The organism is Microbacterium sp. NPDC076895 (genome assembly GCF_040687115.1).
Taxonomy (GTDB): domain Bacteria; phylum Actinomycetota; class Actinomycetes; order Actinomycetales; family Microbacteriaceae; genus Microbacterium.
In genome coordinates, this window is sequence record NZ_JBFBMQ010000020.1 from 1 (window position 1) to 42,297 (window position 42,297).

Genomic DNA, 42,297 nt, shown 5'->3' on the forward strand with positions numbered 1-42,297 from the left:
CACCATGACTGAGTTCCGCTATGGACCGGTCGAGCTCTACCTCGTCGGTTTCGACGGCGACCGCCCGAGCCCTGACACCATCTCCGCGCTCGCGGAGCTCCTGGAAGGCGGTCTCGTACGCCTTCTCGACTTCGTGATCGTGTCGAAGTCCGAGTCGGGCGATGTCGAGGTCATCGAGATCGAAGACCAGACCGAGGAGTATGGCTTCGGCGGTATCGAGCTCGCTGAGATCGGCATCACCGGCGAAGAGGACATCGCCGAGCTCGTCGAGCTGGTCGAGCCGGGCTCGTCCGCGGCAATCGTCGCTCTCGAGCTGCTCTACGCACGCCGACTCGCCGACCGACTCGCCGCCTCCGGTGGCGTCGTCCTCAGCGCCGAACGCATCCCCGCCCCCATTGTCAACGCCGTCATGGACCTGGCCGAACAGGCCTGAGAAAGAGGAGATCCAACATGATCAGACGAGTCGGCCGTCCCGGCCTCATCGGCCTCGCCGCACGCACCGCCGTCGTCGCGGGCACCGCCAGTGCGGTATCGGGCGCGATGTCGAACAACCAGCAGAAGAAGGCCCAGGCGCAGTACGAGCAGGAGCAGTACCAGGCAGCTCAGCAGCAGGCTGCGATGCAGCAGGCTGCCCAGCAGGCCGTCGCTGCGCAGATGGCGGCAGCTCCCGCACCGGCTCCCGCCGCGCCGGCGGCGCCCGCTGTCGATGTCGTTGCCGAGCTCCAGAAGCTCGCGGCGCTCAAGGACGCAGGCGTGCTCTCGGACGACGAGTTCGCTGCGGCAAAGGCCAAGCTCCTCTCCTGAGATCACACGGGAGGGTCGCCGGCAGCGTCTGCGGACTCGGCCGGCGACCCTTCGTCATTCTCCGTGGCGGCGTCGACGCCTGTGTCGTCGCGGGGAGCTTCTGTTGAGTCATCAACCGGCGCAGCATCCCGATCTCCACTCAGCCACCGCAAGACCCGCGCGTTCGGGTCGGCCTCCAGAATCAGCGCACGCACGAGCAGGGTCAGCGGAATCGACAGGATCGCCCCGAGCGGACCGATCACAAACGTCCAGAAGATCACCGAGAAGAAACTCAGCGTGAGGCTGAGGCTGACGGCATCCGCAACGAACTTCGGCTGGACGAGCACCTGCAGCACGACGTTCACGATGCAGTAGATCGCGATGACGGCCAGAAACAGCGGCCACCCCCCGACGACCAGCGCGAGAACAGCTGGCGGAATGAGGCCGAGGATGAACCCGATGTTGGGGATGAAGTTGGTGACGAACGCCAGGATCGCCCAGACCACCGGCGCCGGTACTCCGATTGCGGCGAGCGCGATGCCGTCGATGATGGCGACGATCGCACCGAAGATGGCGTTGACGATGTAGTAGCGCCGGGTTCCGACCGTGAAGGTGCGAACCCGGGCGAGTGTCCCGTCGACCGCGGAACCGAAGACAGCCCGGAGTCGGTTGTACCGGGCAGCGTCTGCGGCCATGAAGATGACGTAGGCGAGCACGAAGAACAACCCGATCGCGACCCCGACGACCATCCCCGACACCGATGTCGCCACGCTGAGCAGGCGCGAGGGTTCGAGGAAGGACGCGAGGGTGTCGGCAGCCTGCCGGTCCCAGCCCATATCGGCGAGCCACTGCTCGATCCCATCGACCGTGGTCTGCAGCTGCGCGACGTAGTTGACGACGAGGCGCGCGAACTGCGTTCCCGCGAACAGAAGGAGAAGCGCCATCGCGGTCAGGATCACGTACGCGAGCAGGATGACGGCGGTCGTGGCGGTCCACATCGGCCATCCGCGCCGGCGCAACAGCCCCTGCAGGGGATGGCAGATGATCACGATCACTGCCGCGAGCGCCAGCGGGCCGACGATCTCCCGGGCCCAGGAAAGCCCGACGAGGACGACCACAGCCGCCGCCAGGCCGATCAGCACCCGCAGCATCGGCGACGATGCCGAGTGCGCTTCGGGTGGCGGCGCGGAACTCACGGCGTCAGGTTACCGCGCGCACTCTCGGAACCGGCCGTCACGACGATGCCTCAGGGGGGTCGGCCTTGTGATGGTGCGGAAGCGCGTGCTCGACATCCGTGGGCAGCGCCTTGACGACGGACTCGATCTGCCGCGACAGCGCGCGCACCTGTCCGCGGGTAGCTGTCTCGCCGTCATCGTTGCCCGATACCGTGGCCGCCCGCTCGACGAACCAGGATGCCGTGGTCGCGGTGACGACACCGACAACGCCGATTCCGACCGACATCAGCACGACCGCGACGATGCGCCCCCAGGCCGTGATGGGATACAAGTCGCCATAGCCGACGGTTGTCACGGTCACAAAGGACCACCAGATCGCATCGCCGAAGTTGAGGATATTCGCGCCCGGAGCCGGGCGCTCGACATCCAAGACGGCGAGGGAACAGATCCAGATAAGGATCGCGACAGTGCCGCCCGCCAAGACGGCGGCCTGCGTACGAAGCTGGTCACCCTTTGACATCTTCTGGATCTGGGTGATCGCCCTCACCAGCCGCAGTGGCTTGAGCACGGGAAGCACGACGACGGCCAGATCGAACAGGTGCCCCCGGAACCACACGCCCTTCTTCGGTGCCAGCGCGAGGCGGACCAGGTAGTCGATCGCGAACATGACCCACGTCACCGCCATGACGATGCGCATGACGGCATAGTCGGGGCCCTGCAGGTTCCAGATCACCTGCCACGAGTACGCCACGATGAAAGCGAGGGATGCGACGACCAGCGGCCAGTAGGTCAGTCGTTGCCAGCGTTCTTCGGTCATGGTTTGAGAGTAGTGAGACTCACGGCCTCGCCCGCGGTGGACGAGGCCGTGAGTCCAGCTGGATGGGGCTCAGGCCAGTGCCTTCGCCTTGATCTTCTCGAAGTCGTCCGCCGTGATCGTGCCAGCGTCGCGCAACTGCGCGGCCTTGGCGATCTCATCGGTCGCACTCGCGCCGGCTGCTGACCGGATGTACGCGTCGGTCTCCCGGCGCGCTGCCTCAGCCTGTGCGACACTCCGCTGAGCCATTCCCTTTCCACGCGCGATGAGGTAGATCAGCGCAGTGAGGATGGGCACGAAGATCAGGAAAATGATCCAAACTGCCTTGGCGAAGCCGCCCAGGTTCTGGTCGCGCACGAGGTCGGCGAGGATTGAGAAGAGCAGGAACAGATAGGCGACGAACACGTACGCCCAGAGCATCCAGATGATGAATTCCCAAAAGTTCATCGGGTGGGGTCCTTCCATGGTCGGCGCGACGATCGCGCCTGAATAACCTTCGGGCCGCGGGGAGTGAGGCACATCACCCTTCCGGGGTGAATCGCGAACTGGCGCTCGCTCGTAGACTCTCGCGACGTGACCATCAGACCTCTCGCCGGCCTCACCGCCCGCTCCGTCGGCCGGGAACTGCTCGCGGGAGTAACCCTGCTCGCGATCGCCGTCCCCCTGAACATCGGGTACGCCCAGATCGCGGGGCTGCCGCCGACGGCCGGACTCTACGCGCTGATCGTGCCGACGATCATCTTCGTTGCAGTTACTTCTTCGCGTCACGTTGTGGCGTCCCCGGATGCCGCGGCCGCCGCTCTGGTCGCGTCATCCGTCGGGGGACTGGCGGTAGCCGGCTCGGATCAGTACCTGGTCATGGCGATGGCGCAGGCGATCATCTCCGGCATCGCGTTCGTCGTCATGGCGGTGTTCCGGCTGGGGTTCCTCGCGAACTTCCTCTCGGCGCCGATCCTCATCGGCTTCGTCGCGGGGCTTGCCCTCGACATCCTGGTCTCGCAGATCGCGAAGATGCTGGGGATTCCGATCGAATCCGGCTCCGAGTTCCTCGAGAAGCTGGTGCAGCTGGCCGAGGGGCTTCCCCATCTGAACGTGTGGGCACTGTGTATCTCGGCGGGGTCGCTCGTGATCCTGCTGCTCGGTCGCCGCTGGCTCCGGGTGGCACCGTGGGCGCTCGTGGTGATCGTGGTGTCGACGATCACCGTCTCGATCACCGACGCCGACCAGGCGGGGGTCGACGTGCTCGGCGAGGTGGCAGGGGGCCTTCCGACACTGACGTGGCCGATCCTGGATTGGGGGACGTGGATCGCCCTCATCCCCTCCGCACTCGCCCTCACCCTGGTCACCGTCGCCGAGGGGCTGCTGTTGTCGCGATCGTACGGGGAGCGGCATCGGTATCGCACCGATCCCAATCGCGACCTGCTCGCCTTCGGGCTCACCAACATCGCGGCCGGGGCCAGCGGCAGCTTCGCCATCGGATCGTCGACCTCGCGCAGCGCCGCAATGGAGCAGGCAGGCGCCCGGTCCCAATTACCCGCGCTCGTGACAGCAGCGGGGACGCTCCTGCTGTTGCTGTTCGGAACGTCGGCGCTCGCGCTCATCCCCTCGCCGGCCATCGGCGCAGTCGTGGCAGTCGCCATCCTGCCGCTCCTGGGTATTCGCGAGCTGACGCGGCTCTGGCGGGTCGAGCGCGGCGAGTTCCTGGTGGCTGCCGTCTGCTTCGCGGTGACGCTTCTGGTCGGCACCATTGCCGGAATCGCCGTCGCGTTCCTCCTTGCTCTGATCAACGTCACGCGACGCGCGGCATCCGCACCGGTCGACGTGCTCGCCGGAGCAGAGGACGGTGGCGCGATCCTCGAGACGGCGGAGGCTGGCACGACCACGGTTCCCGGCGTTCTGATCCTGCGGCTCGCCGCTCCCCTGTTCTTCGCGAACGCCGCGAGCTTCGTCGGCGCGGTCAAGACGAGCGTCGGCGCCGCAGACACGCCAGTCCACCACCTCGTGATCGATTTGGAGTCGGTCACGGATGCCGACGTGACGGCCGCCGAGGCGATGACGGGACTTCGGGACTGGTTGGCAGCGCGAGACGTCCAGCTCGCCTTCAGTCGGCCCAGAGAACACCTGCTCCCCCGTTTCCGTCGGCTCGGGGTCATCTCTCGCAGGCGAACCTTCCCCCTAGGGTGAGCGTCATGGATTCCACTCCGAACCCGTGGGCGTTTGCCGCTAGCTCGCGCACGCTCATCGCCCTGTCGATCCCCGCCGCGCTCATCGGCATCCTGTCGGGGGTCATGCTGTGGGCGCTGGACGAAGTCGCACACCTGGGCACCGTGTGGGTGTGGGAGGCGCTGCCAGAGTCACTGGGCGCGAGCGGCGACTCGCCCTGGTGGATCTTCGGCGTCCTCGCCCTCACCGGATTCCTCGTGGGACTGGTCGTGTGGAAGATGCCCGGCCACGGCGGACAGGACTCCGCAACAGTCGAGCTCATCGCACCGCCCCAGCCCGTGCGTGCGGTGCCGAGCATCATCGTCGTCATCCTGCTGACGCTGATCGGTGGCGTCAGCCTCGGCCCCGAGAGCCCGATCATCGCGATCAACACGGCGCTGGCGGTGTGGATCGTGACGCGGCTGTGGCCCGCGATCCCGGCGCAGCTGGTCGTGATCCTCACGGCCGCCGGCACGATCGGTGCGCTGTTTGGCACACCCGTGGCAGCCGCGCTCGTGTTCACCGGAGCCCTCGCGTCCGGCGCTGGCGCACTGTGGGACAAGCTGTTCCTGCCGCTCGTGGCCGCCGCGACGGGCACCGTCACCTCGATCGTCCTCGGCGGCGGGCTGGGCGCCGTCGCGAGCATCGCGCCCTACACCGATCCGCAGGCCATCGACCTCGTGTGGGCATCCGTGATCGCCGCGGTCGGCGCCGCGATTGCCCTCGTCGGAATCGTCGCGTTCAAGGCCCTGCACCCGTTCCTGCGACGGCGGATGCCGAACCCGCTGCTGCTGAGCATTGCCGGCGGACTGCTGCTCGGCGGACTCGGCGCGGTCGGCGGCCCCCTGACACTCTTCAAGGGCCTGGAGCAGAGCGCTCAACTCATCGCTCTGAACGGCACGATCGGGTGGACAGGCCTTCTCGCCGTCGTCGGCATCAAACTCGCGGCACTCGTGGTGGCGGCATCCTTCGGCTTCCGCGGTGGCCGTGTGTTCCCGGCGATCTTCCTCGGCGTCGCGTTCGGGATGCTTGCCCAGACTCTGGTGCCGTCGATCCCGTTCGGCCTGGCGATCGCCAGCGGCGTGCTCGGGTTCACGCTCGCCATCGCCCGCGACGGCTGGATCGCGTTGTTCGTCGCTGTCGCAATGGTCGGCGATATCGGCATCCTCGCGATCATGTGCGTGGCTATCCTGCCGACGTGGCTGGTCGTGGCTCGGGCACCGGAGATGATCATCGAGGATCACCCGGTAGCTGTCGTCACGTCGCGTTGATGTCGGTCTCCAAGGCCGCGGCGTTGCGGATGAAGAGGATGATCCAGGTGAAGACGAGGATGCCCGCGACCAGCTCGACGGCGGTCAGGGTGTAGTAGCCCACGACGAAGAAGACCGCGAACACGACGATGGCGGCGATGAAGAGCCAGCCGAGCGCGGCGAACGGGCGCGGGATTCCGGGGATCCAGGCGGGAAGTCGGATCACGAGCACGCCGAACACGACGGCCATCCCCGAGGCGAATCCGGTGTGAATAGCGAAGAACCGATCGACCGGAAAGACCCCGACGAAGGCGAGGAAGATCCCGACCAGGATGAGGCACAGCCGCACCCACCGGATGCCGTTCGCATGCGAGCTCGGGATGCCTCGGGTCGTGTACCTCGCAAGGGTCGTGACGATGAAGCCTGCGACGATGAGCGTGAGATTGAACGTCATCGCCGACAGGTCGTTCGTCATTCCCAGCGCGGAGAGATTGTCTTTCCACCAGTACGGGTCGCTGGCGGTCAGCATTGCCGCGAGCACCCCTTCGACCAGGAACACGGCGAGAATCAGCGCGAGCAGCGACAGGTCCATGTGCGTGGCCGAGTAGAAGACGAGGTATGCGGTCACCGACGCTGCGGCACCCGAAAGGGCGAGCAGCGGCAGCGCATAAACTTCCGCACCGATGAACGCGTCCTCAAGGATCACCGCGAGCAGCGTCCACGACAACAGAGCGATGATGCCGTGGGCGAAGGCAAGGGCAGCGGCATCCAGGTAGTCCAGCACCCCGAGGCGGCGGGCGCCGGACTGGCGCTGGTGGAGGACGTAGCGGCCCGCGATGAACGCGAGGATACCTGCGACCGCTGAGGCGATCGCGGAGAACTGGCCGACCGACCCGGGGCCGGAGATGGGTGCACTCTGGAACCGGAAGACGACCAGCGCGATCAGCGCGACAAGGACGAACGCGATGGCTCCGACGCCAAGACTGAGCGACTCCAGAGCTCGCTCCTGGTCGGGGCCGGATCCTTCGGCGGCGACGATGCGGTGCGCGCGGCGTGTCTCAACCTGCGGTGCGGGTACGTCGCTCGGTGGTGTCGCTGTCACGGCATGAGAGTAGCGCAGCGGCCGCGGCGCGAGTCAGCCCTCGCCCTCCGGGATCTCGGATGCCGGGGGCAGCGCGTGACGCGGGCGCCACAGCACGATCTCGGTGGCGCGGCGAACGCGCCGGCCATGGCGAAGGGTGATGACCGATCCGCTGGATCCTGCCGCGAACACCCGCGCGCCGGGCCTACTGGCGAGCTCCGCTTCAACGCGGGCCTCGAGGTCGCGCACGCGGGTGTGCAGCTCGCGCACCCGGTTCTCGAGCTCGAGGATTCGCGCGATCGCCGGCAGGCTCATTCCCTCACTCGACAGCCGGGCGATCTCGCGCAGCTGCTCGACGTGGCGCAGCGAATACCGCCGCGACCCACCCTGCGTGCGGCCGGGCACGACCAGACCGAGCCGGTCGTACTGCCGCAGGGTCTGCGGATGCATGCCGGCGAGCTCGGCCGCTGCCGCGATCGCCAGGATCGGGGCCTCGTCGTCGATCTCGTGTTCAGGCATCCGGGTTTCCTCGAGGGTCAGCTTGCTGCGCGGGCGAGCAGTTCGGCGCGTGGGTTCTCTTTCGGCTCGGCCTCGCGGTATTTCTCGAGCGCTTCCCGTGCGGCACCGTCGACATGGGTGGGAACGGCGATCTGGACCTCGGCGAGGAGGTCACCGGTGCCCTTCTGCGCCTGCACCCCGCGCCCCTTGACGCGCAGAACACGCCCTGAGGGTGTGCCGGGGGCTACGCGCAGCTTCACGGGCTCGCCGCCGAGGGTCGGTACCTCGATCGTCGCACCGAAGACCGCCTCGGTATAGGTCACCGGCACGACGACCCGCAGGTTCAGCCCGTCACGGGTGAACACCGGATGCGGCCGCACGGTCACCTGCACGACGATGTCGCCGCTCTCCCCGCCATCGGGCGAGGGACGACCGCGGCCGCGCAGCCGGATCTTCTGCCCGTCGGCGACACCGGCGGGGATCTTCACCTTGAACGGTTGCCCGTCCTCGGACTGCAGCGTGATCGTCTCACCCTTGGTCGCCGTGACGAAGTCGATCGTCGTGCGTGCCGTGACGTCGGCTCCGCGGGTTGGTCCACCGTAGCCGCGGTACCCACCGGATGCCTGCCCGAACCGTCCCGACCCGAACGAGCTGCCACCGCCCTGCCCGAACATCGAGAAGATGTCGTCGAAGTCGGCGCTCTGGTAGCTGTAGCCGCCGCGGCTCTGGCCGAACCGGCTGAAGACGTCCTCGAAGCCGCCGGCGCCCTGGCCGCCCGCCGTGAAGCGAGCGCCCGAGCCCATCGCGCGGATCTGGTCGTACTCCTCGCGCTGTTCGGGATCGGAGAGCACCGCGTACGCTTCACTGATTTCCTTGAAGCGAGCTTCAGCCTTCGCATCACCGGCGTTGGAGTCCGGGTGATACTGGCGTGCGAGCTTACGGTAGGTCTTCTTCAGGTCCGCAGCTGATACGTCCTTCGAGACGCCCAGGACCTTATAGAAGTCCTTGTCGAACCAGTCTTGACTGGCCATCGATTGTCCTCCGTGCTACTCAGCCGGCACGGCGACGACGACCTTCGCGGGGCGAAGCTCGATCGATCCGAGCCGATAGCCGACCTCCACGACCTCCAGAATCGTCGTCTCGGTAGCCTCGGGAGTGGGCTGCTGGAAGATCGCCTCGTGCTGTTGCGGGTCGAAGACCTCGCCGGCTTCGCCGTAGGAGGTGACACCGAGCCGTTCGGCGACCGAGCGGATCTTCTCCGCAATCGCCGCGAACGGCGTGCCCTCCTCGAGGTCGCCATGCTTCTCGGCGCGATCGAGGTCGTCCAGTACCGGAATGAAGCCCTTGGCGACAGCACCCTTGGCGCGTTCGATCTCGATCTCCCGCTGCTCCTCCGTGCGGCGGCGGTAGTTGGCGTACTCCGCCTGGAGGCGCTTGAGGTCGGTCAACAGTGCCGACTCGAGGTCGGCGAGGACGACATCCTCGGCAGCGGCGGCGTCCGCCGACTGCGCGGCCCCGAGAATGTCATCCACCGTGAGCTCATCCTGCCCGGCCCCGGCTGCGCCGGAGGAGGAATCCTCCGACGCAGCCGCGTGGCCGTCGTCAGCGCTCGCGCTGCCAGGGGCGCCGTCAGGTCCGACTCCGGAGTCCTTCTCCGAAGGGGTGGGCTCTTCGTCGTCCTTGCGTGCCATGATCTCTTCCGCTTACTTCTTGTCGTCTTCGTCCTCGACGACCTCTGCGTCGATGACGTCCTCGTCGGGGTTGGGAACCTCACCCGAACCGGGCTCGCTCGCGGCCGGGTCGGGGTTCTCACCCGCAGCCTGGCCCGCCTGGTAGATGGCTTCGCCGAGCTGCGACTGGCTCTGGTTCAGCTTGTCGAACGCAGCCTTCACCGCGTCGTCGTCATCTCCCGCGAGAGCGGTCTTGAGGGCATCGACATCGGCCTGCACCGAGGTCTTGACCTCTTCGGGCAGCTTGTCCTCGTTGTCCTTGATGAGCTTCTCGATCGAGTACGACAGGGTCTCGGCCTGGTTGCGGGTCTCGGCCGACTCACGACGCTTCTTGTCTTCGGCGGCGTGCTCCTCGGCCTCACGCACCATGCGCTCGATGTCTTCCTTGGGCAGCGACGAGCCACCGGTGATCGTCATCGACTGCTCCTTGCCCGTGCCCTTGTCCTTGGCTGACACATGCACGATGCCGTTGGCGTCGATGTCGAAGGTGACCTCCACCTGCGGGATGCCGCGCGGCGCCGGCGCGATGCCGGTGAGCTCGAAGGTGCCCAGCGGCTTGTTGTCGCGAGTGAACTCGCGCTCGCCCTGGAAGACCTGGATCGCGACCGACGGCTGGTTGTCGTCGGCGGTCGTGAAGGTCTCGCTCCGCTTGGTCGGGATGGCCGTGTTGCGCTCGATGAGCTTGGTCATGATGCCGCCCTTGGTCTCGATACCGAGGCTCAGCGGGGTGACGTCGATGAGCAGAACGTCCTTGCGCTCGCCCTTGAGGACACCGGCCTGAAGGGCAGCGCCGACGGCGACGACCTCATCCGGGTTCACACCCTTGTTGGGCTCCTTGCCACCGGTCTCTTTCTTGACGAGGTCGCTCACGGCGGGCATGCGGGTCGAACCACCCACGAGCACGACGTGGTCGATGTCGCCGACCTTGATGCCGGCTTCGCGGATGACATCCTCGAACGGCTTCTTCGTGCGGTCCAGCAGGTCCTTTGTGAGGTCCTCGAACTTGGCACGGGTGATCGTCTCAGACAGCGACACGGGGCCGTTCTCCGTCAGCGACAGGTAGGGCAGGTTCACGCTCGTGGATGCCGAGCTCGAGAGCTCCTTCTTCGCCTGCTCCGCGGCCTCCTTGAGTCGCTGCAGGGCGATCTTGTCACCCGAGACGTCGACACCGGTGGTGTCCTTGAACTGCTTGATCAGGTAGTCGACGACCCGCTGATCCCAGTCATCGCCACCGAGGCGGTTGTCGCCCGCGGTCGAACGCACCTGGATGGTCGAGAAGTCGTCATCCTTGCCCACCTCGAGGAGCGAGACGTCGAAGGTTCCACCACCGAGGTCGAACACGAGGATGAGCTCGTCTTCCTTGCCGCGGTCCAGGCCGTACGCCAGCGCGGCGGCGGTCGGCTCGTTGATGATGCGCAGGACGTTCAGACCCGCGATCTCTCCGGCCTCCTTCGTGGCCTGACGCTCGGCGTCGTTGAAGTAGGCGGGGACGGTGATGACGGCATCCGTCACCGAGTCACCGAGGTACTGCTCGGCGTCGTGCTTCAGCTTGGCGAGGATGCGCGCCGAGATCTCCTGCGGCGTGTACTTCTTGCCATCGACGTCGAAGGTCCAGGTGGTGCCCATGTGGCGCTTGACCGACGAGACGGTGCGGTCGACGTTCGTGACGGCCTGGCGCTTGGCGGTCTCACCGACGAGCACCTCGCCGTCCTTCGTGAAGGCGACCACCGACGGGGTGGTGCGGAAGCCCTCGGCGTTGGCGATGACCTTGGGCTCGCCGCCCTCGAGGACGCTGACGACGGAGTTGGTGGTTCCGAGGTCGATTCCCACTGCACGTGGCATCTGTTTCTCCTTGTTCTGCGTGGAAGCGATGTTCCGGTTGAAAGTCGGCTCGCGTCAACCAGGGGAGGTTGAGCCGCGATGACTCAAGCCTAGCGAGCAGTCGATGGCATGTCAATCGGAGTTGAGTCACCTCATATCAAGTTTGCAGCGACGATAATGTCTGGGTGAGCCTTCCCTGGCGCTTCGAGCCCCTGCGCGGCGAGCGCGTGACACTCGACCTGCTCCGCGCCGACGATATGGAGGCGCTCAGCGCCATCCAGGGCGACCCGGCGACCGTGCGGTACATGCTCTACGAGGCACGGTCGCGCGAACAGGTCATTGCCGCGATCGAGCGCGACAGCGCCCACGACTCTCTCGAGAAGGCCGGTGACTACGTGCAGCCGGCCATCCGGGATGCCGATGGGGAGCTGGTCGGGACGCTGTACTTCACCCTCGTCAGCACCGATGACCGCACCGCCGAGATCGGATGGCTCCTGTCGGCATCCGCAAGGGGCAAGGGCTACGCGACCGAGGCTGCCGAGATCTTCCTGCGCGTCGGGTTCGACGAACTCGGACTGCACCGGATCGCCGCCGAACTCGATCCGCGCAACGATGCGTCAGCTGCAGTCTGCCAGCGGCTCGGAATGCGCCACGAGGCACACTTGCGCGAGAACATGTGGCTCAAGGGCGAGTGGGTCGACACAGCGATCTACGCGATCCTCGAGCGGGACTACCGGCGAGCGCACGCCTGACCCCAGCAGCGCTTCACACGGTCTTCGCGAGGGTCTGCAGCGCGATCACCAGGAAGCCGAGCCCGACAAGGATGCCCAGAGCGATCACTCGTTCCCACCACCGCGCGTGGGAGCGACGTACGGCGAGCCATCCGATCAGGGCGAGGGTGACGATGTACACGATGGCGGCGGCACTGATCGCCGTAGAAAGGGCGATGATCTCGAGCCATCCGAGCAGCATCAGCCCCCCTGGCACGACAACCGTCGACAGGCCCCCACCGGCAACGCGCAAGAGCACAACCCAATCCGCGCCGTGAGGGAACTCGCCCTCCACCGCCAGGTGCGAGACCACGTCAGACACGAACCCCGCGATCGTGATGCCGATCACGCCGAACAGCAGAGCGAGCAGGGCGTGGTCGGCATCCGCATGATCGGAGCCGGCGACCACGAGGACGATGGCAAGCCCGGTGAAGGTGGCGTAGATCCGCTCGCGGAGATACGCGCCGACCGCCCGACTGCCGCCGGTGTTGAAGAGGCGGTCATAGCGCCGCTGCATCGTGGATCCACCCTCGGGGGCTGTCGATCGCGCGGGCGCTCCGTCTGTTCGGGCACCGTCGTGAGGTTCGTCGGCTGACGCAGGCGTCATCATGTGCAAACGGTACCGTCAGCCTTCCGCGGCCGCCGCCCGCTGTCGCATCCGTCGCGCCTTCTGCCGCGCCTTGGCCCAGGCGTCGAACCGCGCGGTATCGGGAATACGTGCCAGGAGGGGTCCGACGACGATCGTGATGAGGACGTAGGCCGTCGCGAGCGCGGCAAGCGATCGGTCTGCCCCAGCCGACACGGCAAGGCCCGCGATGACGATCGAGAACTCCCCGCGAGGCGTGAGCGCGAAACCGGCACGCCAGCGACCGGGCTCGGCGATCCCGGCCTTGCGCGCCGCGAGGTAGCCGGTCAACACCTTCGTTCCCATCGTGACGATCGCCAGGATGAGTGCGGGGACGAGCACCGGAGGAAGATCGGATGGGGTGGTGGAGAGCCCGAAGAACAGAAAGAACACCGCCGCGAACAGGTCGCGCAGCGGGGTGAGGACCTGCGTCGCATGCTCGGCCGCGGGACCGGAGATCGCGATGCCGACGAGGAAAGCTCCGACCGCTGCCGACACGTTTGCCTCTGCGGCAAGTCCCGCGACGATCAGGGTGAGCCCCAGCACCGAGAGCAGCAGCACATCCGCGCGCTTGGACCAGACGAGCTTGGAGACGAGCGGACCGTGCCGCAGCGCCACCCACAGGATGAACAGGACCGCAGCCAACGCGATCGTGACACTGATCGTCCCGGCAGCGAGATCCATACCGACCAGCACAGCTGTCAGCACCGGAAGGTAGAAGGCCATCGCCAGGTCCTCGATCACGAGGATCGAGAGGATCGTCGGCGTCTCGCGGTTGGGGAGGCGCCCGAGGTCTTGCAGGACTTTCGCGACGACACCGGATGATGAGATCCACGTGATCCCTGCGAGGACGAGCGCACCGATCGGCCCCCAGCCGAGAACGAATCCGGCGATCGCGCCGGGGATGGCGTTGAGAGCCATGTCTAGGCCGCCAGCCATGCGCGACCTGTTCAGGCTGCCCATCAGCTCTTTTGCGTTGTACTCCAGGCCCAGCATCACGAGCAGCAGGATCACGCCGATTTCAGCGCCGACTTCGATGAACTCCTCGCCCTGCGAGATCGGCAGGATGCCGCCCTCGCCGAACGCGAGCCCCCCCAGGAGGATCAGCGGAATCGGGGAGATTCCGATGCGCCCCGCGAGGCGACCCAGCAGCGCGATGCCGAACAGCAGCGCGCCGATCTCGAGAAAGAGCAGCGCGCCATCATGCATCGATCACGCGCCGTTCAGAATCCGGACCAGATGCTCCAGGCCCTCGCGGGTGCCGACGACGACCAGGGTGTCACCGGCGCGCAGCACGTCGGAGGGCTCGGGCGCAGGGATGACGCCCGACTCCCGCACAACGGCGACGATCGAGCAGCGCGTGAGGGTGCGTGCTTTGGTGTCGCCGAGCGGGCGACCGACGTACGGGGAGTCGGCCCGCACGGGAATCTTCTCCATCTGCAGACCGGCGAACGCCTCCTGCAGTCCCGCCAGCTGCGTGAGGATCACCGATCCACCCAGCACCTCCGAGAGGGCCGTGGCCTCATCATCCGTCAACGCCAGCGTGTCTCCGCAGCGGTCGGGATCATCCTCGTCCGAGATCGCGATCTCGCGGCCACCGTCGCGGAAGTTCACCACCGACAGGCGCCGACCGTCATCGGTGAGGATGTCGTGACGGATGCCGATACCGGGCAGTTCGGCGCGCTCCACATGGACGGGCATGCGCCCATCTTCGCACCAAAAGGGCTACCCAATGTTCACTCTGGACCCCTAGCGTATGGCGAGTGAGCGATAGCGAGCCCGAACTCCGCGGGGCCCCGGCCTCGGCATCCGACGCGACCCGTGTGCCAACTCCCCCGCCGACCACCGACACCGACGCTCTCGAGAGCCTCGCGGTGCTCTTCCAGGACTCCACCGAGGAGCGCGAGATCCCCCGCAAACAGGTCGTCTCGTGGGCGTTCTGGGACTGGGCGACGCAGCCGTTCAACTCCGTCATCCTCACCTTCGTCTTCGCGGCGCTATACCTCGTTTCCGACAGCTTCCTGCCCGCTGATGTCGCCTCGCTTCCGGATGATTCCCCGGTCAAAGAGGCGGCGCTTGCCGACCTCACCAGCGGGTATGGCTTGGTCACCACCATCGCGGGGCTGCTGATCCTGTTTCTCGCGCCGGTCCTCGGCCAACAGGCCGATCGCCGGGGCAGCAAGAAGCGCTGGCTCTTCGTGTTCACGATGCTTCTGGCACTCGCGCAGTTCGCGCTGTTCTTCGCCTACGCCCAGCCCGTCTTCTTCTGGTACGGCGCGGCAGTACTGGCTGTCGGCGCCGTCATCTCCGAGATCGCCGGCGTCAACTACAACGCGTTGCTCGTGCAGGTTTCGACGCCGAAGACCGTCGGCAAGGTCAGCGGCCTCGGCTGGGGCATGGGGTATATCGGCGGGATCGTCGCCCTCGTGATCGTCGTCGCGCTCACCTTCGCCGATTGGTTCGGCATGGACACCTCTGACGGACTTGCCTACCGGCTCATCGCGGTCGGATGCGGCCTGTGGACGATCCTGTTCTCCATCCCGCTGTTCCGCAACGTTCCCGAGCCCCCTCCGTCGGCACCCGGCCAGAGCGTCGGCTTCTTCCGTAGCTACGTGGTGCTCGTGAAGGACATCGCGCGGCTGTTCCGGGAGCACCGCCCCACTTTCTGGTTCCTTATCGCCAGCGCCGTGTACCGCGACGGGCTCGCCGGGGTCTTCGCCTTCGGCGGGGTGCTTGCCGCCGTCGCCTTCGGGTTCGGGCCGACTGACGTCATCCTGTTCGCGATCGCCGCAAACGTGGTGGCCGGCCTGTCGACGATCATCGCGGGTCGCTTCGACGACCGATTCGGAGCGAAGGCCGTCATCGTTTTCGCCCTGACGACACTCGTGCTCGTCGCTTTCGTCGTCTTCGCCTTCCACGACCTCGGCGCCGTCATCTTCTGGATCGGCGGGCTCATCCTCTCCGCGATGGTTGGTCCGGCCCAGGCCGCGTCGCGGTCGCTGCTCGCCCGGGTCACCCCGACGGGGATGCAGGGTGAGATCTTCGGTCTCTACGCCACCACCGGCCGCGTAGCGAGCTTCCTGTCCCCGGCGATGTGGACGGTCTTTATCGCCGCCTTCGGCTCGACCATCTTCGGTGTGCTCGGCATCGGACTGGTGCTGCTGCTCGGCCTCATCCTGCTGCTGTTCGTGCGGGTGCCGAAGCGCTCGGCAGTCTGAGAGCAGCGCCTGAGTCGCCGAGGTAGGAGTTCTTTCGGGGGCAGGAGGGTGCGGGCGACATCCGTCCTGCCTTCCGGATTTCTCCTACGTGCGGAATGCGGCGCGGCGGTATCAGCTGGGCCAGGAGTCGGCGAGCTTGGTCAGCAAGCGCGCGAGGTCGGCGCGTTCGGCATCCGTGAAGGAGGCCAGCGCCGCCGTGATCGCATCGCGGCGCTGATCGCGAAAGCCGCGAACGAAGGCCTCGCCCTTGTCGGTGAGGACGATCCGGGTTCGGCGGGCATCGTCGGGGTCGGCTTCGCGACGCACGAGTCCGAACTCGACCCCCTGCTGGACGAGGCGTGATGCGCGAGGCTGATCGACGCCGATGGCTTCGCCGAGCTCGCTCACGGTCAGCGGGTGGTCGCTGGATGCCAGCACCTCGAGCACCCGCATCCGTGCCGGGCCCGAGATGCGGGCATCTCCCCGCTGTTCCCTCGGACCCATCGGTCCCGCCCACGGACCCCAGCCGCCGCCCGGCGCGAAGCCCGGTCCTCCTCGGTGATGCCCGCGCCTGCGGTGGTCACGTTCTTCGTCGGAACCGTGGTCGTGGGACTCGGAGGGCTCGTGGGGCATCCACGGCCGGGGGCCGCGCCGACCTCGCAGGCGAACGAGTGCTGCCGCGATCTGATCGATGGGGTCGGACGGCGAGCTCGGCATCCTTCCAATTTACATGCGAGTTGACATGGACTCGGATTACATGTCACCATACAACTATATGCATCATCACATGCATTTCCGAGGAGGCTGCGACAACGCCCACCGGAACTGACGCGGGCTCCGCCCGCCAGAGAGGATTCACCATGAACACCCACGAAGAACACCACGAAGACGCTCCCGGCGGAAGCGACCGCCCACTCGGGTTCTGGCTGCGCCTGGTCGACGCCCTGATCAGCCGAGAGTTCGACATCCGCTTGGCCGAGTCCGGCGCGGACCGCCGTGACTGGATGCTGCTGAACGTCATGGACGGCACCTACGCCTGGGCCCGAGCACCGCGAGGTAAGCGGATGCGCCGGCTCGAGGAGCGCGGCTGGATCGAGCAGAACGGATCCGGCGACTGGACGCTCAGCGACGCCGGTCACGAGATGAAGGATCGGCTCGGCAAGGCCGTGTCCGGCATCCGTGAGCGCGTGTCTGGCGCCGTCTCACCCGAGGACTACGCAACGACCATCGCGTCACTTCAGGCGATGGCCAGCGAACTCGGCGGAGACCAAGAGCACGACCTCTACCCGGGCTTCGGTCGATTCGGCCGTGTGCGGCACGGTCACCGCTTCGGGCCGGGAATGCGCCCCGGATTCGGACGCGGCTTCGGCCCCGGCTTCCGCCCGGGGTTCGGTCCGGCATTCGAGGCCGGCGACGATGCACGCCACTGCGACGACGGCCGTGACCACGGCTCGCACCGGAACGGTCACCGTCACGGCAAGCACCGCCACGGCGAGCACGCTTACGAGCGGGGCTTCGACGCCGGCTTCGCCCGCGGTCGAGAGTCCGCCGCGAGCTGAGGCACGCTGGCTTCCAACACATCATTCGGTCGCGTCGTAACGCGGATTGGCTCAGCTCAAACCCGCAACACGGCGCGACCGAATCGTTGGCGCGGTTTGCTGAGCGAGAGACCGGATGCCTACGCGCCGGTCGATCCGGCCGCGCGAGTTCCGACATCCGTGCGGTGGAAGTTCTGGTGCGAGCGGGATGCCGTCGGTCCGCGCTGCCCCTGGTAGCGGTTGCCGTACGGGCCAGATCCGTAGGGGTTCTCGGCCGGCGACGACAGCCGGAAGAAGCACAGCTGCCCGATCTTCATTCCGGGCCAGAGCGTGATGGGGAGTGTCGCGACGTTCGACAGCTCGAGGGTCACGTGGCCGGAAAAGCCCGGATCAATGAACCCCGCAGTGGAGTGCGTGAGCAGTCCCAGTCGTCCGAGCGAGGACTTGCCCTCGAGCCGAGCGGCGATGTCGTCGGGGAGGGTCACTTGCTCGAACGTTGACCCGAGCGCGAACTCGCCCGGGTGCAGAATGAACGGTTCGTCCGGCGCCACTTCAATGAGCCGGGTGAGGTCAGGCTGGTCGACGGCGGGGTCGATGAACGGATACTTATGGTTGTCGAACAGCCGGAAGTAGCGATCGAGGCGAACGTCTACGCTCGAGGGCTGCACCATCTCGGCATCCCAGGGGTCGAGCGCGACCCGACCAGTCGAGACTTCGTGACGGATGTCGCGGTCGGAGAGCAGCACGAGCCCAGCCTACGACCCCTCGCACGCCGCTTGGTATGCTGGCGTGGCGCCTCGGCGCATGGGGCTGTAGTTCAATGGCAGAACTTCTGCTTCCCAAGCAGACAGCGCGGGTTCGATTCCCGTCAGCCCCTCCAATGGCCCGATGTGCCGCCAGCGGCGGTGCAGCGGGCCATTCGCGTGGGTGCCGTAGGAACCGATCTCCGCCTGCGGGTGGGCCCACGCCGCCGGAGGCTCCGCGCGCCGCGCAGCGGCGGGTGGAGGGGCGGTGGGGACGATTCCCGTCAGCCCCTCCAATGGCCTCACGTACCGCCGAAGGTGGCGCGGCGTTACGCTCGAGGCATGCGCCTGCTGGTGAGTCTCGCAACTGCGGCCGTTGTGTTCCTTCTTAGCGCTTGCCAGGCAGGCGCGCCCACGTCGGGCCAAGTCGACACACCGGCCTCGCCGGAGTCAACGTCCGAACCCGCACCAACACCAACACCAGACGAACCCGACTCCATTGTGTTCACGCTCGACGGACTTGAATACCGAATCGACGGCGACGAAGGAACGGTCGCGTTTGAGGCCGAGCTGATGACCGACTTCCTCACTCAGGTCACTGGTGCAGCGCCCTCGGTTGAGGATCTCGAGGACTGGTGGGGTGGTGGCACTATCGTCGCCCACCGCTACAGCTGGGACGGTGTGTCATTCGTTGTCTTCGATAACTCGACATGGGCGCCTCCGGAGATCACGTCTCCGTCCCTCGGGGGCGTTCCGGTTTCCACGCGTGACGGAATCGCAGTCGGGAAGAGCACGGAGCAGGTCGAGGCTCTTGATCCACGTGACGTGTGGGATCAGGACGGTGATGGCTCGTTCGACCATCTCGGTCTGGAAGCACGCGATGTTCCGAACACCGAGTCACTCACCCGGCCAGGCGAGCCAGGCGAGGAGTACATCCTTGTGGTGATCTCCGATGGCGTCGTGTCAAGTCTCGGAATTGGCAACGACTTCAGCGACCTCTAGACACTTGGGATCGGAGCAATCGGCTTCTGTCGGACGGATCGGGCGACGGCATCCGACCGAAGCCGAACGACCCGAACAAGGCACTCGACGAACCTCTCCCGAGAACATCGAAGGCCCGCGCAGTACTCTGCGCGGGCCTTCGGGTTCAGGGGACGTCAGTCGCGGGCGGCTTCCTTGACGTCGTTGCGTGCCTTGACGGCGTCGCGTTCGGCCTCTGCCTTCTTCACGTCGGCTTCGGCTGACATCTCTTCGGCCTTGTCCTTGGCCCGGTCGACGCCGTCCTTGATGGCGTCGGCGGTGTTCTCCGCAGCCTCAGCGATGTTCTTCTTCGCATCTTCCATGAATCCCATGGGGTCTCCTTTCATCTGCAGAGCGCGGCGTGATGTCGCAAGGCTTGACGGTAGTGGAGCACGCTGCTGACTCCGAGGGGGTTGCGCGATCGCGCCCGACCGGAGATAGTTCGCCACCGCAGGTTCGCGGCGAACCACCGCGCGCACCCTCTTGACGCCGCACTGAACAAGTGTTTAATGTGTTGAACATGCGTTCAGCATCCGACGCTCCCACCCGTGATCGGATCCGCGATGCGGCAATCGCGGCCTTCGCAGAGCGCGGCTTCGACGCGGCCAGCCTGCGGGATATCGCGCAGCGCGCCGGCGTGAGCGCAGCGCTGATCGTGCACCACTTCGGATCCAAAGACGGACTGCGCGAAGAGTGCGACGCCTACGTCGTCCAGACGCTGGTCACCGACAAGGGCCGAATCGCGGGTGGCGGCGCCTCAGCGATGATGCGCGAGGCCCTCGCCGACCGCCAGCGCTACGAGCCACTTCTTGACTACATGTCCCGGATGCTGACATCCGACACCGCGGCGGCAGACGACCTCTTCGACTCCCTGACGGCCGCGACGCGCACCCTCCTCGAGCAACAGGCCGCGGCCGGGATGCTCCGCCCGCAGTCGGACATGGACGTCACGGTCACCGCGGTGACGCTCTACGGCCTCGCCCCGGTGCTCCTGCGCCGCCAGCTCGCCCGAAGCCTCGGCGAGGACGGGCTGACCGAGACGCTGCTTCGCCGGCTCACCCTGCCGCTGCTCGAGTTTTACACCCACGGTCTCTATGCCGACGACCGGCTGCTCACCGCTGCGCACGACGCGCTGGAGCGCCCGATCGGTCCACCTTCGGGTAAGGGCGACAACGAACCGTACCAGGATCCCGACCCGCCGCTGGCCGAGTGACCCTCGGCATCCATCACACACCAGCGACGAAAGGAGCAGGGGATGACCCCTGCCATTGAACTCAACGACCTGCGCAAGCAGTACGGGCGGCGCACCGCCCTCCACGGCCTCACCCTGTCGGTCACGCCCGGCACAGTGTTCGGCCTGATCGGCCCCAACGGGGCAGGAAAGACCACGACCCTCCGGATGCTGGTCGACATCATCCGGCCGACCAGCGGCACCGCCCGCGTGCTCGGAACCGATCCGCGAACCGGCGGGGCAGCCCTCCGGCGACGCATCGGGTACGTTCCCGGCGAATTGCGGATGGAGGGAAGGGCGACCGGGCGGCGCCTCCTCGACTTCTACACGAGCGTCTCGGGACCGGTCAGCCCCGGGCGCATCGACCACCTGGCCGAGCGGCTCTCGTGCGATCTCTCCCGCCCTGTCCGCACGCTCTCGAAGGGCAACAAGCAGAAGCTCGGACTCATTCAGGCCTTCATGCATGAGCCGCCACTGCTGATCCTCGACGAGCCCACGAGCGGACTCGATCCTCTGATGCAGCGCGAATTCCTCGGCCTCGTGCACGAGGCGCGGCAGAACGGCCAAACGGTTCTGCTGAGCTCCCATGTGCTCAGTGAGATCCAGCAGGCAGCCGACGAGGTCGCGGTGCTCAGCCAGGGCCGGATCGTCGCGGCGGGTGCTGTCGACGAGCTGCGGCTCGGCGCCGTGCGTCGCATCCGTGCCGTGCTGACGGATGCCGACCCCAACGCGGTCCGCGGCGTACTCGCGCCCCTGTCGACGAGCACGCCCCCCGAGGTGCGTGCGCAGGATGACCGGGTGATCGTGCACGCCACGCTCGAGGGCGAGATCGACCCGCTCGTAAAGGCACTGGCCCGCTTCCACGTCGCCGAACTGCTGATCGAGGAGCCCGACCTCGAGGAGTCGGTGCTGCGCCTCTACGGGTCCGCGAGCACCGATACCCCCACAGCGATGGGGGGCGAGTGAGATGGGCCGCCTGCTTCCCATCACCGCCCGGAGCCTCCGTGACTCCTGGCGCGGACTGCTCGCGTGGGCACTGGGCCTCACTGCTGCCCTCGCGCTCTACCTTCCGCTGTTTCCGTCGTTCGGCAGCAACGGCTCGCTCGAAGAGATCATCGCGACGCTGCCGCCAGAGCTGGTCGACGCCCTCGGCTACGACCAGATCGGCACCGGCTCGGGGTATGCGCAAGCGACCTTCTTCGGCCTGATCGGTTTCGCGCTGATCGTGATCGCGACCACCGCGTGGGGTGCGAGTGCGATCGGCGGCGCCGAAGAGAACGGCCGCCTCGAACTCGACCTGGCACACGGGATCGGCCGTGTCTCCTACGTCCTCGAGAACGCCCTGGCGATCCTTCTGAAGCTCGTCGTGTTCGGCATCGTCATCGGCGTGGTGGTCGGCATCCTCAACGGACCTGCAGAACTCGGGCTGGAGGCATCCGGAATCATCGCAGCGATTGCAGCCCTCGCGGGACTGGGTGCACTGTCGGCCGCTGCCGCACTGCTTGCCGGCGCCATCACCGGTCGCCGGATCGCCGGGGTTGCGGCGGGCGCGGGCATAGCCGTCTACGGGTACGCACTGCAGGCAGTCGCGAACCAGTCCGAGGATCTCAGGTGGGTCGAACGGCTCTCGCCTTACTCCTGGGCCTACAGCGAGGCGCCGCTCGAGTCGGGATTCGCGTGGGGCATCGCAGCGGTCTGGGGTGTCGCGATTCTGTTCACAGGAGCTGCGGCTCTCGCCCTGCGCTCCCGCGACGTCACCGGCTGAGCGCTACCGGTACTCGGCGAGAGAACGAAGGGGCGGCTGGGCGCCGACGTGGGTCACCGCGTCGGCGCCCACCGCGCACGCCGCGGCCAGCGCAACCTCATCGGGCCACCCGGCATGCACGGCGAGCGTGATCGCGGCGCTGAAGGCGTCCCCGGCACCGACGGCGTTCACGGCGTCGACCACGGGCGATGGAGCAGTCAGCACCCGCTCACCGTCGCGCCACAGCGATGCTCCGCGAGCCCCGTGGGTGACCACGACCAGGCGCGCCGCCGACACTGCGGGGAGCGCGGCGAACTCGGCATCGTTGACGATCACGAGGTCGGCGCGGCGCAGCACCGACGCGGGCACGGCGCGGGCGGGCGCGGCGTTGAGCGCGAAAAACCCGGGCACGGATGCCGCGAGTGCCTCGATCGCGTGCGGGGGGATCTCCAACTGCGCGAGCACGGCCTCATCGGGCGCGAACGGCCCTGCCCCCTCGACCGCGTCGTTGGCTCCGGCGCACACGACGATCGTGTTCTCGCCAGCGGCATCCACCGTGATCAGTGCCGTTCCCGTCGGCTCCGCGACGACCCGGATGCCGGACGTGTCGACGCCTGCGCGGCGGAGGTTCTCGACCATGGCCTGCCCGTCGGCGTCGTCTCCGACCGCGCCGAGCATCCGCACTGCCGCACCGAGCCGAGCTGCCGCAGCTGCCTGATTCGCCCCCTTGCCGCCTGCGCCGCGGATCGGTCCGCGCCCCCGCACGGTCTCGCCGGGAAGGGGAAGTTCACTCACCGTGACGGAGATGTCGACGTTGATGCTTCCGACCACGCAGAGCGGGCCCAGACCTCGGGATGTCATGCCGACATTCCATCACGCACCGTGGCCCCGGTACGACCGGCGGTTCGCCGCGCGATATAACCGAAGGGGTGCGCGACGCGCCCCGGACGGCGCCGTCCGCTCACCTCATCACCCCCGGGAGCGACATGACTGCGCCTCTTCCGCTGTACCTCGACTGCGACACCGGTATCGACGACACCGTCGCCCTGGCCTACCTGTTGCGCTCCCCCCTGGTGGAGCTCGTCGGGGTCGGCACGGTCAGTGGCAACACGGATGCCGCGCAAGCTGCTCGCAACACCCTCGATCTGTTGGCGGTGGCGGGCTTCCCCGACATCCCCGTGGCAGTCGGCGCGCACGACCACCTCACGCGCGCCTACGGCGGCGGCGCGCCACACGTACACGGCGACAACGGCATCGGCGGCGTCATCCTCCCCGAGTCGGGCGCCTCACCCGACCCACGCGACGCTGCTGACCTCCTGCTCGAGTTGTCCCACGCCTACGCAGGCTCGCTCCACCTCCTGACGATCGGGCCGGTGACCAACATCGCGCTCGCCCTGGAACGCGACCCGACGCTGCCGTCGCGAATTGCCGGTGTCACGACGATGGGTGGCGCAGCCCTCGTTCCCGGCAACATCACTCCCGCGGCAGAGGCGAACATCTTCAACGACCCCGAGGCTGCTGATGTTCTCACCCGGGCCGACTGGGACGTGACGTTCGTGCCCCTGGATGTGACCATGAACCATGTCCTCACCGACGGCGACCGGGGCCGCTTGCTCGCCTCAGCCGATCCGTTCGCGCGCGCGGTCGGTGAGATCCTCGACCACTACCTCGACTTCTACGTGCCGCAGTTCGGTGAGAGGCTCAGCCCCCTGCATGACCCGCTGGCGGCGATGACCGCGGCGGGGGCGCCGGGCATCGGACGAAGCCTGCGGGTTCCCGTCGTCATCGATACGACAGACGGTCCCTCGCGCGGCTCGACCGTGGTCGACATGAGGGGACAACGCCTCGGCCCCCGGGATCACGACGGTGTCCGGACCCGCGTGCTCTTCGACGGGGCCGATGCCCTCACCGAACACCTCGTGTCGACGATCCTCGGCGGCACGGCCACGCTCTAGCGGGGAGGCGGAGCGCAGACCTACGGAAGCGGCTCGGCGGGAGGAGCTTCCGCGCCGCGCGTGCCGGCCGCTGCTCGGACTGATGCAGCCCGAACGGCTCCGATGCTCGCAGCGATGACCAGCGCGATTCCGACGATCTCGAGCCACGTCATGGCCTGTCCGAGCAGCAACCAGCCGGCGAGGGTCGCTGTCGCGGGGGCAAGGCTCATCAGGATCGCGAACGCGGATGCCGCCAGCCGCCGCAACGCCAACAGCTCGAGCGCGTACGGGATCGTCGAAGAGAGCACCGCGACTGCCGCGCCCAATGCGAGAAGGTCGATGCGCACGAGTGAGCCGCCTGCTGCGATCAGTCCCCAGGGCAGCGCTGCGAGCGCGCCCACCACCATGGCCAGCGCAAGTCCGTCCAGGCGCGGGAATTCACGCCCGACGCGCGCGGAGGCGAGGATGTACAGCGCCCAGCTGGATGCCGCCCCGAGCGCGAACAGGACGCCGATCGGGTCCAGTCGGTCCCACCCGCCCCCGGCCAGCGCGATGACCCCGATCAGCGCCAGCCCTGCCCACAGCCAGGCGCTGGCACGACGCGCGGCGATCACCGAGAGCACAAGCGGTCCGAGCACCTCAATGGTGACCGTGACGCCGAGGGGAAGCCGCGCGAGCGCCAGGTAGAACAGGCAGTTCATCAGCGCGAGTACCAGCCCGAAGCCGACGACCGAGCGCCAGGCTGTCGGGGTGTGACCGCGAAGGCGGGGCCGGGCGATGACCATGAGGATGACGGCCGAGAAACCGAGACGCAGGAACACGATTCCGAGGGGCCCCAGCGCGGGGAAGAGCAGAACGGCGAGGGAGGCACCGAGCTCCTGACATACCAGACCCGTGACGACCATTCCGACCGCGAACGGCGGCGAAGATAGGGCTGCCGCGCGCGGAGCGCTCACCGCGGTTCCGGGTTCACTGCTGAGGCAGCGGACAGACCGCCGCACCGCGGATGGCTTCAGCCTGCTGTTCGGCCGTCCAGGGCAGGCCCGCCGGGGGCGCGGTCTCGCCGGCGGCTGCCGGAGCCTTGGAGGCGATCGCGGCAAGCTCCCAGGCGAGATTTGCTGCGATCCCCGCGGGAGCCGCGGAGTTGTTCAAGACGACAGCGACCGTCAGCCCCGTGTCGGGGTCGGCGTAGGCAGCCGTGAGGTAGCCGGGAATCGCGCCGTGCTGACCGATCAGCCCGCCGGCGGCGAACGCTCCGCCGTCGTAGGTGTACCAGGTGGGCGCGCCGGGGTACGCCTCACGAGGGCTGTCGAACCGCGTCTGGTCATCGCCGAGCAGGGCCCCGGTGGCAAGCGCCTGCGCGTAGCGACCGAGGTCGGCGATCGTCGAGACAGCTCCCGAATCGGCAAAGCCGATGCTCGCCGAGAGCTCTGTGATCTCGAGGGGATCAGCGCACAGGAGCTGCCCGTCCTCACCCGGCAGGGAGTTGTTGCCCTGTAGCGACGGAGCACCGGTATCACCGGCTGGCGTCGCCGGGGCGGAGCCCGGAAGCCACGTGGAATCCAGGCTGAGGGGTTCGGTGACGTATTGCTCGAACAACTCGGGGAGGGATGTCGTGGTTGCGGTCTCGAGTGCAACGCCGAGCAGGAAGTATCCGGCATCCGAGTCGACGAAAGCGGCGCCCGGACTGCTTGTTCGCTCACGTCCCATGCCATAGGCCGCGAGCTCGAGCGGAGGCCACTGGCGGTTCGGGGTCTTGAGCCAGTCGTTCCACAGCGACGGCGCCGATGCCCCGATGCCCGACGTGCTGTCGCAGAGCTGGCCCAAGGTCACGTCTTCCAGTCCCGACGCGCCGCCGACATACTCCGAGACGTTGTCCTCCAGGGCAACGACCTCGCGGTCGACGAGCGCGTAGAGAACATCGCACGTCATGGCCCGCGTAACCCGGGATGCGCGGAACTCCATGTCGGAAGTGACAGCCTGCGAGCTTGTCGGAGACTGGGTTCCCACACCGGCGACCCAGGAGCCGCTCCACGGCGCCCAGACTCCCACAATGGCACCCGACGATCCGGTCGCGGCCATCGCTTCGGCCAGCGCGGCATCCAGTTGCGACTGGGTCTCGGCGGGGAAATCTCCCTCGACCTGAGCCGGCACGTCGATCTCGACGGTTGCGGTGGGAGCGCACCCAACGAGCATCGCCGCGAGGGCAACCGTCGCGATCCCGAGGGCGCTCCAACGCCGCCTGAGGATCGTCGCACCCATACCCAACCCCCGTTGTTCGTGCATTCAGCATTCAAACACATCAACACCACGCAATGATCACGGCCCTACGCTGGCACCATGACGTATCGCTTCGACGACACCATCCGCACCGGCGTCCTCGCCCACATGAACGGCGACCACGGTGGCGACAACCTCCTGATCGTGCGGGCGTTCGGACAGACGGATGCCGTCGGCGCGGTCATGTCCGATCTCGATGGCGACGGCGGGGTGTGGGATGCCGAGCTCGGCGACGGCACGACAGTGACCGTGGCAGTTCCGTGGCCCGACGGCAGCATCACCGAACGGCCGCAGATCCGAGCCGAGATCGTGAAGCTCTATGACGCGGCGTGCGAGCGTCTCGGGATCGAGCCCCGCTCCCACGAGTGAGGAGCGGCGCTCGCTCTGGCGGGACTTCGGTCTTGTAAGGTTCGGCTTACCTGAAGGTACACTGGTGCGCATGACACCCGTGACCCCGTTCTCGACGGCCCTGCGCGAGCGCTCGAGCAATGCCCATTCGGGCAGTGAACACGCCGGCTTCATGAGCGATCTGATGAAGGGCGAGGGCACGCGCGAGGACTACATCGCGCTTGTCGCCCAGCACTGGTTCATGTACGACGCGATCGAGCGCGCCGCCGACGTGATGCGCCACGACCCCGTTGCGGCCCCGTTCATCAGCGACAAGCTCACCCGCATCCCCGCACTGGAGGCCGACCTCGAGTTCCTCATCGGACCGGACTGGCGCGAGCGGATCGCTCCGCTCCCGAGCACCCAGCGCTACGTCGATCGGATCAACGAGGTCGGCTCGACCTGGGCCGGCGGATTCGTCGCCCACCACTACACCCGCTACCTCGGCGACCTCTCGGGCGGGCAGTTCATTGGCAAGCTCATGGCACGGCAGTTCGGGTTTGAGACCAACGGGATCGGCTTCTACGTGTTCGACGACATCGCCGACCCCCGCGCCTTCAAGGATGTGTACCGCGAGCAACTGGATGCCGCTCCGTGGGACGCGGACGAACAGGAGCGCGTCATCGATGAAGTGCTGCGCGCCTACCAGTTCAACACCGATGTCTTCGTCGACCTTGCCGCAGCCAAAGCCTCGGGTCGTATCGCCGAGATCGCCTGAACGATCCTCAGGCGCGGGCCCGAACAGCGGCCATGAATCGCTGCACATCGGGGTCGACCTGGATGTCCCGAGGTCGCAGGGGCCTGGACAGATAGAGCCCCTCGAGCGAGGTCAGTCTGCTGAGCGCGACGTAGGTCTGGCCCGGTGCGAACGCGCCTGATCCCAGGTCGATGATGGCGCGGTCATACGTCTTTCCCTGCGACTTGTGGATCGTCACCGCCCACGCCAGGCGCAGCGGAAACTGGGTGAACTCCGCCACGATCTCGCGCGAGATCGACCGCGTGGACGCGTTGTAGGCATAGCGGAATCTCTCCCAGACGGCCGGCTCGACATCCATCTGTTCGCCATCCACCTCCACGCGCACCGTGCCACCCGCGATACGCGTCACGGTTCCGATGGTGCCGTTGACCCACCGCGGCGGCTGGCCGAACGTCGAAACGTCATTACGCAGGAACATGACCTGCGCACCGACCTTCAACTGCAGCTCCGCGTCGGCGGGGTATGCGGCGTCCCCGCGACCGAAGTCGCCGCTGATCTCGGCGTGCGCCGTCTGAGTAGCGCCCGGCAGCGCATCGAGGTGGGCGCGGTTGATCCGCGTGACGATGTCGTTACGGGTGGCGAGGGTGATGATTGGCGGCTCGTCGGCCCCACCCACGGGCGGGGTGCGTGCGCCGGTGTCGTTGAGTACCTGCGCGATGTCAGCGGTTACCCGCCCGTGGCGGACGGCTCCCAGCATCCGGCGAAACTCCGGATCGGATTGCCGGTGGATCTCGGCGAGCTCGCGGATCTGGAGGGACGCACCGTACCGGCCGAGATCCAGGAGCGACGAGCCCTCCGATCCGGGAAGCGCGGCATCCGACCCCGCCCACACTCGTGCATCGAAGAACCAGAACGACCGGTAGTGGTCGCGGATGTATCGCTGCTCATCACCATGACGCGGCGGCACCGGCGCAAGCTGGTACGGGTCACCGAACATGACGATCTGCACGCCACCGAACGGCTCGGCGCGACGGCCGCGGGCCTGTCGCAGGGAGCGATCGATCGCATCCATGACATCAGCGTTCACCATCGAGATCTCGTCGATCACGAGGGTGTCGATCGCGTTCAGCAGCTTGCGGGTGGCATCAGGATGCTCGAGGTCGGCATCCGCGATGAGGCCGATCGGCAAACGCAGCAGAGAGTGAATCGTCTGGCCTTCGACGTTGAGGGCAGCGACACCGGTGGGCGCGCAGACGGCGATCTGTTTGCTCGTCCGGTAAGACAGGTGCTGCAGGAGCGTGGACTTGCCTGTTCCGGCGCGACCAGTGACGAAGACATGGTCGCGCGTGTCTTCGATGAGCCGGAACAGCGCCTCTTGCTCTGCGGAGAGTTCGGGCGCCTGCACCGGGCCATGCTACCCAGCGCACGCCGCGACAGGGCGTCCTCACAGCGGGTCGTTTCTAGACTGGTGCCGTGAGCACCACGGGGGAGAAGGCGTCGGGCAGTGCTGCCACCGCGCCCGACTCGACGGTCACGGTGGACTCTGCGCCGCGCGCGTCGCATCGCAGCCGCGGGGATGCGCGCCGCGCCGTTGCCGGCGACCTCGTGATTCTCTCGGCCATCGGCGCACTGCTCATCGCCGCTTTCATCGCGGCGGGCGCGACGCTCTACGCCCAGTTCTACGGCCCGTCGGCGTTCGTGGTCCGCTACGCAAACCTGCTCGCCGACGGCAACGCCACGCAGGCACTCGCCGTGCCCGGAGTCGCGGTCTCATCCGCCGACCTGGAGGCCGCCGGCCTCCCCGCGGACGCCTCCGAGGACTTCCTGCGATCGAGCGCACTCGGCGATCTCAGCGACATCCGCGTCGTCTCCGAGACGAACACCGGCGACACCATCGCGGTGACCCTCGCGTACTCCGCGGGCGGCCACGAGGCGTCCACGACATTCTCGGTCGAGCAAGACGGCATGAACGGGATCTTCCCCCGGTGGGAGTTCGCGCAGAGCCCGATCGCGGTGATGGATCTCACCGTGAACGGCTCGTCACAGTTCGCGGTGAACGGCTTCAGCGTGGACAAACGGCAGGTCTCACCGGACGGAGCCGCCGCCGACCTGTCTGCGCCGATCCCCCTGCTGGTGTTCTCACCCGGCATCTACTCGGTGACCGTCGATACTCCCACAGCCACCTCACCGGGCGTGGCAATGCTCTCGGACGTCCCGTTCACCAGTGTCCCGGTCACCGTCACCGCAACGGCATCCGACGAGTTCGTCGCGCTCGTGCAAGAGAAAGTGGATGCCTTCCTCGACGAGTGCACGCAGCAAGAGGTCCTGCAGCCCACCGCCTGCCCGTTCGGGTTCGACCTCACCGACCGCATCGTGACCCTGCCGACGTGGTCGATCGTGCAAGACCCGACCGTCTCGCTCGTCGCCGACGGCGCCGGGTGGCGCATCGCCGAGTCAGCCGCCATGGCCCACATCGAGCTTCGCTCCCGCTCGCTGTTCGACGGCAGCGTGAGCGATGTCAGCGTCGACGTCCCCTTCGTCGTCACGGGAACGATCGACATCCTCCCCGACGGCACGGCATCGATTCTGCTCGGGTGAGGCAGGGCCGCGCTCAGCGGCCGACGCGTGAGTCCCGCTCGGCGAGCTGAGCCAGCCGTGCGTTGTACTCCTCGAGTTCGGCATCCGCTGTGCGATCGGCCTGCCGGTCCTCGCGCCGTTGCGCTCGCTCGTCGCTGCGGCTCCACTGGATGGCAACCGTGATCGCCAGGATGAGGGTGGGGATCTCTCCGATCGACCACGCGATGCCACCGCCGATGTACTGGTCTTCGAGCGGCGTCGCCCCCCACGTGCGTCCCATCGCACCGAACCACTCGGCGACCATCAGCCCGCTGTTCATCATGATCGCGATGCCGAAGAAGGCGTGCATCGCCATGACCCCGATCAGGATGAGCAAGCGGAATGGGTAGGGAAGGCGGTAGGGGACCGGATCGATGCCGATCAGCGACAGCACGAACAGATACCCCGTGATCAGGAAGTGGAAGATCATCCACTCATGCCCGAGGTGGTCGTACAGACTCCAGCGGAACAGGTCGGTGTAGTAGAAGAGCCAGAGCGAGAGAACGAAGTTCCCCGCGGCGAAGAACGGATTGGTGACGACCTTCGCAAACGGCGTGTGGATGGCCCAGAGGATCCACTCGCGGCCGCCGCGCGTTCCGTCATCCCGCTTGCGCACAGCTCGCAGTGCGAGCGTGACTGGAGCACCCGCGACCAGCAGCAGCGGGATGCCCATCGTCAGCGCCATGTGTCCGAACATGTGCACGCTGAACAGGTACTCCTGATAGACGTTGTGCGCACCGTTGGTGATCCACGCGAGCATGACCAGGCCCGACAGGAACAGCACCGTGCGATACAGCGGCCACCGGTCGCCGCGCGCGCGAAGGCGCCACACGCCGGCGAGATAGAAGAATGCCGCAAAGGCACACAGCAGTGCCCACAGGAGGTCGATCTCCCACGCGGCCACCCACTGCCACGGCGTCAGCTCGGGTGGTAGCGCCGCGCCCGTAAGGAACTCGGCCGGCGTACGCAGTTCGGGCAGCGAAGTATCGACCGGCGGCGGGGTCCGCGCGAGCGCGACGGCGGCGCCGCTGGCAAGTCCCATGAACCCGATCTCGGCCAGGATCAGCCACCAGAAGAACCGGGATGCGCGGCTCTCGCGAAGTCGATCGATCAGCCGAAGCCGGTACCAGGCGCCGAGCAGCCCCATGGCGACGAGGGCAACGATCTTGACGGCCAGGATCGCGCCGTATGGCGAGAGCATCGCTTCCCACGTCACGACGCCGATGACGCCGCGCACGTACCCGGATGCCGCAACGACGACGAACGCGACGATCGCGATCGTCGAATAGCGACGCAGCACCGTCGTCATCCGATCCGTCGGCAGCACCGGGCGGATGACGATCAGCAGCATCAAGCCACCGAGCCAGAGCGCTGCTCCCTCGATGTGGAGCACCGTCGCCATCACGGCGGCGTTGTGGTTGGCCTCCTCACCCGAGTGACCCTGCGTGCCCACCGGCACGAGCGCGGCGATCGCGAGGAGGGCGACGAGGAAGGTGCCCGTCCACGAGCGGACCGCGAACGTGAGAACCGTGAGCACCGCCCCGAAGATGGTGGTGAGCAGCCACGCCCGGCCGAGATCGGTGTCTGTCAGGAACCTGCCGAACTGCGAACCGAACTCGGGGCCGAGCGCCACCTGGGCGTTGAAGGCGTCGATGAACGTGAAGAACCCCGTGACGCCGGCAGCGACGGTGAACACTGCCGCCGAGACGGATGCGACATCCACAGAGACAGTGAAGGCCTTATCGCCGGCTTTGAGAGCGAACAGGGCCAGGATGAGCGATCCCAGCATCCCGGCCGCGGCGAGGTTGAAGACCAGCGTCGCTGTCGGCAGACCCCAACGAACGACGGGTCCCGCATCCGCGATCACCAGCGGCGCGGCGCCACCACCGTACGCAAGGGCGGCGACCATCACGACGACGGCGACCGTCACGAGCGTCGCCGGGCCGATCGCCCGCAGCAGGCGGGAATCCATCCCCTCAGCCTACGCGCGCGAAAGGGGAGCATCCGCGGACGGACGCTCCCCTTTCGAGGTGAAGACGAAGGGTCTTACTTGGCGGCAGCCTTGAGCTTGGCGCCAGCCGAGACCTTGACGCGCTTGCCGGCGGGGATCTTGATCTCTTCGCCGGTCTGCGGGTTGCGGCCCGTGCGAGCGGAGGTGGCGACCTGCTCGAACGAGACCCAGCCCGGGATCGACACCTTGCTGCCCTTGGCGACGGCCTCGGCGACAGTGGTGAACAGCGCGTCGACGACGCCCGAAACGGTGGCCTGGCTCTGACCGGTTGCGCTTGCGATGCTCGCGACGAGCTCGGTCTTGGTGATGGACTTTTCAGCCATTGTGGTTGTCCTCCAAGGCGGTGAAGTCCCCGCCCTCGTGCATGGACCGAAAGCTGGTGGCTCTCGGCTGGTCTCTTGCCGACCGACCTCGAATATACCCACGAACCCCGGAATTCCGCGGATTTACGCGGTATCGGCATCCGATTCGCGGCGTGTCGCGTCACGGGAGTGACGCATGTGACTGCCGTGACTCTGCGATCAGCGGCGCTCACTCCGCGCAACCCACACGCGAGAATCCGTTTGGGCGCCGAGAATCCTCTCGGGAACCCGGCATGTGGCGCCGAATCGGATTCTCAGTGCACCCCACCGCGGGAACACGAAAGGCCCGGCATCCCTGAGGATGCCGGGCCTTGACGTCCGCGGGCTGGCTTACCAGCTCGACAGTGCCTGTTCGCGGGCTGGCTTACCAGCTCGACTTGGTCACACCGGGCAGCTCGCCACGGTGAGCCATGTCGCGGAAGCGCACACGCGAGATGCCGAACTTCGTCAGCACGCCGCGGGGGCGACCGTCGATCGCGTCACGGCTGCGCAGGCGCACCGGCGATGCGTTGCGGGGAAGCTTCTGCAGGCCGACGCGGGCGGCTTCGCGCTGCTCGTCGGTTGCGTTGGGGTCCACGAGCTGCTTCTTGAGCTCGAGACGCTTGGCGGCGTAGCGGTCGACGACCGCCTGGCGCTGCTGGTTGCGCGCGATCTTGCTCTTCTTAGCCATGGATCAGCGCTCCTCTCGGAATTCGACGTGCTTGCGGATGACCGGGTCGTACTTCTTCAGCACGATGCGGTCAGGGTTGTTGCGGCGGTTCTTGCGCGTCACGTAGGTGTACCCCGTGCCGGCGGTCGAGCGCAGCTTGATGATCGGACGAACGTCCTGAGCCTTCTTCGCCATTAGAGCTTCACACCCTTCGCGATCAGGTCCTTCACAACCGACTCGATGCCGCGAGCGTCGATCACCTTGATGCCCTTGGCGGACACGTTCAGGGTGACCTTACGACCGAGCGAGGGCACGTAGTAGGTCTTCTTCTGCACGTTCGGGTCGAAGCGGCGCTTCGTCCGGCGGTGCGAGTGCGAGATGTTGTGACCGAAGCCGGGAACCGCTCCAGTCACCTGGCACACTGCAGCCATGGTGATGTCTCCTTCTGTACCGTGAGGCCGGACGGCCCCACCCAAGATCCCTTGTCTGCACCCCGCACTCGACAGACCATTTCTGGCCGGATGACGAGGGAAGGGTACGAACTGCGTGCTGGAGTGCGCGCAGACAAAGAGTCAGTCTAGCACGGCGGCCGTGCGTGCCCCTTCTGCACCCCGGCCCCAGCGGAACGCTGAGACCGTGGGATCTCCCGGGATCCAGAACCGCCAGGGGTAGGCATCCGTGCCCGCGACTCCCGCAACGCCGACCCGCGGCCCCGTCGCCACGTGCGCCAGCGGTTCCTCGGGCAGCAGCAGCCGTGCGGTGGCGCCGGACTGCTTCGCACCGGTGACGGCATCGATGCCGTCGTGCTCCGCATGATGCAGGCCGACGGCCTGTCCGAGCCTGCCGGGTCCGCGTGCGAGGTCCCGCGCGGGCCCCGGCTCCCGCACCGCGAAGCGGCGCCGCCTTGCGATCTCAGCGCCCTCGACGATCTCGGCAGCCCGCAGCAGCACACCGCCGGCGACGCCCGCCGGTGCACACACGACGTTGACGCACGAATGGATGCCGTGACTGAGGTACACGTAGAGGTGGCCCGGCGGGCCCCACATCGTCGCATTGCGAGCGCTTCTGCCCGACCGCGCGTGGGATCCGGGATCGGGAATCTCGCCGGTTCCGACGCCGTGGTAGGCCTCGACCTCGGTGAGACGGGCGACGACCCGTTCACCGCCGAGCTCGACGACCAGATGCGCACCGAGCAGTGTCGGCGCGACCTCCACCGGTAGGCCGGATAGGTCCGCGCGCGTCGCCGGACGCAGTCCGTCGCGGTTCTTCACCGCCACGACACCGACTGGCGGCACCACGAAATCGACGAGCCAGCCAGCGCGACGAGTTCGCGGGCTTGGGAACCATCGCCCCGCGGAAGTTCGACGATGTGGGTCTCTACCGTGGCGGGCAGGGGCAGCTGGTAGGTGTCGTACGGGTTGGATGCCAGGTCGGGCGCCACGAGCATTGCCGCGTATTGTCCGCTTGGCGACACGCAGGTCTGCAGAACCGCGTCAGTATCGGGTGCCGAGAACACCTCCGTCGACGTCCCGGCGTCATCGACGAGGACGACGGATGTCGCGCCGGTCGGCAGGCCGGTGTCGGCAATCGGGAACGTCGTGCGCAGGGTGCCGCCGCGCGGGAGCGGCATGACGCTGCCGATCACCGCCGGGTCGTCGCCCACATCCAGCGGTGTCTCCTCTCCGGTGAGCAGGTCGAGCACGACGAGCCCGTCGACGCGCTCGACGATCGCCTGGGCGGTTCCCGGCGCGATGCCATCGATCGCGAGCGCGAGCCCGAGAGCTGTCGGAGCCGATCCGTCGGGGGCGGTCAGCAACAGGGTCCCGTCGAAGGCGACCAGCAGCACACTGTCGGTGTCGGGCACGAACGACCATTGTGCGACCCGCTCGTCGGCCCCTGCGACGACGACCTTCGTGGGGTCGGCGGTCGGCGTGTCGAGGGATGCCGTGTACAGCGCCGATTCGTCGCCGCTACCCGTCCCGACCGTCGCCGAGGTGAACAGGTACCCGATCCGCTCCCCTCGGTCGGCGATCTGCAGGTCAGCGATGTATCCGGTGCCCGGCAGGGTCAGCTCGACCGGATTCTGCCCGTCGAGGTCGGTCATGATGAGCGCGCTCTCGCCGTCTTCGTCGACGAGCACGACGAGGTGGTCGCGGGTCGCGCGATAGTCCTCGATGTGCGGGTGAGCGAACACCGCGACGGCAGCCTCGCCGGTGAGGTCGGTGCGGAAGATGGTGTCGCCATCGACCGTGCCCCGCTGCAACAGGAACACCTCACTCGGAGGCGTGGTGAACGTCTCGGTGATCGTGGATGACGGTCCGCCCGAGACTCCGGTCACCCCGTCGATCGTGACGGTGTATTCGGTGTCGGCATCCAAGGGAACCGTGAAGCGCACGCCGATGCTGCGGCCCGAGGTGTCGATATCGAACGGCGTTGCGGGGGTCACGGTCACCGAAGCAGGATCGACGTCGGCGAGCGACTGCGAGGTCGTCACGATCAGCCGAGATCCGGATGCCGAGATCGCTGCGGACGGGTCGACCTGAACGGTAGTCGCACGCGGACCCATGAGGACCGTGGCTGCGGCCCCGAGAGCACCGACGAGGCCGATCGCGGCGGCGACCCCGACAAAGCCGAGGACGAACCCGCGCAGGCGCCGTCGCGTCGCTCGCTGACGGCGCGAAGCAGTCGCCCCGTCGCGCCGTCGACCCGCGTCAGTACTCATACGGGTCCTCGGGCTCGGGCACAGCCTCAACCGACTCGGCGGCGATGTGCAGCCGCCCATCCGAGTCCGAGCGCACCGTACCCGTGACGGTAGCCCACTCGCCCTCGGGCGCTGCCGTGCCGCCCCAGACGATGGGAACCGCCGCCAGTTGCGCGTCGATGACGCAGTGGGTGATGACAAACCGCGACAGCAGGAAGCCGGTCCCGGCATCTCCAGGGGCGACGAAGCCGGTCAGCGTGACGGCGTCGCCGTCGAAGGATGCCGGGTCTGTCGCCGTCGCGAACACCGTTGCCCATTCCCCGACCCCGAAGGTCGCCGTATCTCCCGTGGATGCCAGGGTGACGACATCCCGGCCGCCGAACAGGACTGGTGTGGTCGAGGTGCTCGTCGAGGCGAACTGCGGCGACAGTGACGACGGTGGCAGGGCGAGAGCGCCGACCACGACGGCACTGGCAAGCACTCCTGCGACAACCGTGCCGGCGAGGGCTACCGGATGCCGAACGTGCGCGTGACCATGCTCGTGGGCTGTCGCATCCCCGTGATCGTGTCCGTGGTCGTCTTCGGCGCCCAGCGGAAGCGCGAAGGATGCGACAGCTCCGACCAGCACGATCACCGACATCCCGACCGCGAACCACGCCGATTCGGGGTTGATGTAGAGCGACAGTCGGCCCGTCACCGCAAGCCCGACGGTGAGGACGGCGAGCGCTGAGGCAAGTCCGACGCCGAGCCAGCGCGTTCCGAGGGAGCCGAGCCTAGGCAAGAAGGTTCACCACCGTCCCCATGGCGAAGGCCGACAGAACGACGACCACGACGATCCCGACGAGGGTGCGGGTCGTGAAGGTCGTGCGCAGCAGGGCGAGCATCTTCACGTCGACGAGCGGCCCGACCAGGAGGAAGGCGACGATCGAACCGGGAGTGAAGGTCGAGGCGAACGAGAGCGCAAAGAACGAGTCGACGTTGGAGCAGATCGAGACGACCATCGCGAGAGCGATCATGGCGACGATCGACAGTGCGGGGTTGGACCCGATCGCCAGCAACACGTCCCGCGGGATGAGCACCTGCACCGCTCCGGCGATGGCGGACCCGATGATGAGCGCGGGCATGACGGCGCGCAGTTCGATGACCAACTGGGCGAGGCTTCGGCGTCCCTTGCCGCCGGGCTCGTGCGTGACCAGTTCGCACGTGTCGCGGAACCGGTCGGTCAGCAAGGCGTCGGGGCTCGGATGCCGACTGTAGAGCCAGCCGAGCAGGTTGGCGATCAGGAACCCTCCCACCAGGCGCGCCACCAGGATGCCGTCGCTGAACCCGAATGCCTGGTGCGTCGTGATGATCACGATCGGGTTCACGATCGGCGCTGCGATGAGGAAGGTCAGCGTCTCGGGAACCGTGAACCCACGCATCAGGAGGCCGCGGGCGAAGGGGACGTTTCCGCACTCGCACACCGGGATGAACATACCCAGCAGCGACAGGACACCCCGCCGCAGCCACGGCGTGCGCGGCATCCATCGCTCGAGAACCCCCGGCGGGATCCAGACCTGCACGACGATCGAGAGCACAACGCCGAGCACCACGAACGGCAGCGACTCGATCAGGACGCTGATCGCGAGGGTCAGGCCATCCTGTGCGCGGGTCGACAGCGGCGACGCGAAGAACGACGGTGACAGAAGGTCGATCGCGACCAGGATCGCGATGAAGAGGATGCCGATTCCGACGCCGACCGCTGCCCGCGCACCCGGGCTCGCGCCCCCGGCACGGGAGCGCTCGGTCACCGGCGCGTCAGCGCGCACGGTTCCCGTCGCTGGTTGCCGCCCGGGCGCGCACCGTGCATTCGGGGCAGAGCCCGAAGATGTCGACCACATGCTCGGCATCCGTGAACCCGTGCTGTTCGGCGACCGACCGCGCCCACTGCTCGACGGGGGTCGCCGCGATCTCCACCGTGGCGCCGCACGAGCGACAGATCAGGTGGTGGTGATGCCCCGAAGTCTCACACGCACGATAGAGGCTCTCGCCGTCGGGGCCGTGCAGCGTATCGGCTGCGCCCTCGTCGGCGAGACTCGCAAGAGCGCGGTAGACCGTAGCCAGGCCGATCCCGGTGTCTTCGTCGCGAAGCACCGCGTGAAGTGACTGGGCACTGATGAAGCCAGGGGCGTCGCCCAGCGCCGTGCGCACGCGTTCGCGCTGCCAGGTATTGCGTTGCGCCATGGCCGGGAGTCTAGCGAGCCACGTTCGGCGCCGGCTGGGAGCGCGTGGGAGCTCTCACGTGAACCGCGCCCGCGTCACCCGACCTCGGCGTCCTCCCACCAGGCGGCAGACGAGGTAGATCAGGAACGAAATGGTTGTGATGTAGGGGCTCACCGGGAGCGTGCCGGCGATAGCCAACAGGATGCCGCCCACCGCCGAGACGAATCCGAATCCAGCTGCCAGCAGCGGCACGCTCCACGGTCCCGACGCGATTCGCATGGCAGCCGCCGCAGGGGTCACGAGCAGCGCCATGACCAGCAGCGCACCGATGATGTGGATCGCCACGGCGACGATGAGCCCGAGCAGCAGCATGAACCCGAGCGAGACGGCCGTGACCGGCACACCGCGCGCTGCCGCGGACTGCGGGTCGAGGGAGTCGAAGCGCAGGGGGCGCCAGATGAAGAGCAGTCCGAGAAGAACCAGGATGCTGATCGCGATCAACCACCCGAGCTGGGCGTTCTGCACCGAGACGATCTGCCCCGTCAGCAGGCTGAAGCGGTTGGCGCTGCGCCCGCTGTAGAGCGACAGAAACAGGATGCCCAGGCCCAGGCCGAACGGCATGAGCACGCCGATGAACGAGTTGCGGTCGCGGGCGCGGGCGCCGAGCCATCCGATGAGGCCGGCGGCGATGAGCGAGCCCACGATCGACCCGGTCACGACATCCCAGCCGATCAGGAGCGCGAACGCGGCGCCCGCGAACGAGAGCTCGCTGATGCCGTGGACGGCGAAAGCCATGTCGCGCTGCATCACGAAGACGCCGACCAGGCCTCCGACCAGGCCCAGCACGGCGCCTGCGATGACCGAGTTCGAGACCAACGCGAGGATCGCACCGTAGTCGGACACCCCCCCGAACATGGCGTCACCGATGTCAGACCAGTTCATGCGTGCACCCCACCGAGTTCGTCGCCGTCGTGGTGGTGATGGTGTGAGACCTCGGCATCCGGCGCGCCGACGACGACGAGCCGGTCGCCGGCGCGCAGCACAGCGACGGGAGCGCCGTAGAGGTCGCTGAGAACGCTCGTCTGCAAGACCTCGTCGGGCTTTCCGAGCGTGAACCGGCCCCCGGCGATGTAGAGGATGCGATCCACGACGTCGAGGACGGGGTTGATGTCATGCGTGACGAAGAGCACGCCGGTGCCGCGCTCGCGCCGGTGCCGATCGATGAGCGCCACGATCGCCTGTTGGTTGGCAAGGTCGAGGCTCGTCAGCGGCTCATCGCACAGCAGCAGGCCGGGGTCGTCGGCGATCGCCTGCCCGATGCGCAGCCGTTGCTGCTCGCCCCCGGACAGTTCACCGACGGGCCGGTCGGCGAACCCTTCGGCACCGACGTCCGCCACCAACGCGTCAACCCGGTCGCGCTCACGCCGGCGGGGGAGGCTGAATCCGAACTTGTGGCCGGTGACACCGAGGGTCACGAGGTCCCGACCCCGTAGCGCGGTTTCGGGCGGAAGAGGGCGCTGCTGGGGCACATAACCGATGTGCCGGTTGCCCCGGCGCTCGACCCGGCGGCCGCCGGTCTCGATGGTCCCGGCGCTCAGGTGCTCAAGGCCCAGGATGGCGCGCAGCAGCGTCGTCTTGCCAGAGCCGCTGGGCCCGAGGACCGCGATGAACTCGCCGGGTTCGACGTCGAGGTCGAGCCCGGCCCACAGTTCCCGCTCGCCACGGCGCAGCGCCGCTCCGCGGATGCGGAGCGGCGGCTGGGCGTCCGAGGTCGCGCTGGAGCTCACGCGCCGAGCGCGTCCGCGAGCTCCGCGATGTTCTGCTGCATCCACGAGATGTAAGTCTGGCCCTCCGGAAGGGTCTCCGTGAACTCCAGCACCGGGATTGCCTGCGCGGTCGCAGTATCGATGATCTGCGTGGTCTCGGCACCACCGGTCTGCGCATTGGCGATGACGACCTTGACGGAGCCGTCCTCCACGATGCCCAGCGCCTCGAGCAGGGTTGCGGGGGGCACGTCCTGCCCCTCCTCAACGGCCTCGCTGAAGGCCTCGGGCGTGAGGTTCTCGAGCCCTGCCGCCACGATCAGGTAGACGGGAACGGGCTCGGTGACGAACACCCCCTCGCCCGCATGGGCTGCGGAGATCTCGTCGAGGGATGCCTCCAGCCCGGCGATCTGGTCGATGAAGGCTGCAGCGTTGGTCTCGAAGAGGTCGGCGTTGTCGGGGTCGAGCGTCGAGAGCTCCTCAGCGATGGCTTCGGCAAGGTGCTCCATCGTGTGCGGGTCGTACCAGACGTGCTCGTTGAATCCCTCGGTGTGCGCGTGGTCGTGACCGTCCTCATCGGCGTGAGCGTCTTCGGTCTCCGCTGCGCCATCGTCGCCGGGGTAATTGGCGTTGAACGTGGCAGCGGTGATGACCGGAGCAGTCGTGCCGCTCGCCTCGATCATGGCATCCATGAAGCCGTCGTAGCCGCCGCCGTTCTCGATGATGAGGTCGGCTTCCGAGACCGTGAGTTGGTCTTGAGCCGTCGGCTCGAACTCGTGCGGGTCCTGAGCGGCCGAGGCGATGATCGAGGTGACCGTGACCGCGTCACCACCGATCTCTTCGGCGATCTGACCGTAGACGTTGGTTGACGCGACGACGCTCAGCGTGGCGGCATCCGAGGCCGACGTCTCAGATGTTCCGCCAGTACCGGCGCAGGCCGTGAGGGTGAGGGCGGATGCCGCGCCCAGCGCGAGCAGGGTGGAAAGTCGTCGGGTCGTCATACGGGCAACGATAACGGATGTGAGAATCATTATCAAAACGGGCGGACGCGATCTTTCATCTGCGCGCTGAGTCCGCGTCAGTCGAGCAGGAGCGCGGGTTCCTCGAGGATCGACGCGACGTCGGCGATGAAGCGACTCATCCCGTCGCCGTCGATGACGCGGTGATCGAACGAGCCCGAGACCGTCGTGACATAGCGAGGACGCACCTCGCCGTCCACGACCCAGGGCTTTTGCCGGATCGTGCCCATCGCGACGATGCCCGACTCACCGGGGTTGATGATCGGGGTTCCGGCATCCATCCCGAACACGCCGATGTTGGTGATCGTGATCGTGCCCCCCTGCTGGTCGGCCGGCGTGGTCTTGCCCTCGCGCGCCGTGAGCGTGAGCTTCTCGAGGGCGCGGGCGAGCTCGCGCATGTTGAGGTCCTGGGCGTCCTTGATGTTGGGAACCAGCAGCCCGCGCGGGGTTGCCGCGGCGATCCCGAGGTTGACGTAGTGGCGCACGCTGATCTGGGCGCCACCGTCGCCGTCAACCCAGGCGGCGTTCACCATCGGCGTCCGGCGCACCGCCCAGATGACGGCGCGCGCCATGATCAGCAACGGCGATACCTTGACGTCGGCGAAGTCGGGGGACGCCTTCAGCCGCTTGACGAGCTCCATCGTGCGCGTCGCGTCGACATCCGTCCACACCGACACGTGCGGCGCCGAGTATGCCGACTGCACCATCGCTGTCGAGGTGGCCTTGCGCACTCCCTTGACGGGGATCGACTCGACGCGTCCCGCGGCCTGCGCGAACGGGGAAGCGACACCGTTTGGGGCGGGGGTCGCTGGCGCCGTGGCCGGCGCGACAGCAATCGTCTCCTCACGCACCTCGGGCCAATCGGGGGTCTCGATATTGCGGAACACGCTCGCCTGCGAGGCGTGCTTCACGACGTCCTCACGGGTGACTTCGCCAGCCTCGCCCGAGGGCGTGACGGCAGCCAGATCGACACCGAGGTCGCGTGCGAGCTTGCGGATCGGGGGCTTCGCGATGACCCCGACGGATGCCGTCACCGGCCGCTCGGCAGGCTTGCGGCGACGTGAGGTGGCAGCCCCTCCCGTCCCGTATCCCACGAGCACGGCGCCACCGCCCTCGGCCCCTGCTTCCGGTGTCACGGATGGCGATTCGGCGGCGCCAGAACCGTGCATCCCTGACACCGGAGCCGCGGCGGACGGAGCGGATGCATCCGGAGCTGCCTCGATCGTCACGATCGGGGTTCCCACGGCAACCGTGACGCCCTCCTCGACGAGCGTCTCGCTGACCGTGCCGGTGAACGGCGAGGGCAGCTCGACGAGCGATTTGGCGGTCTCGATCTCGACGAGCACGTCGTTGACCTGAACGGCGTCGCCGGGGGCGACCTTCCAGGTGACGATCTCGGCCTCGGTCAAGCCCTCCCCGACATCGGGGAGAACGAAGGTCTGCGTGCTCATGTC

The 42,297-nt window shown here is 67.4% G+C and carries 47 protein-coding genes and 1 tRNA gene; 16 read left to right on the forward strand and 32 right to left on the reverse strand.

The features are described from left to right. Both AB0O89_RS13940 and AB0O89_RS13945 read left to right on the forward strand, forming a co-directional pair. On the forward strand, positions 1 to 433 hold a 433-nt coding region (locus AB0O89_RS13940; RefSeq protein WP_363498741.1), incomplete at its 5' end, for a DUF6325 family protein. 17 nt (positions 434 to 450) lie between these two features. Beyond that, a complete protein-coding gene (locus tag AB0O89_RS13945; RefSeq protein WP_300593503.1) occupies positions 451 to 804 on the forward strand; it encodes an SHOCT domain-containing protein in 354 nt (117 codons plus the stop codon). Between the two features lie 2 nt (positions 805 to 806). Here the strand turns inward: AB0O89_RS13945 and AB0O89_RS13950 are convergent, their stop codons facing one another. The 3 genes from AB0O89_RS13950 to AB0O89_RS13960 form a co-directional block, all read right to left on the reverse strand. Further along, the gene (locus AB0O89_RS13950; protein ID WP_363498744.1) at positions 807 to 1,979 is read right to left on the reverse strand and encodes an AI-2E family transporter; all 1,173 of its coding nucleotides are present in this window, start codon (positions 1,977 to 1,979) and stop codon (positions 807 to 809) included. Positions 1,980 to 2,016: 37 nt separating this feature from the next. Then, complete coding sequence (locus AB0O89_RS13955; protein WP_363498747.1) at positions 2,017 to 2,775, reverse strand: ion channel; 759 nt, start codon at positions 2,773 to 2,775, stop codon at positions 2,017 to 2,019. Positions 2,776 to 2,844: 69 nt separating this feature from the next. Beyond that, on the reverse strand, positions 2,845 to 3,219 hold the full coding sequence (locus tag AB0O89_RS13960) for an SHOCT domain-containing protein (protein ID WP_292707164.1): 375 nt from the start codon (positions 3,217 to 3,219) through the stop codon (positions 2,845 to 2,847). A gap of 126 nt (positions 3,220 to 3,345) precedes the next feature. On the opposite strand from AB0O89_RS13960, the gene AB0O89_RS13965 reads away from it, so the two are divergent. Next, positions 3,346 to 4,956, forward strand: coding sequence for a SulP family inorganic anion transporter (locus AB0O89_RS13965; protein ID WP_363498750.1), 1,611 nt, complete (start codon positions 3,346 to 3,348; stop codon positions 4,954 to 4,956). A gap of 5 nt (positions 4,957 to 4,961) precedes the next feature. Further along, positions 4,962 to 6,245, forward strand: coding sequence for an ion channel protein (locus AB0O89_RS13970; RefSeq protein ID WP_363498753.1), 1,284 nt, complete (start codon positions 4,962 to 4,964; stop codon positions 6,243 to 6,245). On the opposite strand, the gene AB0O89_RS13975 is transcribed toward AB0O89_RS13970, so the two are convergent. From AB0O89_RS13975 to dnaK, 5 genes are read right to left on the reverse strand one after another with little or no spacing between them, the layout of a single operon-like run. Continuing rightward, a complete protein-coding gene (locus tag AB0O89_RS13975; protein WP_363498756.1) occupies positions 6,232 to 7,326 on the reverse strand; it encodes a DUF998 domain-containing protein in 1,095 nt (364 codons plus the stop codon). The two genes, AB0O89_RS13970 and AB0O89_RS13975, sit on opposite strands and share 14 nt — an antisense overlap. A 33-nt stretch (positions 7,327 to 7,359) precedes the next feature. Then, complete coding sequence (locus AB0O89_RS13980) at positions 7,360 to 7,824, reverse strand: MerR family transcriptional regulator (protein ID WP_363498759.1); 465 nt, start codon at positions 7,822 to 7,824, stop codon at positions 7,360 to 7,362. A 17-nt stretch (positions 7,825 to 7,841) separates the two neighbouring features. Then, positions 7,842 to 8,834: a DnaJ C-terminal domain-containing protein gene (locus tag AB0O89_RS13985; RefSeq protein WP_363498762.1), complete on the reverse strand. Its 993-nt coding sequence runs from the start codon at positions 8,832 to 8,834 to the stop codon at positions 7,842 to 7,844. Between the two features lie 15 nt (positions 8,835 to 8,849). Continuing rightward, a complete protein-coding gene (locus AB0O89_RS13990; protein ID WP_363498765.1) occupies positions 8,850 to 9,494 on the reverse strand; it encodes a nucleotide exchange factor GrpE in 645 nt (214 codons plus the stop codon). A 12-nt stretch (positions 9,495 to 9,506) separates the two neighbouring features. Then, positions 9,507 to 11,375: a molecular chaperone DnaK gene (dnaK, locus tag AB0O89_RS13995; protein ID WP_363498768.1), complete on the reverse strand. Its 1,869-nt coding sequence runs from the start codon at positions 11,373 to 11,375 to the stop codon at positions 9,507 to 9,509. Between the two features lie 164 nt (positions 11,376 to 11,539). Here dnaK and AB0O89_RS14000 point away from each other — a divergent pair, with 164 nt between their 5' ends. Then, positions 11,540 to 12,106, forward strand: coding sequence for a GNAT family N-acetyltransferase (locus AB0O89_RS14000; RefSeq protein WP_363498771.1), 567 nt, complete (start codon positions 11,540 to 11,542; stop codon positions 12,104 to 12,106). A gap of 13 nt (positions 12,107 to 12,119) precedes the next feature. Here the strand turns inward: AB0O89_RS14000 and AB0O89_RS14005 are convergent, their stop codons facing one another. From AB0O89_RS14005 to AB0O89_RS14015, 3 genes are read right to left on the reverse strand one after another with little or no spacing between them, the layout of a single operon-like run. Then, on the reverse strand, positions 12,120 to 12,734 hold the full coding sequence (locus AB0O89_RS14005; protein ID WP_363498774.1) for a hypothetical protein: 615 nt from the start codon (positions 12,732 to 12,734) through the stop codon (positions 12,120 to 12,122). Between the two features lie 15 nt (positions 12,735 to 12,749). Continuing rightward, positions 12,750 to 13,958 (reverse strand): cation:proton antiporter, encoded by a 1,209-nt coding sequence (locus AB0O89_RS14010; protein ID WP_363498776.1) that lies wholly within the window; start codon positions 13,956 to 13,958, stop codon positions 12,750 to 12,752. 3 nt (positions 13,959 to 13,961) lie between these two features. Then, positions 13,962 to 14,450: a cation:proton antiporter regulatory subunit gene (locus tag AB0O89_RS14015; RefSeq protein ID WP_300591466.1), complete on the reverse strand. Its 489-nt coding sequence runs from the start codon at positions 14,448 to 14,450 to the stop codon at positions 13,962 to 13,964. 62 nt (positions 14,451 to 14,512) lie between these two features. On the opposite strand from AB0O89_RS14015, the gene AB0O89_RS14020 reads away from it, so the two are divergent. Then, on the forward strand, positions 14,513 to 15,967 hold the full coding sequence (locus AB0O89_RS14020; RefSeq protein ID WP_363498779.1) for an MFS transporter: 1,455 nt from the start codon (positions 14,513 to 14,515) through the stop codon (positions 15,965 to 15,967). A 111-nt stretch (positions 15,968 to 16,078) separates the two neighbouring features. On the opposite strand, the gene AB0O89_RS14025 is transcribed toward AB0O89_RS14020, so the two are convergent. After that, positions 16,079 to 16,663 carry a MarR family winged helix-turn-helix transcriptional regulator gene (locus AB0O89_RS14025; protein ID WP_363498782.1) on the reverse strand — a complete coding sequence of 195 codons (585 nt, stop codon included), beginning with the start codon at positions 16,661 to 16,663 and terminating at the stop codon, positions 16,079 to 16,081. Positions 16,664 to 16,806: 143 nt separating this feature from the next. On the opposite strand from AB0O89_RS14025, the gene AB0O89_RS14030 reads away from it, so the two are divergent. Beyond that, the gene (locus AB0O89_RS14030) at positions 16,807 to 17,505 is read left to right on the forward strand and encodes a hypothetical protein (RefSeq protein WP_363498785.1); all 699 of its coding nucleotides are present in this window, start codon (positions 16,807 to 16,809) and stop codon (positions 17,503 to 17,505) included. A gap of 119 nt (positions 17,506 to 17,624) precedes the next feature. Here the strand turns inward: AB0O89_RS14030 and dcd are convergent, their stop codons facing one another. Continuing rightward, positions 17,625 to 18,230 (reverse strand): dCTP deaminase, encoded by a 606-nt coding sequence (gene dcd, locus AB0O89_RS14035; protein ID WP_363498788.1) that lies wholly within the window; start codon positions 18,228 to 18,230, stop codon positions 17,625 to 17,627. A gap of 60 nt (positions 18,231 to 18,290) precedes the next feature. Between dcd and AB0O89_RS14040 the strand changes: the two genes are divergently transcribed. Further along, positions 18,291 to 18,364, forward strand: a tRNA-Gly gene (locus tag AB0O89_RS14040). Positions 18,365 to 18,728: 364 nt separating this feature from the next. Then, positions 18,729 to 19,229, forward strand: coding sequence for a hypothetical protein (locus AB0O89_RS14045; protein ID WP_363498791.1), 501 nt, complete (start codon positions 18,729 to 18,731; stop codon positions 19,227 to 19,229). A gap of 155 nt (positions 19,230 to 19,384) precedes the next feature. Here AB0O89_RS14045 and AB0O89_RS14050 read toward each other — a convergent pair whose 3' ends face one another. Then, complete coding sequence (locus AB0O89_RS14050) at positions 19,385 to 19,579, reverse strand: hypothetical protein (protein ID WP_363498793.1); 195 nt, start codon at positions 19,577 to 19,579, stop codon at positions 19,385 to 19,387. A 188-nt stretch (positions 19,580 to 19,767) separates the two neighbouring features. Between AB0O89_RS14050 and AB0O89_RS14055 the strand changes: the two genes are divergently transcribed. Genes AB0O89_RS14055 through AB0O89_RS14065 form a run of 3 tightly spaced genes read left to right on the forward strand, consistent with a single transcriptional unit; the run spans position 19,768 to position 22,243 of the window. After that, positions 19,768 to 20,460 carry a TetR family transcriptional regulator gene (locus AB0O89_RS14055; RefSeq protein ID WP_363498796.1) on the forward strand — a complete coding sequence of 231 codons (693 nt, stop codon included), beginning with the start codon at positions 19,768 to 19,770 and terminating at the stop codon, positions 20,458 to 20,460. A 42-nt stretch (positions 20,461 to 20,502) separates the two neighbouring features. Beyond that, positions 20,503 to 21,444: an ABC transporter ATP-binding protein gene (locus AB0O89_RS14060; RefSeq protein WP_331792364.1), complete on the forward strand. Its 942-nt coding sequence runs from the start codon at positions 20,503 to 20,505 to the stop codon at positions 21,442 to 21,444. A 1-nt stretch (position 21,445) separates the two neighbouring features. Next, positions 21,446 to 22,243 carry an ABC transporter permease subunit gene (locus tag AB0O89_RS14065; protein ID WP_292707081.1) on the forward strand — a complete coding sequence of 266 codons (798 nt, stop codon included), beginning with the start codon at positions 21,446 to 21,448 and terminating at the stop codon, positions 22,241 to 22,243. A gap of 3 nt (positions 22,244 to 22,246) precedes the next feature. Here the strand turns inward: AB0O89_RS14065 and AB0O89_RS14070 are convergent, their stop codons facing one another. After that, positions 22,247 to 23,083, reverse strand: coding sequence for a PfkB family carbohydrate kinase (locus AB0O89_RS14070; protein ID WP_363498800.1), 837 nt, complete (start codon positions 23,081 to 23,083; stop codon positions 22,247 to 22,249). A 125-nt stretch (positions 23,084 to 23,208) separates the two neighbouring features. Between AB0O89_RS14070 and AB0O89_RS14075 the strand changes: the two genes are divergently transcribed. Further along, the gene (locus tag AB0O89_RS14075; protein ID WP_363498803.1) at positions 23,209 to 24,177 is read left to right on the forward strand and encodes a nucleoside hydrolase; all 969 of its coding nucleotides are present in this window, start codon (positions 23,209 to 23,211) and stop codon (positions 24,175 to 24,177) included. 20 nt (positions 24,178 to 24,197) lie between these two features. Here the strand turns inward: AB0O89_RS14075 and AB0O89_RS14080 are convergent, their stop codons facing one another. Both AB0O89_RS14080 and AB0O89_RS14085 read right to left on the reverse strand, forming a co-directional pair. Beyond that, positions 24,198 to 25,061 (reverse strand): EamA family transporter, encoded by an 864-nt coding sequence (locus AB0O89_RS14080; RefSeq protein ID WP_292707806.1) that lies wholly within the window; start codon positions 25,059 to 25,061, stop codon positions 24,198 to 24,200. 64 nt (positions 25,062 to 25,125) lie between these two features. Further along, positions 25,126 to 26,418: a serine hydrolase domain-containing protein gene (locus tag AB0O89_RS14085; RefSeq protein WP_363498806.1), complete on the reverse strand. Its 1,293-nt coding sequence runs from the start codon at positions 26,416 to 26,418 to the stop codon at positions 25,126 to 25,128. A gap of 78 nt (positions 26,419 to 26,496) precedes the next feature. Between AB0O89_RS14085 and AB0O89_RS14090 the strand changes: the two genes are divergently transcribed. Together AB0O89_RS14090 and AB0O89_RS14095 are read left to right on the forward strand one after the other, a co-directional pair. After that, the gene (locus tag AB0O89_RS14090) at positions 26,497 to 26,805 is read left to right on the forward strand and encodes a DUF2470 domain-containing protein (protein ID WP_363498809.1); all 309 of its coding nucleotides are present in this window, start codon (positions 26,497 to 26,499) and stop codon (positions 26,803 to 26,805) included. Positions 26,806 to 26,875: 70 nt separating this feature from the next. Further along, a complete protein-coding gene (locus AB0O89_RS14095; protein ID WP_363498812.1) occupies positions 26,876 to 27,541 on the forward strand; it encodes a biliverdin-producing heme oxygenase in 666 nt (221 codons plus the stop codon). A gap of 7 nt (positions 27,542 to 27,548) precedes the next feature. Here the strand turns inward: AB0O89_RS14095 and AB0O89_RS14100 are convergent, their stop codons facing one another. Continuing rightward, entirely contained in the window at positions 27,549 to 28,925 is a 1,377-nt protein-coding gene (locus AB0O89_RS14100) for an AAA family ATPase (protein ID WP_363498814.1), read from the reverse strand. A gap of 68 nt (positions 28,926 to 28,993) precedes the next feature. Between AB0O89_RS14100 and AB0O89_RS14105 the strand changes: the two genes are divergently transcribed. Further along, a complete protein-coding gene (locus tag AB0O89_RS14105; protein ID WP_300591135.1) occupies positions 28,994 to 30,118 on the forward strand; it encodes a hypothetical protein in 1,125 nt (374 codons plus the stop codon). A 13-nt stretch (positions 30,119 to 30,131) separates the two neighbouring features. On the opposite strand, the gene AB0O89_RS14110 is transcribed toward AB0O89_RS14105, so the two are convergent. The 14 genes from AB0O89_RS14110 to AB0O89_RS14175 all read right to left on the reverse strand — a co-directional run bounded on the left by AB0O89_RS14110 (position 30,132) and on the right by AB0O89_RS14175 (position 42,294). Beyond that, the gene (locus AB0O89_RS14110; RefSeq protein WP_331792372.1) at positions 30,132 to 32,108 is read right to left on the reverse strand and encodes a cytochrome c oxidase assembly protein; all 1,977 of its coding nucleotides are present in this window, start codon (positions 32,106 to 32,108) and stop codon (positions 30,132 to 30,134) included. Between the two features lie 74 nt (positions 32,109 to 32,182). After that, complete coding sequence (locus AB0O89_RS14115) at positions 32,183 to 32,470, reverse strand: HU family DNA-binding protein (RefSeq protein WP_195692545.1); 288 nt, start codon at positions 32,468 to 32,470, stop codon at positions 32,183 to 32,185. A gap of 403 nt (positions 32,471 to 32,873) precedes the next feature. Further along, the gene (rpsN, locus tag AB0O89_RS14120) at positions 32,874 to 33,179 is read right to left on the reverse strand and encodes a 30S ribosomal protein S14 (RefSeq protein WP_292707051.1); all 306 of its coding nucleotides are present in this window, start codon (positions 33,177 to 33,179) and stop codon (positions 32,874 to 32,876) included. A 3-nt stretch (positions 33,180 to 33,182) separates the two neighbouring features. Continuing rightward, positions 33,183 to 33,353 carry a 50S ribosomal protein L33 gene (gene rpmG / locus AB0O89_RS14125; RefSeq protein ID WP_005051772.1) on the reverse strand — a complete coding sequence of 57 codons (171 nt, stop codon included), beginning with the start codon at positions 33,351 to 33,353 and terminating at the stop codon, positions 33,183 to 33,185. Continuing rightward, positions 33,353 to 33,589, reverse strand: a complete 237-nt coding sequence (gene rpmB / locus AB0O89_RS14130; protein WP_228179498.1) for a 50S ribosomal protein L28 — start codon at positions 33,587 to 33,589, stop codon at positions 33,353 to 33,355. Before rpmB ends, rpmG begins: the two co-directional genes overlap by 1 nt. A gap of 141 nt (positions 33,590 to 33,730) precedes the next feature. Continuing rightward, entirely contained in the window at positions 33,731 to 34,429 is a 699-nt protein-coding gene (locus AB0O89_RS14135; protein WP_363498838.1) for a DNA-3-methyladenine glycosylase, read from the reverse strand. Continuing rightward, complete coding sequence (locus tag AB0O89_RS14140; RefSeq protein WP_363498819.1) at positions 34,426 to 35,880, reverse strand: Ig-like domain-containing protein; 1,455 nt, start codon at positions 35,878 to 35,880, stop codon at positions 34,426 to 34,428. The genes AB0O89_RS14135 and AB0O89_RS14140 overlap by 4 nt, the downstream gene beginning before the upstream one ends. After that, positions 35,870 to 36,640 carry a TIGR03943 family protein gene (locus AB0O89_RS14145; protein WP_363498822.1) on the reverse strand — a complete coding sequence of 257 codons (771 nt, stop codon included), beginning with the start codon at positions 36,638 to 36,640 and terminating at the stop codon, positions 35,870 to 35,872. The genes AB0O89_RS14140 and AB0O89_RS14145 overlap by 11 nt, the downstream gene beginning before the upstream one ends. Then, a complete protein-coding gene (locus AB0O89_RS14150; RefSeq protein ID WP_363498825.1) occupies positions 36,633 to 37,667 on the reverse strand; it encodes a permease in 1,035 nt (344 codons plus the stop codon). Before AB0O89_RS14150 ends, AB0O89_RS14145 begins: the two co-directional genes overlap by 8 nt. After that, complete coding sequence (locus tag AB0O89_RS14155; protein ID WP_363498828.1) at positions 37,657 to 38,082, reverse strand: transcriptional repressor; 426 nt, start codon at positions 38,080 to 38,082, stop codon at positions 37,657 to 37,659. The genes AB0O89_RS14150 and AB0O89_RS14155 overlap by 11 nt, the downstream gene beginning before the upstream one ends. A 54-nt stretch (positions 38,083 to 38,136) precedes the next feature. Next, positions 38,137 to 39,003, reverse strand: a complete 867-nt coding sequence (locus AB0O89_RS14160; RefSeq protein ID WP_300590758.1) for a metal ABC transporter permease — start codon at positions 39,001 to 39,003, stop codon at positions 38,137 to 38,139. After that, complete coding sequence (locus tag AB0O89_RS14165) at positions 39,000 to 39,848, reverse strand: metal ABC transporter ATP-binding protein (RefSeq protein ID WP_363498831.1); 849 nt, start codon at positions 39,846 to 39,848, stop codon at positions 39,000 to 39,002. Before AB0O89_RS14165 ends, AB0O89_RS14160 begins: the two co-directional genes overlap by 4 nt. Continuing rightward, the gene (locus AB0O89_RS14170; protein WP_363498834.1) at positions 39,845 to 40,825 is read right to left on the reverse strand and encodes a zinc ABC transporter substrate-binding protein; all 981 of its coding nucleotides are present in this window, start codon (positions 40,823 to 40,825) and stop codon (positions 39,845 to 39,847) included. The genes AB0O89_RS14165 and AB0O89_RS14170 overlap by 4 nt, the downstream gene beginning before the upstream one ends. Positions 40,826 to 40,902: 77 nt before the next feature. Beyond that, the gene (locus AB0O89_RS14175) at positions 40,903 to 42,294 is read right to left on the reverse strand and encodes a dihydrolipoamide acetyltransferase family protein (protein ID WP_363498841.1); all 1,392 of its coding nucleotides are present in this window, start codon (positions 42,292 to 42,294) and stop codon (positions 40,903 to 40,905) included. Between the last annotated feature and the right edge of the window lie 3 nt (positions 42,295 to 42,297).

Bases quoted from the DNA above. Each gene is read 5' to 3' on its own strand.
- AB0O89_RS13985 (WP_363498762.1), bottom strand. From the start codon at position 8,834: ATGGCCAGTCAAGACTGGTTCGACAAGGACTTCTATAAGGTCCTGGGC.
- AB0O89_RS14160 (WP_300590758.1), bottom strand. From the start codon at position 39,003: ATGAACTGGTCTGACATCGGTGACGCCATGTTCGGGGGGGTGTCCGAC.
- AB0O89_RS14060 (WP_331792364.1), top strand. From the start codon at position 20,503: ATGACCCCTGCCATTGAACTCAACGACCTGCGCAAGCAGTACGGGCGG.
- AB0O89_RS13960 (WP_292707164.1), bottom strand. From the start codon at position 3,219: ATGAACTTTTGGGAATTCATCATCTGGATGCTCTGGGCGTACGTGTTC.
- AB0O89_RS14075 (WP_363498803.1), top strand. From the start codon at position 23,209: ATGACTGCGCCTCTTCCGCTGTACCTCGACTGCGACACCGGTATCGAC.
- AB0O89_RS14095 (WP_363498812.1), top strand. From the start codon at position 26,876: ATGACACCCGTGACCCCGTTCTCGACGGCCCTGCGCGAGCGCTCGAGC.
- AB0O89_RS14025 (WP_363498782.1), bottom strand. From the start codon at position 16,663: ATGCCGAGCTCGCCGTCCGACCCCATCGATCAGATCGCGGCAGCACTC.
- AB0O89_RS13955 (WP_363498747.1), bottom strand. From the start codon at position 2,775: ATGACCGAAGAACGCTGGCAACGACTGACCTACTGGCCGCTGGTCGTC.
- AB0O89_RS14070 (WP_363498800.1), bottom strand. From the start codon at position 23,083: ATGACATCCCGAGGTCTGGGCCCGCTCTGCGTGGTCGGAAGCATCAAC.
- rpmG (WP_005051772.1), bottom strand. From the start codon at position 33,353: ATGGCGAAGAAGGCTCAGGACGTTCGTCCGATCATCAAGCTGCGCTCG.
- AB0O89_RS14090 (WP_363498809.1), top strand. From the start codon at position 26,497: ATGACGTATCGCTTCGACGACACCATCCGCACCGGCGTCCTCGCCCAC.
- AB0O89_RS13990 (WP_363498765.1), bottom strand. From the start codon at position 9,494: ATGGCACGCAAGGACGACGAAGAGCCCACCCCTTCGGAGAAGGACTCC.
- AB0O89_RS14030 (WP_363498785.1), top strand. From the start codon at position 16,807: ATGAACACCCACGAAGAACACCACGAAGACGCTCCCGGCGGAAGCGAC.
- AB0O89_RS14170 (WP_363498834.1), bottom strand. From the start codon at position 40,825: ATGACGACCCGACGACTTTCCACCCTGCTCGCGCTGGGCGCGGCATCC.
- AB0O89_RS14065 (WP_292707081.1), top strand. From the start codon at position 21,446: ATGGGCCGCCTGCTTCCCATCACCGCCCGGAGCCTCCGTGACTCCTGG.
- dnaK (WP_363498768.1), bottom strand. From the start codon at position 11,375: ATGCCACGTGCAGTGGGAATCGACCTCGGAACCACCAACTCCGTCGTC.
- AB0O89_RS14015 (WP_300591466.1), bottom strand. From the start codon at position 14,450: ATGCCCGTCCATGTGGAGCGCGCCGAACTGCCCGGTATCGGCATCCGT.
- AB0O89_RS13970 (WP_363498753.1), top strand. From the start codon at position 4,962: ATGGATTCCACTCCGAACCCGTGGGCGTTTGCCGCTAGCTCGCGCACG.
- AB0O89_RS14140 (WP_363498819.1), bottom strand. From the start codon at position 35,880: ATGAGTACTGACGCGGGTCGACGGCGCGACGGGGCGACTGCTTCGCGC.
- AB0O89_RS14005 (WP_363498774.1), bottom strand. From the start codon at position 12,734: ATGATGACGCCTGCGTCAGCCGACGAACCTCACGACGGTGCCCGAACA.
- AB0O89_RS14010 (WP_363498776.1), bottom strand. From the start codon at position 13,958: ATGCATGATGGCGCGCTGCTCTTTCTCGAGATCGGCGCGCTGCTGTTC.
- AB0O89_RS14080 (WP_292707806.1), bottom strand. From the start codon at position 25,061: ATGGTCGTCACGGGTCTGGTATGTCAGGAGCTCGGTGCCTCCCTCGCC.
- AB0O89_RS14085 (WP_363498806.1), bottom strand. From the start codon at position 26,418: ATGGGTGCGACGATCCTCAGGCGGCGTTGGAGCGCCCTCGGGATCGCG.
- AB0O89_RS14175 (WP_363498841.1), bottom strand. From the start codon at position 42,294: ATGAGCACGCAGACCTTCGTTCTCCCCGATGTCGGGGAGGGCTTGACC.
- AB0O89_RS14155 (WP_363498828.1), bottom strand. From the start codon at position 38,082: ATGGCGCAACGCAATACCTGGCAGCGCGAACGCGTGCGCACGGCGCTG.
- AB0O89_RS14110 (WP_331792372.1), bottom strand. From the start codon at position 32,108: ATGGATTCCCGCCTGCTGCGGGCGATCGGCCCGGCGACGCTCGTGACG.
- AB0O89_RS14050 (WP_363498793.1), bottom strand. From the start codon at position 19,579: ATGGGATTCATGGAAGATGCGAAGAAGAACATCGCTGAGGCTGCGGAG.
- AB0O89_RS14115 (WP_195692545.1), bottom strand. From the start codon at position 32,470: ATGGCTGAAAAGTCCATCACCAAGACCGAGCTCGTCGCGAGCATCGCA.
- rpmB (WP_228179498.1), bottom strand. From the start codon at position 33,589: ATGGCTGCAGTGTGCCAGGTGACTGGAGCGGTTCCCGGCTTCGGTCAC.
- AB0O89_RS13980 (WP_363498759.1), bottom strand. From the start codon at position 7,824: ATGCCTGAACACGAGATCGACGACGAGGCCCCGATCCTGGCGATCGCG.
- AB0O89_RS13945 (WP_300593503.1), top strand. From the start codon at position 451: ATGATCAGACGAGTCGGCCGTCCCGGCCTCATCGGCCTCGCCGCACGC.
- AB0O89_RS14055 (WP_363498796.1), top strand. From the start codon at position 19,768: ATGCGTTCAGCATCCGACGCTCCCACCCGTGATCGGATCCGCGATGCG.
- rpsN (WP_292707051.1), bottom strand. From the start codon at position 33,179: ATGGCTAAGAAGAGCAAGATCGCGCGCAACCAGCAGCGCCAGGCGGTC.